The organism is Bacillus sp. ISO11, from assembly GCF_003458115.1.
GTDB lineage: Bacteria > Bacillota > Bacilli > Bacillales > Bacillaceae_G > Bacillus_A > Bacillus_A cereus.
The window spans coordinates 57,672-115,342 of sequence record NZ_QXCO01000002.1 but is presented as its reverse complement, the minus strand read 5'-3'; the positions used below and the strand labels follow the sequence as shown (position 1 = coordinate 115,342).

The window sequence follows — 57,671 nt, the reverse complement described above, 5'->3', positions numbered from 1 at the left end:
TAATATCTCTGCAATTTCTTTTTGCTGCATGTCATGATAATAAGAAAGGATTAGGACCGCTCTTTGCTCTTCTGGAACTTTCAAAATTGCTTCTCTTACTGTGAGCCGATCTTCGTGAGAAAATTCTTTTTCCGGAATCGGCACTAAAAATGGCAAAAGCGTACGCCACTTTTTTCTCCTATTTAATTTATTAATCATAAGACGATAACCAATTTGAAATAAATACGTTTTTATTTTACCTTTTTCAAGTTCATACATATGTTTCTTACGCTCTAGCGTCAAAAACGTATCTTGCACAAGATCGATACTTAATTGTTCATCTCGGTTAAATCGATATAAAAATGTGTATAGCGCTGGTTTGATTAAAACATATAGTCTTTCTCCTGCTTGTTTATCTCCACTTTGATACGCAAGCATGAGCTCCTCCTCAATCCCAATCTGCGCCATGATTTTTGATCTCCTTTATTCCTTTTAACGTTAATGAAATACGGGAAATTAAATATGCAATCGCAATAAAAATCCACAATTGTGATTGATTTGTAAAAAATTGCACATATGGGTTTTGAATCGTAAATCCCATTGTAACTAAAGTATTTAACGCTTGCACACATATGCATGCATACAACGCAAGGCAGATAGAAATAGTGTCAAATACATTCCAGCGAAAATACACTTTTGTTTTTGTAAAATCAATTTTATATCCATTTTTCCGTACTATATGTTTTCTATCAAATGGAATAATGATTGAAAACATAACACCCATTATAAATCCAGCTGTAAGCATTGATACTCTATATCCAATTGGTATCGGTAAGAAAAGACCACAAGAAAATACAACTATAATTCCAATTACAGCAAAAGTAAGAAGTAATTTATTAGACATATAAAAGCCTCCCTCATCTATTCTTTCATAAATGTATACAGACGAGGAAGGCACTTCGTTCAAATATTATTTTAGTTTTTTTATAATCTTTGCAGGATTCCCGCCAACTACTACATTATTAGGCACATCTTTCGTTACGACAGCACCAGATGCGATCACCGCATTGTCTCCAATTGTTACACCTGGATTAATAATTGCTCTTCCGCCAATCCATACGTTATCGCCAATTGTAACTGGTTTTCCGTATTCTGATCCGCTTATGCGCTCTACCGGATCAAGCGGGTGCGTTGCTGTATAAATGTGAACACCTGGAGCTAACATACAGTTCACTCCGATTGTTACTGGACATACATCTAAAATGGTACAGTCAAAGTTCGCGTAAAAATTTTCACCCACATGAATGTTATAGCCGTAATCACATCTGAAAGAAGATTCAAGATGAATGTTATCTCCAGTCGTTCCGAATAGTTCTTTTACGATTTCGCTACGCTCTTTTAATTGTACTTCTGGCGTTTCATTTAATTTTCTCGTTAATATACGAGCTTGCTCCCTCTCTTGAACTAAAACTGGATCAGCTGGTATGTACATTTCACCTAGTATCATCTTTTCTTTTTCTGTTTTCATCATACTATCCCCTTTAACTTATATATATAAGTTCATGATATCATAAAAAAGAAAGGCCTGAACATTTTTCGTTCAGACCTTTCTCTCTTAATCTTCCATCGTTGATAAGTCACCTGTTGGTAAGTTTAACTCCCACGCTTTTAATACGCGGCGCATAATTTTACCACTTCTCGTTTTCGGTAATTTATCTCTAAATTCAATTTGTCGTGGCGCTGCATGAGCTGCTAGGCCTTTCTTTACAAATTGACGAATTTCTTCTTTTAATTCATCAGATGGTTCGTATCCTGCTCGAAGTGCGATAAATGCTTTAATAATTTCGCCGCGCACCGGATCAGGAATACCAATTACACCAGCTTCTGCAACAGCAGCGTGCTCAATTAATTTACTTTCTACTTCAAACGGACCAACGCGCTCACCTGACGTCATAATTACATCGTCAATACGCCCTTGGAACCAGAAGTATCCATCTTCATCCATATAGGCAGAGTCACCTGATACGTACCAATCTCCCGGCATGAAATAAGATTCATATTTTTGCTGGTTATTCCAGATCCCACGCATCATAGATGGCCAACCTTTCGCAATTGCTAAGTTACCCATTGTGTAAGGAGGCACTTCATTTCCTTCATTATCAACAATCGCTGCTTTCACACCTGGAATTGGTTTACCCATTGAGCCTGGACGGATTTCCATACAAGGGTAGTTACAAATAACTTGTCCACCTGTTTCTGTCATCCACCACGTATCATGAATACGAAGTCCAAATGCGTTCATACCCCAGCGAATTACTTCTGGATTTAACGGCTCACCAACGCTTAATACGTGGCGCACTTGTGATAAGTCATATTTTTTAATTGCGTCTTGTCCAGCTCCCATTAACATACGGAATGCTGTTGGTGCGCTGTACCAAACCGTCACACCGTAATCTTGCAGTGCTTCATACCAAGCTTCTGGACTAAAGCGTCCACCTAAAATAACGTTTGACGCTCCAACTAACCACGGTGCGAAAATACCGTAAGCTGTTCCAGTTACCCAGCCCGGGTCAGCAGTACACCAATATACATCGTCTTCTTTTAAATCTAATACCCACTTCGCCGTTTGATAGTGCTGAACCATTGCGTTTTGCGCATGAAGCACACCTTTTGGCTTACCAGTAGAACCAGACGTGTAATGTAGAATCAAGCCGTCTTCACGGCCTAACCATTCAATATGTAATTCTTTTGAAGCTTGTTCAAATAAAGGATTGAACGCTACCGTTTTACCGCCTTCTTCTACATTATCTCTAACAAGGAAAACTGTTTTTAAAGCCGGTAAATCATTTAATGGTACGCGCTCTAACAATTCAGGCGTTGTAATTAACACCTTTGCTTCGCTATCTTCTAAGCGATCGCGAACTGCGCCTTCCATAAATGCTTCAAATAGCGGTCCAACAATTGCTCCTAATTTCACTGCACCTAAAAGTGCGAAATATAACTCTGGAGAACGTGGCATAAAAATAAAAACGCGATCGCCTTTTTCTACATCGCCATAATTCTTAAGGACGTTTCCTGCTTTATTAGAAAAATCCTTCATTTCCTTAAATGTATATTTCTCTTTTCGCGATCCATCTTGATAATAAAGAGCTACTTTATTCTTTCGATCGGATTTCGCATGCTTATCAATTGCCTCATACGCCATATTTACTCGGCCTGTTTCATTCCAAGTAAAGTTTTTATTAACCTCTTCCCAGTTAAAATTCGCGTATGCCTCATCATAATTCGGCAAATTATTTTCTCCTTTAATGACAGGAAGCGTTTCTACTTTCATACTTTACATCCCCCTCCTATGTATTCTATTATCTATTATAATGACATTATTTAAAATTTTCAGTATATTTGTTGATTTTTAGACAAATTTTTAATGACAAATTTCGATTCACATCGCATATATTATAAAGTACGATATTAATAGATTCACAAACCCTCAAGGTGGTGAGCAATACATTGATTCATAAAAAAATATATAATGCTAGAAACTTAAAAACAGCGAAAGGCACTTTAATTATTGAAGGTCCTGTCTCTACACATAACTTAGAAATGTATGAGTTTCATCCAGACTTAATTGCGTTTCGTCCTGCCGAGCAACAATATAAAGCAATTGTCGAAATTTCTAAATTACCAGAAGCTCGTCTCATTATTGCTAGACATGACCAAACAATTGTTGGATATGTTACATACTTGTATCCTGATCCACTTGAACGATGGTCAGAAGGAAAAATGGAAAACTTAATTGAGCTTGGGGCAATTGAAGTAGTCCCAGCCTTCCGCGGGAGTTCTGTCGGAAAGAACTTACTAGAGGTTTCTATGATGGACGATTATATGGAAGATTACATTATATTGACGACTGAATATTATTGGCACTGGGATTTGAAACAAACAGGATTGAATGTGTGGGAATACCGAAAAGTAATGGAGAAGATGATGAATGCTGGCGGGTTACAATGGATGGCTACAGACGATCCTGAAATTTGTTCACATCCTGCCAACTGTTTAATGGTCCGCATCGGTAAACGCGTTGATACGGATTCTATTCAAGCTTTTGATCGTCTACGTTTTCACAATCGTTTTATGTATTAATAAAGGGGGCAACTGGAATGATTGTAGAAGAAATTATGAATCAAAATGTAGTTACATTACATCCAAACGATACAATCGAAACAGCAATCCGAACGATACGCACGAAAGGCATTCGGCACATTCCAATTGTCGATCAAAATAATCACGTCGTAGGCATTATTTCTGATCGGGATGTAAGAGATGCAAGTCCGTCTATTCTAGATGAACAAGTTTCACTCGATATGCTACAGCAACCGCTCGAACTTATTATGAAACATCCTGTTATGACTTGCCATCCTCTCGATTTCGTTGAGGAAATTGCTACTTTATTTTTTGAAAATAAAATTGGCTGTCTTCCTGTTACAAAGGCCGGGAAGTTAGTTGGAATCATTTCTGAATCTACAGTACTGCACACATTAGTAAAATTAACAGGAGCACATCAACCAAGTTCGCAAATTGAAATTCAAGTAAAAAACGAACCTGGTATTCTTGGAAAAGTCGTTGCTATTTTTAGTGATTTACAAATAAATATCGTGAGCGTTCTCGTCTACCCAGCAAAAGACGAGAATGATAAAGTACTCGTTTTCCGCATTCAAACGATGAATCCTCTAAAAGTGATTGATGCACTTGAAGCAGAAGGCTACCGCGTATTATGGCCAAACATCATGGGGATGCAAGCATGAGTAGCGCGTTTATTTATTCGGATGACTTTCGGGGCTATTCATTTAGCCCTGATCATCCTTTTAACCAACTGCGCGTCACACTTACGTATGATTTATTACAAAAGGGCGGTTTCATCTCTCCCTCTCAAATCATCTCACCACGGATGGCTACAGATGAAGAGATTGCCTACATTCATACAGAGGAGTACATAAATGCGGTAAAACGTGCTGGAGAAGGAAAGTTAGAAAAATCAATTGCGATGACATATGGACTCGGAACAGAAGATACACCGATGTTCCCAAATATGCACGAAGCAAGCGCATTGCTCGTTGGTGGTACGTTAACAGCTGTCGATGCTGTTCTTTCCGGAAAAGTAAAACACGCGCTTAACTTAGGAGGCGGCTTACATCATGGCTTCCGTGGTAAAGCATCTGGCTTTTGTATTTATAACGATAGCTCCATAGCAATGAAGTATATTCAGAAGAAATACGGTTTACGCGTCTTATATATTGATACAGATGCTCATCACGGTGATGGCGTACAGTGGTCGTTTTATGATGACCCTAACGTATGCACCATTTCACTGCATGAAACTGGTCGCTATTTATTCCCTGGAACTGGCGCTGTAAACGAACGTGGACAAGGTAATGGTTATAGTTATTCTTTTAACGTTCCACTCGATGCTTTTACAGAAGATGAATCGTTCTTAGAATCATATCGAACTGTTGTAAAAGAAGTTGCAGCGTACTTTAAACCGGATATTATTTTAACGCAAAATGGTGCTGACGCACATTATTATGACCCACTTACACATCTTTGTGCGACAATGAATATTTACCGCGAAATACCGAAGCTCGCTCGTGAAATTGCTAATGAGTATTGCGACGGTCGCTGGATCGCTGTCGGCGGCGGTGGCTATGATCACTGGCGCGTCGTTCCAAGAGCTTGGGCACTCATTTGGCTCGAAATGAACAACATCCAAAACATCTCAGGTTATCTCCCTCCAGAATGGATTGAAGCTTGGAAAGGACAAGCAGAAACAGAACTTCCCCTCACATGGGAAGATCCAGACAACATGTATAAACCTATCCCCCGTAAACCAGAAATTGAAGAAAAAAACGCATTAACTGTAGCGAAATCCCTTGAAATTATTCGGAATAATATGACAAAATCTTTATACTAAACGAAAAGGAGGCTCGTTTTTGAATAGCCTCCTTTTATTTAAAGCTTGCTATTATTGTCGTTTTCTGTCGGTAAGTCGATATATTTTAATAATCGCTGATATATTCCGAGTTACGCCGATATATTTTGATAATCGCTGATATATTCCGAGTTGCGCCGATATATTCTAATAATCGCTGATATATTTTCATTTTATAACAGTCTGGCCCAACTTTTATGAGAAAAGGTCGTGATATTATGTGGACACAACAAATAATCAACACGAAACGCGGTACATTTGAACTCTTTACAAAAGGAAATGGCGAATCGCTTTGTATTACACATCACTATTCACAATTTAATGAAACTGGTGATTACTTTGCGGATGTTTTTACTGCTACGCATCGTGTATTTCTCATTAATTTACGAGATACTGGTCGCTCTGTAACCGCCCAGTCAGAAAACGAATTAAGCATGATTGAAACAATCCACGACTTAGAAGCAATACGAGAAGCATTACAACTTCCAACATGGCATTTCGCCGGTCATTCAACAGGTGGTATGCTTGGACTTTTATATGCGATTACATATCCAAATTCCTTACAATCATTAGTCGTAGCAGGAGCTGCAGCAAGTAACTATACCGAAACACCATTTTGCATTTATCACCCAGCACATCCACAGTTTCATTATATGCAAAAACTCATCGAAAACTTAAAAAGCCCTCACCTTACAAGTAAAGAACGAAAAGAACTATCTACTGAGAGAACAAAATTATCATTGTATAAACCAGAAAACTACAACTCTTATTTTTGTAAACCAATCAATAAAACAATGTCCGTTAGCCGGATGAACGCTTTCGCCAATGAATATCCTTCATTTGATTTAAGAGAGTATTTACCTTTCATCCAAACAAAGACACTTATTATATGCGGAAGATATGATGTGCAGTGTCCAGTTCAATATTCTATCGAGATACATGATGGGATACGTAATTCTATCTTCATTCCATTCGAAAACAGCAACCATTATCCTTTTTTAGAAGAAGCGACCCTGTTTACTTCTACTACTCAAATATTTTATAAATCGTTACGCCAGTACCGTTATTATTAAGGAAAGCTCACAGTCTCTATAAGACTATGAGCTAAATTTTCAGAAGAAATATTTCGTACTATATAAAAATAAAAGATAAAAGGAAAAGAGCACCAAACCTACATCAAACAACACTGACTTTTTATCTCCTTCTTTTAAACCTATCGTAATATTAAAAATGCTTCTAACTATCCAACCTAATACTAAAAATAACCAGCCGAAATGATCATTTGTATAATCTTTATCATAAAACATTTGTATTGCACCAATAATTAATAAAATAATTATAATATTAGTTCCAATCCTTAAGACCTTGTTTGATTTATTATCTTGTAATGTATCTCCCAAAATGTAGCACACCCTCTCATGCTCTACTATGTTTTATCTCTCTTTATATCTTAACACAAATTACCTATTATTTCCTTTTGACAAATAACATAAAAAACCTGCCAATTACTCGGCAGGTATATTACACGTTAAAACGATAACCAGCTCCCCATACCGTTTCAATATATTGCGGGTGAGCAGGATCTCTTTCAATTTTTTCACGTAGCTTTCTAATGTGGACGACAACAGTGGCTAAATCACCAGCGGAATCTAATCCCCAAATGCGTTCAAATAACTGTTCTTTATTTAATACTTGGTTTGGATGTGTAACAAAGAATGTTAATAAATCAAATTCCTTCGTTGTAAACGCAACTTCTTCATTGTTTATAAAAACTTTTCTCGCTCGTTGATCGATAGAAATTCCGTGAATATATAACGTATCACGTTGCTTACTTACATTTCCTAATAATCTTTCATAACGGGCAATATGTGCTTTTACTCTTGCGACTAATTCACTCGGGCTAAACGGTTTCGTTATATAATCATCCGCTCCTAATCCGAGTCCGCGAATTTTATCTATATCTTCTTTTTTTGCTGAAACAAGTAGAATCGGAATATCTTTTACAGCACGTATTTGTTTACAAATTTCGAATCCGTTCATTTTCGGAAGCATAATATCTAAAATAATTAAATCATAGTCTTCTTGCAAGGCTGTTTGTAAACCTATTTCTCCTGAATGCTCTACATCAACTTGGAAATCATTAATTTCTAAATAATCTCGCTGTAATTCTGCAATACTTACTTCATCTTCTATTAATAAAATTCTTTTCAATTTACTCACCACATTCCTCTACTTTTTCCAATGAGAAGAAAATGCTTGTGCCTTTACCAAGCTCGCTTTCCGCCCAAATTTCCCCGCCATGTTCTTCAACAATTTGCTTCGCTATTGCTAAACCAAGTCCACTTCCACCTGTGCTAGAATTCCGCGATTGCTCTGCACGATAAAAACGTTCAAAGATATACGGCAATGTATCAGCTTCTATACCTGATCCGTTGTCCATCACTTTCACAATAACTTTATTATTATCACTCGATACTGTTACAGTAATTTTCTTCTCTTCTTTATCCATGTATTTCACACTATTATGAATTAAATTTGATATCACTCTATTTATTTTTTCACAATCAGCCGTTACATATAGTGTTGATGCATGTAATTGTAAGTTAACTTCTATACCTTCTTTACTTAAATCCATCTGCATCTCTTCTATTAATTCTTGCATAAACGTATTTAATTCAACTGTTTCAAACTGGAATGGAACCCGATTCAAATCGAGCTTCGAAAACAAAAAGAGTTCATCAATGAGTGTGTCCATATGTTTTGCCTTCGTATGGATAGTTGTTAAATACTTATCCATTTTTTCTGGCGTATTTGCTACCCCGTCCTTTATTCCTTCTACATATCCTATAATTGATGTAATCGGTGTTTTTAAGTCATGAGAGATGTTTGAAATAAGCTCTTTTCGATTTTCTTCATACTGTGTTTGCATCTCTATCGATTCTTTTAATCTCTTCCTCATTTCCTCAAACCCTTGATTTAATTGCCCTATTTCGTCGTGTGATGTAATTGGTATTTGAAAATCTAAATTTCCTTCTTTAATTTTCTCCGTTGCGCCTTTCAATACAAAAATTGGTTTTATTACACTTCTTGAAACGAGGTAACTTAATAATCCAATGAGTAAAATGGCTAGTAGTAAAAGCGATACGAATAAGATTGGAAATAATTTTTGTGTAAGATCTACAAATGAACTTTGCTTTTTTAATACAAATATACTTCCCTCTTCTTCCTGAGGAAAATAAAAATCAAACTTTACATATCGATAAAATGTATCGCCTAGTTCCGTTGTACCACGACTATTAATATTTGCTGATTCAAATTTCGGAAGGGCTTCTTTTAAAGATACACTTTCAAATACGTTTGAAGCATATGAAAGTGTTTCTCCTTTTCTTACTACTATTTTCACACCCTCTTTTTCTATTGCTGAGACAAACGACTCATCTAGCAATTGAGATTGATGCTGTTTGGCTGCTGACTTCAACTCAAGATAGGCATTCTCTTCTTCTGGTGTAAGCGGCTTTTGAATGTAAGAACTTTTATAGAAATTTTTCACTGCTTCCAAGTCACCTGTTATCGAAAAAACGATTAAAAATCCCGCGACTAATATAAGCGTAATGGAAACGAGGATAACAGCAATATAAGAAAATAAAAACCTTGTTTTAATAGACATATCTTAAATCCTCACTTTATCAAACCTTATTATTTATAAGCATAAAAATATATGTTCAATTACTCAAGCGATTTTATAGTAATTTTAGCGTCAGTTTATAAAAATTTAATGTTCCTATTTTACAGTTGAAATTAGGAGGTTGAAATTCCATGTTCAAAAAAACATTCAGTATGATATGTTGCGTAATTTTTTTACAAGGATGCTCGCAAGAACAAGAAGTAAAAAAGGAGATGATAAACATGGAGACTGCACTACTAGCAGCCACTGAAAAAAATGAAACGAATACTGTTATATCTTTACTAAAACAAGGCGCAAATATAAATGCGACGGATAGTCAAGGACGCACTCCGCTTATGATTGCTACATACAAAAATGATGTAAAAACCGCAAAGGCACTTATCGAAGCTGGTGCTGACGTAAATATCCAAGATGACATGAAAAATAATCCCTTTCTATATGCCGGTGCGGAAGGTTACTTAGACATTTTAAAATTAACAATTGATGCTGGTGCAGATCCTACGATTACAAATCGTTACGGCGGAACAGCTCTTATCCCAGCCTCAGAACATGGCTATATTGACGTTATAAAAGAACTCCTCACTCGAACAAATATTGATGTAAATCATGTAAATAACCTGGGATGGACAGCTTTAATGGAAGCCATCGTACTAAGTAACGGAAACGAAACACAGCAACAAGTCATTCGCCTTCTTATTGAGCACGGTGCAGATGTAAATATTCCAGACAATGATGGTGTTACTCCGCTAGAGCATGCTCGCGCTCATCACTTTGAGGAGATAGAGAAGATTTTGTTAGAAGGCCGTAAGTAAAAAGCTAATTTTTGCCTTCCTCCCCCACCCTATGCTACATTTAAGCCGTTACATTACTATTAATAGGGGGGAATAAACATGAACAAACCAAAAATTGGGATGATTGGACTTGGAAGTATTGCGCAAAAGGCCTATCTTCCAACACTTACAAAAGAAACTGATTGGAATTTTGTAGGGGCGTTTACACCTAACGCACAGAAAAGAAAACAAGTTTGCCAGCAATACCGAATTCAAGACTTTCATTCTATTGAAATGTTAGCTTCGGAATGCGATGCAATCTTCGTTCATAGTTCAACTGCATCGCATTATGAAATCGTTTCTGAACTTCTAAAAAAAGGGATCGACGTTTATGTTGATAAACCGCTAGCAGCTACAGTGGAACAAGCTGAGCAACTAGTCGAGTTGAGCGAGAAGTATAACCGAAAATTAATGGTCGGATTTAATCGCAGATTCGTTCCTATGTATGTCGCTGCCAAAGAACAGGCTCATGATATTTCATGGATTCGAATTGAAAAGCATCGTACAAATAAAGTCGGGCCATATACGTACGACTTCACTATGTTAGATGATTATTTACACATTGTAGATACCGCTCGCTGGTTAGCTAATGATGACCTTAACGCCGTTCACAATATGATGCAAATCAATGAAAAGAATGAACTTCTTTACGGACATCATACATATACAACTCCAAGTGGACTATTACTTTCTACTGCAATGCATCGCCATGCCGGTACAAATTTAGAACAAATTGAACTTGTAACGCCAGGGAAAATCATTCGCGTAAAAAATATGAATACATTTGAAATTGAACAGGAAAACTCAGTTTCACAAAGTGGTTCCCCATCATGGGATACGACGTTAAAACAACGTGGTTTTGAAGATGCTGTTCATCATTTTATTGAGTGTGTACAAGGCGATACAAAGCCTGTTGTAGACGGATTAGAAGGATTAAAAACGCAGCAAATGCTACAATCTTTACTAGATGATGTAAATAAAAATTAAAACGGATACATTTTTCAGAATTTACTTTCATTCCCATTCCCTCTTTATTTCTCTCGTAAATTTCTATAGAATATGTTGATAGGAATTATAAATTTCATAATGAATCGTGGAAAGGATGGGATTAACACATGTGGAACGAGTTTAAAAAATTCGCTTTCAAAGGGAATGTCGTTGATTTAGCTGTCGGGGTTGTAATCGGTGCTGCATTCGGTAAAATCGTTAGTTCTTTAGTAAAAGATATCATCACACCATTACTTGGTATGGTATTAGGTGGCGTTGACTTTACAGATTTACAATTTGGATATGGTAAATCAGCTGTTATGTATGGTAACTTCATCCAAACAATTTTTGACTTCTTAATTATCGCAGCTTCTATCTTTATGTTTGTTAAAGTTTTCAACAAACTAACATCTAAAAAAGAAGAAGAAAAAGAGGAAGAAATTCCAGAACCAACAAAAGAAGAAGTTCTTCTTGGCGAAATTCGCGACTTACTAAAACAGCAAAACTCTTCTAAAGATAGAGCATAATTGAACGGATAAAAAGGCATGTCCCTCGGGACATGCCTTTTCTATATGCTATAACGTTTCCGAATTCATATGAATAAATAAAATAATACCAGCAACCACAAGTACCATAATGCTACCTGCAAATAGTGTAATACCAATAAACATTAAACTTGTGCTCATATCTACTGATACACTTTCAATAAAAATAGAAATTACATACGTGATAAGGGCAATTCCTGCAAGAATACTTCCTGGAACAAATCGCTTTAAACCATTTTGTTTTAACGTCATATATGCAAAAATAGCAGTCATACAAAGCGTAATTATCCAAAGAACGATCATCTCTTTTCCCCCCTCACAAGCCTTTTCTTTCTATTATACATGACATTGCCCTATAATAGTTAAATTTGCACTTATGTGACATATAACAAGGAATAGCCCCATCTATAGCGAAGGCATTATGAAGAGAATCACAATACACTTTTTGAAGAAAGCATTATTCTTGTTAAAGCAAACAGTTTAGAGGATGCTCACGAACTTGGTAAAAAAATTGCTATGCAATCTGAAGATACGTACGATAATATGTACGATGAGCAAGTAACGTGGACGTTTCGAAAAGTGTTGCATGTGTTTGAATTAGACGATACCCCCTTTGAAACTGGAAAAGAATTGTACGCAAGATTTTTACACGTTAAGAAAAATAAAGCGGTGGATACAGTCGTACAAAAATACTATCCTGAATCCGAATAAAAGCTCACAGCAAATGCTGTGAGCTTTTTTATACTTACTTCGTTGAATCTCTAAATTGGATACGGTGAGGTAAGATAACAGTGTGATCTTCCACTTTTTCTTTGTTCATATACTTTGTTAATAGACGCATTGCTACTGCACCGATATCATACATCGGTTGAACAACTGTTGAAAGCTGCGGACGAACCATTAATGCAAGACGTGTATTATCGAAACCAAGTACTTCTACGTCAGTTGGTACATTTAATCCAGCGTCTTGTGCTGCATGGATTACACCTAGTGCCATTTCATCAGAAGACACGAAGATTGCTGTTGGCTTTTCATCATTGCTCCAAAGCTTTTCGAATGCTTCGATACCTGAGTCATATGTGTAATCTCCATCGATTACAAGATTTTCATCATATGAAATACCAGCTTCTTCTAAAGCTTTTTTATAACCTTGTAACTTCTTCGCACTTCCCGCTTTATCAATGAAAGGACCAGAGACGAAACCGATACGTTTATGTCCTTGCTCGATAAAATGCTTCATTGCATCATAAGCTGCTTGTGTATAATCAATATTTACTGATGGCGTTTCATTTTGCTCATCAAATGACGCTGCTAATACAATTGGTACTGGAGATTTTTTAAATTCTTCAATGTGAATGTCTGTAATATCTTCACCCATGAAAACAATTCCGTCCACTTGTTTTCCAAGCATCGTATTTAATAAATGGAACTCTTTCTCTTTGTTTTGGTCAGAGTTACTTAAAATAATGTTATATTTGTACATTGTTGCGATATCTTCAATTCCACGTGCAAGTTCTGCATAAAACGTATTTGAGATATCAGGAATAATAACACCTACTGTAGTTGTCTTCTTACTTGCTAGTCCACGTGCTACCGCATTTGGGCGGTATCCTAAACGATCAATTGCTTCTAATACTTTCTTTCTTGTTGTAGGCTTTACATTTGGGTTACCGTTCACAACACGAGATACGGTAGCCATTGAAACGTTTGCTTCGCGCGCTACATCATAGATTGTTACGTTCATCTCATCGCACACTCCTTCTATTTTTGTTATCTATTTTTATGTATCGGTTACTTGAATGAAAAAAAGACATCAACTCTATTTGCAGATGCCACCAATCGTCCCGAGTTCTTCCTTTTACTAATGATACGATAAAAACGCAGGCTCATACAATATTTTCCCGCAAAAGTTTCGAAAAAATTCGCTTCTTTTCTCGTATTTTCGTATTTTTTATGAAAAAAGGGCATTTTTTGTAAAAAAATAGATGTTTCCTAAGTAGAAATCTTATTTTAAGCAGTACGATAGTAAATGAAATTTATATCGGCGATTTTTCGAATATATCGACTATAACTCGAAATATATCAGCGATTTTCCAAATATATCGACCGCAACTCTAATTATATCAGCGATTTTTTAAATATATCAACTTACCAACAAAAATCGACAATGACAGTCGCTATACAATAAGAGAAAGCTGTTCCAAAATCCCTTTTTGGAACAGCTCATTAAAAGTTTTTATAATTTACTTCCAAATGATTTTAATTCATTCATAAAATCATTGAACTGCGGTATATTCATTTGCTGCGCCGCATCTGATAAAGCTACAGCTGGATCTGGATGTACTTCAGCCATAATTGCATCTGCACCAATTGCCATCGCTGCTTTTGCAGTTGGTAAGAGAAGGTCACGTCGCCCTGTAGAATGCGTTACATCGACAACGACAGGTAAATGTGTTTCTTTCTTTAAAATCGGCACAGCGGAAATATCAAGCGTATTACGCGTCGCTCTTTCATACGTACGAATACCTCGTTCACATAAAATAATGTTCCCATTTCCCTTTGCCATAATATATTCTGCCGCATTAATGAATTCTTCAATCGTTGCTGATAGACCACGTTTTAATAATACTGGTTTATTTACAGCACCAGCTGCCCTTAGCAAATCAAAGTTTTGCATATTGCGAGCACCAATTTGAATAACATCAACGTAATCTAATGACATCTCAATATCATTCGGATTTAAAATTTCACTAATAACAGCCAAATCATATTCATCTGCTACCTGGCGCAAAATTTGTAATCCCTCTAACCCAAGACCTTGAAAATCATACGGTGAAGTACGTGGTTTGAACGCACCACCACGCATTAATTTCAGACCTTGCTCTTTCATTGCTTCAGCAACTTGACGTACTTGTTCATAACTTTCCACTGCACACGGTCCCATAATAAAATGCTGATTTCCGTCACCAATTTTTTCACCATTAATTTCAACAATCGTATCTTCTGTTTTTTTCTTACGAGAAACAAGTAATGCTTTACGATGATCATCTTCTTGTAATTCTAAACCAGCTTGAAAAATTTGTTTGAAAATATGTTGTAAAGTCGAAGTTTCAAATGGACCATTATTATTCTCTGCAATTAAATCCAGCATATTTCTTTCACGTACAGGATCAAAACGTTTCACACCTTGTACTTCTTTTAAATTACCAACTTCTTGTACGAGACGACCTCTTTCGTTTAGTAACTCTAATATTTGTAAATTAAGTTGATCAATTTCAGAACGTAAACGACCTAATTGTTGTGATGCCATAAGAAAGCCACCTCTTTCAAATTCCTATATGTTACTTTTTTAAGATAACTTATTATAGCTGATACATATACGATTGTCACACGATATACAGCAATGAATTACTATCAAAAAACGTTGTATATTTTCATTTAAAATAAAAAAGACAGTTTACATACTGTCTTTTTTACAAGAAGGAAACAAACGGTTTATCACTGTTTTTCTCTTTTATAATCACAGCCTCGATTTTACTCTCGGACTTGATCTGTAATTGTACTTTCGCATCTTTAGGCAATTTGTCTAACATACCTTGCGCAGCCAATTGGGTAAGAGCCATTAATTCTGTTTTACCGTTATATTTAATAACAATATTCATATTTAATGTATCCATTTGATCTTTCTTATAAGAAACTTTAGCGTTGACTGGAATAAAATCTCCATTAGAAAAACCTTTTATTTCCTTAGCAAAGTTATTTATTTTTGTATTATCTTCTCCATGTGCTTGTGTAAATTCATCAGAAGGATATGAATACGACTTTTCATCAATTGTACTCCAATTTCCAAGGTTCGTATCATTCTTTTGAACAGTAGCACTAGCAATATACGTACCATTTTTTAAAGAACTAGTACTTTCTTGCTTAAAGATAGCAAACGTAATTGGAGATTTGTTATACTTATCATTTTTGTTAATAGCTTCAATAAGTTGTTTAGCAACTTCAGTCCCTTTAGACATAGCCTCTTCATTCGATACACTTGAAGACATAGCTAAGCCAATCATAACACCAGATAAACTTAATTCATTTGAATTCTGTTTTCCGAAATAGTCTTGTTCTATAATATTCGTCAAAACTGGCGCTTCTACTTTCGCAACTAGTTCATCAATTAGTTTCTCTGGAATATACTGGTTTAATTGTAGTACGTGACTCTCTGTATCAAATTGCTGCGTTGCAATATTTATTAAACCATTTTCATACTCTGCTAAATCTAATTTAGAATTTGTTTTTATATTAGCTGTATTAATAACCTTTTGTTCTTTTAAAGGAATAACAGTTCTATAATAATCTTTAGAAACAGCAGTTCTCGGAATCATACTTTTTTCTTTTGTATCTTTTTGTATAACTTCATCCTTCTTACTAATCGTATTACTATTGTTACTACAAGCTCCTAGTAATAAACTTACGACTGCGAAGGATAATGCCATTTTCTTCATTACTTAAAACCTACTTTCAACAATCTAGTTATTTAGTTTGAACTATTAATAGTGTACCACTAAATATATTTCAACAAAAACAAAAAAAAAGAAGCAAGCACCTTTAGCTTGCTTCTTTTTACTTTATATTCTCTTCTAAAGCATCTTTTTTAATATTCCAATGAGATGTATTCCATACTACCATCCCATCTTTTATGTATAGCACTTGCGGTGATTCATGTCTAATACTGTATTGTTCTGCAACACGATTTGACACATCTCTCGCATCTTGTACGTATAAGTAATACGCTGGCACTTCTCTTTCTTCGCTGCAATACGCTTGAAATTCTGTGTATGCACCGTGACTAATCGGGCATGTCGTACTATGTTTAAAAAGAACATACGGCTCGTTCTTTTCTACTAAGACTTCAAGCTCTTCAATTGTTTCAAGTTTTGTCATATTCATCACGATTCACCTCTCATACGAAATCTAGAGCGCTTCTCTTTCTTTTCAGCTTTTTTCTCAATTCTTTCTAATTTACGCTCTTCTTTTTCAACCTTCTTCTCTTGTCTCGACGCACGGTAATGATTGTATACTTCAATCGCCGCACTGCTCCACTGTACAACTTGCGCTACTTTATCAGCGTTATTTTCAATTTCGTCCGTTACAGAGTCCGATACATTACGAAGCTTCGTATTTAAAGATTGGATTGTCGTTCCAATCCCATCTACACCCGCTACCACTTTATTTAATGACTGTGACTTCTGTTGAATATCATCAGCTAACGCATTCGTTTTATGTAATAATTGCTCTGTCTCTACGCTAATTCCTTGCATTTGCTTTTCTAAACCTTCTAACGTACTTGCAACGTTTTCCAACGTCTTCTGAACCGATAACAACGTTCTGCATACATACACTACTAATACTGCAAAAGCAACCGCGATAATAGCCGCACTTACATATAAAAGAACTTGCATTTCATCACTTCCTTTATCTTTTTCATACTTTCCCCTATTATACAATCATTTTCCGTTTCATTCTAATCCCTATCTCATCATTAGAATTTTCATACTTATTCGTTAACTGTAACATAAATCATTCAACAAATTCCACTAAGTAGGTTACAATAGGAGAGGATACATAATTAGTAGGGAGGCTTTACATATGAAAGATCCACGTATTGAAAAGTTAGCATACAATTTAATTAACTACTCTATCCGCTTACAAAAAGGTGAAAAAGTATTAATTGAAAACTTTGGCTTACAAAAAGAACTTGTAACTGCACTTGTAAAAGAAGCATATGCAGCTGGTGGTTTCCCATTCGTCTCTTTAAAAGATCATCAAGTAGATCGCTCTTTATTAATGGGTGCTACTGAAGAACATTTCGAACAAATCGCTGCATATGAAGCAAGCGTAATGAAAGACATGGACGCTTATATCGGCCTTCGCTCTGGCGATAATATTAATGAACAAGCTGACGTTCCAAGTGAGCGTATGAAAGTTCATGGCCAAACAGTTGGTAAAAAAGTTCATAGAGACATTCGCGTTCCAAAAACACGCTGGGTTGTTCTTCGCTACCCAAATGCTTCTATGGCACAGCTTGCTAAAATGAGTACAGAAGCTTTCGAAGACTTCTACTTCGAAGTATGTAACTTAGACTACGGTAAAATGGATAAGGCAATGGATAGCCTTGTTACATTAATGAATAAAACAGATAAAGTTCGTTTAACTGGTCCTGGAACTGACTTAACATTCTCTATTAAAGACATTCCAGCAATTAAATGCTCAGGTCATTTAAACATTCCAGACGGTGAAGTATACTCTGCACCAGTTCGTGATTCTGTTAACGGTACAGTTTCTTACAACACACCATCTCCTTACAACGGTTATACATTTGAAAATGTACAACTTAAGTTTGAGAACGGTCAAATCGTTGAAGCAACTGCAAACGATACAGAGCGCATTAACAAAATCTTCGATACAGACGAAGGCGCACGCTACGTTGGTGAGTTCGCAATTGGCGTAAACCCATACATCTTACATCCAATGGGAGACATCCTATTCGATGAAAAAATCGATGGCAGCTTCCACTTCACTCCTGGACAAGCTTACGACGATGCATGGAACGGCAACAACTCGAACATCCACTGGGATTTAGTATGCATCCAACGCCCTGAATACGGCGGCGGCGAAATTTACTTCGACGACGTACTAATCCGTAAAGACGGACGCTTCGTTGTACCTGAACTAGAAGCTTTAAACCCAGAGAACTTAAAATAATAATAAAAACGCTCGGAATTTTCGCCGAGCGTTTTTATTTCTTCCCTACCATTTCTATTTTCACATGTGGATTTTCTTTCTCTATAAGCCCCAAGAATTCATCCATATTTTGCGGCATCGCAACGATATGTACTTTATATGCATTCGTCGTAATTTCAAGAGACTTTCCGACCTGACGTATAATTCTCACATCTTTTAATACAATATCATCATTTAAAATACCGTACTTTAATACGCCATTTTCTACTTTATGTTTTTTAATAAATACTTCCCAAACGAGTGGTACATTTACAATGAAGCATAAACCCATCCCAATCAACGCTGACATCCAATGCGCTTTATTAGTGAAAAGCATGACAATTGGATATATAAACATAAAAGCTAACGTAAGACAAACGAAAATGACTACTGACTTACTTCTTTGAATTGGAAAGTTCATACCTACACCCCCTAACCCAAATTATACCACTATTTCCATTTTGCTTCATAGAAAAAGGCCATTTCTAAATGACCTTTTACACAATGTACCTATAAAATTTCTTATCTACCTGTAGCACCGGAAAGTTTTTCGGCAACTCGTCTATACTCACACTTTCAAAACCATTCTTTTCATAAAAACGATGTGCCGCTAAAAATTTTACTGTTGTTCCTAAGTAAATATCTTTCAATTTTTTATCCTCAGCCCATGAAATTGCTGTTTGAAGCAACATATGTGACGCGCTCCATTCTTTTCCGCGAAACTCTTTCTTCACGAACATTTTTCTTAGCGCTACTTGAAGATTCTCAATATCTAATAAAGCTACTGTTCCAACTACTTTCCCATCATAAATTGCTACCCAAAAGTTTCCGTGATCCTTTTGATAGAATGTTTCTATTTCAAGTAAATCAGGTTGCTCTTCTTTCGTAATGGGAACATTATATTCTTTTTGCTGAATATGAACGATAAGATCTACTACTTCCTCTTGAAACGTACTTTCATATGGAACAATACGAATCTTCTCGTTCATCGAATCTCTTTCCATTCTGAAGCTAGTAAACTATATACAGCGATATCATGAAAATGATCATATAGCCATTCTTCATCTCGTAAAATACCATCTAACTTAAATCCTAAACGTTCTGGAATTGCGCGGCTCTTCGCATTTCCAACACCGCACCGAATTTCAATTTTATTCAACTTTAAATTTTCAAATGCATAGTGAAGTACAGCCTTTACGCTACGCGTCATAATACCTTTCCCGCCAGCATCTTCTGCAAGATAATACCCAAGACTCGTCGCTTTCTTCCCCCAGCTCACTGGATGAATGCCTACCATCCCAACGAGCTTTCCTTTGTAACGGATACCACTTTCAAAACCGTCTCCCTCTGCAAACTTCTTTAACCACATCGGAAAAATCTCATCATAAGCATCAGCAGATTTCGTCCCATCTACCCAAGGGAGCCATTTTCGTAAATGATTACGGTTTTGATCTATTAATTGATATAGTTCCTCCTTATGATGCTTCTCTAATAACTGTAATTCGATTTCATCGTCTACTCGAAGTGTGAACATGTTTTTTGGTCCCCTTTTTATTTTTCTTATTATTCTAACATTTATAACTAAAGAAATACACGCTAATATATCGACTTATCGACTAACCTCAAGAATCATATATGCCAACATAGCACACAAAAAAGACGCATAGCCAAGCTATGCGTCTTTCCTATTACTTCTCTGCAACTTGAACTTCTTTTACGTAAGCTGCTTCGAATTTTTGGATGTCTCCTGCGCCCATGAAAATTAGAACGCCGTTTTTATGTTTCTTTAATACATCCGTTGTTGTATCTGTAATTAGTTCTGCACCGTCAATACGCTTTTGCAGATCTTCGATTGTTAATTCACCTTTGTTTTCGCGTGCTGATCCGAAAATATCACATAAGTATACTTGATCAGCTTTGCTTAGGCTTTCTGCGAACTCATCTAAGAACTTTTCTGTACGTGAGAATGTGTGTGGCTGGAATACAGCGACAATTTCACGCTCTGGATGTTTTTGACGAGCAGCTTCAATCGTTGCATTAATCTCTGTCGGATGGTGTGCGTAGTCATCGATGATTACTTGCTCTCCCATCGGCTTTTCATTAAAGCGACGTTTTACGCCTTCAAAAGTTGTTAATTGATGTTTTACTGCTTCTACATCAACATTTTCATAATGGCAAAGCGCGATTACTGCTAACGCATTTAATACGCTGTGATTGCCGTATCCTGTAATTTTGAACGTATCATAGTACGTGTTACGAACGAATACATCGAATATCGTGCCATCTGTTCTCTTTTGGATGTTGCGTGCTTGGAAATCATTATCTTCTCCAAATCCATAGAAAATAACAGGTACTTTCGCTTGAATTTTTTGAAGTTCTTCATCATCTCCACATGCAATAATGCCTTTTTTCACTTGCAATGCCATCTCTTGGAATGCACTGAATACATCATTGATGTCTGCAAAATAATCTGGATGATCAAAATCAATATTCGTCATAATTGCATAGTCTGGATTATAAGACAAGAAATGACGACGATACTCACAAGCTTCAAATACAAAATACTTACTATTTTCTACCCCATGCCCTGTTCCATCTCCAATAAGGTAAGATGTTGGGTGTGCACCTTGCATTACATGGGCTAACAAACCTGTTGTTGATGTTTTTCCGTGTGCACCAGTTACAGCAACACTTGTGTATTGGCTCATCAGGTCACCTAAGAAATGATGGTAACGATGGACTGGGATGTTTAATTCTTTTGCTGCTACGATTTCTTCATGCGTATCAGGAAATGCATTTCCTGCAATAATCACTTGTCCTTCTTCTACATTATTCTTATCAAAAGGAAGGATCGAGATACTACGCTTTTCCAACGCTGTTTGTGTAAAGAAACGCTTTTCATAATCAGACCCTTGAACAGTATGCTTCATATCATGAAGAATTTGCGCTAATGAACTCATTCCTGTTCCTTTAATTCCTACAAAATGGTAAACTGTCATCTTAAAGAACCTCCAACATTTCGAACTAATACAACGGCCTATCTATAAGACAGTATATGAATCTTTTCTTATTTTGGTAATCATCATACATTTTTGATGTAGTGAAGTTATTCTTCCCTTCACTTATCAGGATAAACTCGTACGTACTTCTTTATATATCCATAACAAGTCCATTATAGCAAAAAAGAAGCCGCTATACTATGATAACAGAAAAACTGATAGGGTCAATCACCTATCAGTTTTTCTCTCTTTTACATCTCTTCTCTTTTTTCTAATTGAACACGCTCTAAACGTGGGTTTGGACGATATTTACGACCAGCTTTTGCTTCTGGTTTCCCATTTAATTCTACATTATCACCAGTAAAGCCAATATTCATTTTTAATAAGCTACTTCCTACCCCGTATATGTCAACAGGTACGTTTTGAGCTTCAAATTCACGAATACGCTTCTCATCAAATCCACCAGTTACAACGATGTCTACATGCTGGAATCCTTCTTCATCAAGTGCTTTACGAAGTGCGAATACAAGCGATGGGTTTACACCACGTGGATCGAATGTTCCAAGTACTTCTGGGTGGCGAATGAAGTATTGATCAATCATCGTGCGGGACGTATCTACACGTACACCTTTTAATGTTGATCCAAATTCACGCGCTACGCGAAGTGCATCTGTAATGACATCATTGTTGTAATCAATTAATACAACTAATTCATCTTCTGGGAATTTCTTATGATATGCTTTTGCCGCTTCTACAACATCACCATTAAACATTTGAATTAATGCGTGAGGCATCGTCCCCATACCACTTTTGCCCCACCATTCATTCATCGCATGCGTCGCTTGTGCGCTCATACCTCCGATGTATGCTGCATAACCGTCACCAGCTTGTTGTGTATAATGATCGTCACGATCTCCCATGAAAATAACTGGTTTTTCTTTATCTACGCTACGCGCAGCTTGGACAACGTTATATACGTTTGTCGCAACCGATGTACGACGAGCTAAAATCCCATCAATGACACCTTCTAAAAATCCGAAATTTTCATAAGGACCATGAATTGTTAACACTGTTTCAAATGGACTAATTTTATCGCCATCTTTTAAAGAGTTAATCTCAAGTTCCTCAGGATTTTTAGCGAATGTTTGTAGCAACGCAATTACTTCATCCGTTCCGCAAAGAACTGCATTTTCCTTTTGGAAAAATTGCATCGTTACAACACTTTTCGGGCGAAATTCTTCGATGATTTCTCTAGTCTTTAAAAAGTAAACGGCAGAGAACCACCCTTCTCCAACACGTTCGTCAAATTTAAATGTTTTATTTGTTAGTCTATTTATTTCACCTTTTAATTTTAATTCAATTTCTTTCATGTCGCTTTACTCCCTACTTTACTATCCAACATTTTCTCTTAGTATACAGCATAACCGTTTACTATACATTTGTTTCCTGCATAGCAGCGAATTCATCCTCAGAAATAAGGACATCTCTTGGCTTCGTTCCTCTTGCTTCAGAAATAATTCCTTGCGATTGCATCTCTTCAATGAGACGTGCTGCGCGATTATAACCGATGCGGAATTTTCGCTGTACAGAAGATGTGGACGCTCCCCCTTGTTCTACAACAAATTGACATGCTTCGAAGAACAATTCGTCTTCCGACTCAGCTTGTTCTGTTTTCGCTAATAAATCCTCTTGCTTAAATAAGTAATTCGGCTTCATTTGCTTTTTCACATGATCAACTGTCTTTTCAATCTCATCATCTGATACATATACACCTTGTACACGAACAGGCTTAGATGTACCGTTCCCTAAGAATAACATATCACCACGGCCAAGTAATTTCTCCGCGCCACCAATATCGATAATCGTACGCGAATCAACTTGAGATGATACAGTAAACGCAATACGCGTTGGAATGTTTGACTTAATTAAACCTGTAATAACATCTACAGATGGACGCTGCGTCGCTACTAATAAATGAATACCACAAGCACGTGCTTTTTGCGCAATACGACAAATCGCTTCTTCAACATCACCAGGTGCTACCATCATTAAGTCGGCTAACTCGTCAATGACAATAACGATATAAGGTAATGTTTCTCCCGGAATTTCTCGCTCACTTACAATCGTATTATAACGAGTTAAATCACGAGCACCTGCGTGCGCAAACAATTCATAACGACGTTCCATTTCCTCAACTGCCCATTTTAATGCAGCTGTTGCTGCTTTTACATCCGTAATAACAGGTGCTACAAGATGTGGAACAGCATTGTATGGTGCAAGCTCAACCATCTTCGGATCAATTAACATTAACTTCACTTCATGTGGTTTCGCTTTATATAAAATACTCGTTAAAATCGCGTTAATACACACACTTTTACCTGAACCCGTTGCACCCGCAATAAGTCCGTGCGGCATTTTTCGAATATCCGTTACAATTGGATCCCCTGAAATATCAAGTCCAAGCGCAACAGTAAGCGGTGATTCACTCTTTGTGAATACAGGACTTCTTAAAATTTCGCGAAGAAATACTGGCTTACTTTCTTTATTTGGAACTTCAATTCCAATCGCACTCTTCCCTGGAATCGGTGCTTCAATACGAATATCTTTCGCAGCTAAGCTTAACTTAATATCATCACTTAAATTTGTAATTTTATTTACTTTCACACCTGGGTCTGGCTGCACCTCAAAACGAGTTACTGCTGGCCCTTGCGATACATTAATAACATGTGCTCCAACGTGAAAATTATTAAACGTTGTATCTAATAATTCTTTCTGCTCCTCTAACCATTCTGTATTATCTAACGCTGATTGCTGTGGAATCGACAACAGCGCTAATGGCGGAACAGTGTATGTCGGTGGTGTGTGCAATACATTTCGCATATCGTTCTCTCTTTGATTTACAACATATGCTTTCTCTTGTACTTCCGTACTTGAAATTGGCTTTTGTACTTGCTCTACCACTACTTGCTGTATTGGTTGTTCTTCCACTTGTGGCTCTGCTACTACTTGCTGCACTGGGTGCTCTTCCACTTGTGGTTCTGCTACTACTTGCTGCACTGGGCGTTCTTCCACTTGTGGTTCTGCTACCACCTGCTGCATTGGTTGCTCTTCCACTTGTGGTTCTGCTACCTCTTGCTGCACTGGGCGTTCTTCCACTTGTGGCTCTGCTACTACTTGCTGCATTGTTTGCTCTTCCACTTGTGGTTTTGCTACTACTTGCTGCACTGGGTGCTCTTCCACTTGTGGTTTTGCTACTACTTGCTGCACTGGGCGTTCTTCCACTTGTGGTTCTGCTACCTCTTGTTGCACTGGCTTATTCTCTACTCGTACATTAGCAGAAGGCTGCATTGCATTTGCTCTAGCTGCATGTCTTTCCATTAATCGTGTTCTATCTTGTTTCAACATAACAACATTAAATGGTACATGACGCTTTTTCTCACGTTTTGGTTCTTCTTTTTGTACAACTGGTTGCTCTTCTGCAACTGGCACTTCTTCTACAACTCGTTGCTCTTCTACGACCGGTGCTTCTTCTACAACTCGTTGCTCTTCTGCGACTAGTGTTTCCTCGGCAACTGGTTGTTCTTCTACGACTGGCGCTTCTTCTACAACTGATTGCTCTTCTACGACCGGTGCTTCTTCTACAACTCGTTGCTCTTCTGCGACTGGCGCTTCTTCTACAACTGGTTGTTCTTCTGCAATTAAAACATCCGCAAAGCTTTGAACATCTTTCTTCGTTTGTTCATCAGCCTCAGCAACATATATGAATTCACTCTTTTGTTCAATTGCTTCATCTTCTTGCTGAATTTCCTCAAGTGCTACAAATGTCTCTACTACAGGCGCGTTTATTTCTGCAATTACTTCAGCTTCTTCTGACTCTTCTGCTTCCGCAATTACTTCCACTTCTTCTGACTCTTCTACTTCCGCAATTACTTCAGCTTCTTCTGACTCTTCTACTTCCGCAATTACTTCCACTTCTTCTGACTCTTCTGCTTCCGCAATTACTTCTACTTCTTCTGACTCTTCTGTTTCTGTAATTACTTCCACTTCTTCTGACTCTTCTGTTTCTGTAATTACTTCCACTTCTTCTGGCTCTTCTGTTTCCGCAATTACTTCTACTTCTTCTAGCTCTTCTGTTTCTGTAATTACTTCTACTTCTTCTGACTCTTCCGCTTCTGCAATTACTTCCACTTCTTCTGACTCTTCTGCTTCCGCAATTACTTCAGCTTCTTCTAGCTCTTCTGTTTCTGTAATTACTTCTACTTCTTCTGACTCTTCCGCTTCTGCAATTACTTCCACTTCTTCTGACTCTTCTGCTTCCGCAATTACTTCAGCTTCTTCTGACTCTTCTGTTTCTGTAATTACTTCCACTTCTTCAGGTGCCTCTGTTTCCATAACTACTTCTTCAAACTCTTCCGTTTCTGCAATTACTTCTACTTTTGACACTTCTTCTGGTATTTCCACAATGATTGTTTCTTCAAGTTTTTCTTCTGCTTTGACAATCACTGATTCTTCTGGAGCTTGCTTTTCTACTTCAATAGTAAGTTGTTTTATTTCTGTATTACGTTTAATTTCTTCTGATAATATTGTATCCTCGTGCTCTACTTTAGAAGCTACTAATTCTTCTTGTAGATTGTTTTCGTTTAACACCACTACATCTTTTTCTAGCTTAGCACTTTCCATCTGCTCAGCTACTGTTTTATGAAGTAATTCATCCGCTGAAACTTCCTGCGGTGTACTCATTTCTTGAATCACTTCTTTTTCTTCTACTAAAGGCACTTGGCGTTCAATTTCATAACCGTTTTTCTCTAGCCATTGATCAACTACTGACTTTTCTTCCTTTTTATTCTCTTCATATTGTTGCTCCCCTTGCTGGTTAGCAGCTCTATGACTAGAAGAAGTTGGTGCTTGTCCTTCTGAGAAATCAGATAATGTATATCCTTTTTTCTCTAACCATGCATCAACGACTGATTTACCCTCTACAGATATTTCAAGGTCTTCTCTTTCCTTTACTTCCTCCTGCTTTTCTTCCTTTTTCTCTACTGAAGGACGATTATATCCATAAATTGGCGAAATCATTTCTGTTGGACGAAATGGTCTACGGTTACTCTCTTGCGAAGGTACAGATGCCTTTTTAACGACAGACTCCCGCACCGGTTCATATTGCACTTCCGGCTCTTCATATGTAGAAACTACCTTTTCCACATACGGTCGTCTGCTTCTTTCCACCTTTATTCCTCTTTGGGCAGTCGGTTCTTCATATGTTACTCCTTGAACAGGTTGTTCTTCGAAGCGATTTACTTCGCTTTCATCCTCTTCATCGAACCCATTATCCGGTACTAAAGGAAAACGGCATTTACCTGCATTCCTACTTGCCATTTGTGCTTCTCTTGCTTCAGTGTAGTGGTTTACACGAGGAATTTTCGGCTGACTTTCAATTTGCTTTGGTACTTCTTTATTCATCGCTGTTTGTTCTTCCTCTTTGTTAAACAGCTTTTTCATCCAATCTAACATGCTTACCACTCTTTCTACTAAATAGTAACATCCTTTATTGTATCAGCATTCGGCAAAAAGTGCAGGTAAAATTAAGCATGTCATATTTATCCACAATATTCTAATTTACGAGTGTTTCATATAAAAAAACGCAGCCTTTCATATAAGACTGCGCTTAAGCTTTACTCTTCTGATATGCATCTATGCTATCCGTTACACTTTGCAATAAAGAATTTACATATTGCGGGTCAGATAATTTTTTATCTTCTTCATGGTTTGACATAAACCCAAGTTCTAATAACACACCAGGAACCTTTGCCCAATTAAATCCAGAAAGATCATCCCGAAATTTAATTCCATTTACTTTTACTTGCTGGTTCTCCCTCATTTTATTTACAATCATTTGAGAGATTTGAAGACTTTCCGCATAAATCTCTTTCGTATACGGACTTCCTTCTGCCGGCGTCAATACAGCGAATCCACTTTGGTTTGGATTTTCAGAACCATCTGCATGAAGACGTAAAAATAAATTAGCCTTATGATTATTTGCGAATGTCGCCCTTTCTTTATTACTTATATCAACGTCTTGTGATGTTCTCGTCATTAATACTTGTATCCCTTTTGCTTCAAGCTTTTCTTTTAATAAAAAAGCCATTTCTAATACAAGTACAGCCTCTCTCTTTTTCGTCACAACACCTGTTGTACCGTCTGTCACTTTATATTTTTGCGTTGTTGCCCCTGGTCCAATCGGCTCTAAATTTAAATTCGCTTTTTGTTGATGCCCTGGATCAATAACGACGAGAAACTTCTCTTGTTTTTCATTACTCTCTATTTTTTGTTCATTATTTTGCACTGGTTGCTCAGTCGGCTGCACTGGCGTAGTTTCTTCTTTCTTTTCATCAGATGATACTTCCTCTTGCTTATGTTCTACTTGGTCATTCGTTTGAATTGCTTGCGATTCTTCGTTCTTTTCTTGTTCTTGCTTCTTTTCTACCGGTGCGTCTTCTTTGGTATCTTTGTTTTTCTCTTGTATAGAAGATGTAGTTTCTTTTTTCGGCTGCTCTTGTGAACAACCGGCCATATATATTCCAATGAATGCAATCATGCTCATTATTTTTATATACTTCATACTTCTCCCCCATCACTTTGCACCGGATTCAAAGTTTTTCTTATAATTGCCCTATAATCTCATCTATATTTCCAATATAAACTGGCTGCCATTTTTCTGTACCACGTTCTGCAGTATAAAGCGGATAAGCGGCATCATCTATATTTACGAAAACTGGATCGCCCATATCCGTTTCATATCCAATTGTAATCCATTCTTCTTTCCATTTTCCGTGTTCTTCACTTATTAATGAATTTTTATGTTTATCGTATCGGTAACCGATTTGTCCTTTTTCTAATTCACTTTCACTAAACAAATATATTTCATAAGTACCTAGCTCAACATCTTGCTGTTTTGAAGTTTCAATTCGTTTTAGAAGTTCTGCGATTTTTGGTTGCTGTTTCATACGTCTATCTCCTTCTATTTTTCTAAATTTTAACTAGTTTGTTTATAAAATACAATATAGATTTTAAGAAAAAAGGTGACATCCTTATCATATTAACAATTTTTTGAATATATCTATCACTACTCTCAATATATCAACGATTTTTTAAATATATCTATCACTATTCTCAATATATCAACGATTCAACACGAAATTTCGAATTACCAACAATGAATGCAAAAAAAAGAGAAGTTGTCCAAAAGGACAACCTCTCTTTTCTTATATCAATTAAAATTTGAACTCTTGTCCAACTTCAAAGCTATCTTCTAATACAAGAATACCTTTTTCTTGTGGAGCATCTGGAAGCTCTAATTCACGTGCAGAGCAGATCATTCCAGAAGAAGGAACACCGCGAAGCTCAGCTGGCTTGATTAACATACCGCTTGGCATTACAGCGCCGATTTTTGCAACGACAACTTTTTGTCCTGCATCAACGTTTGGTGCACCACATACGATTTGTAATGTTTCTGTACCGATTTCTACTTTACAGATGTTTAACTTATCAGCATTTGGATGTTTTTCTTTTTCAGCTACATAGCCTACAACAAATTTCGGAGAAAGATCTGCTTCTACTGTTTCTTCAAAGCCATTCTTCGCTAAAATTTCGTTGATTTTCTCTACAAGCTCTTTCGTTAATGTAAGGTTGCCTGTTTCTTTTACTTCTAAGTAAGAAGATGCATTAAAGATGTTGAATCCTGCTGTCTCGTTGCTTTCACGATCGTATACGCGTGCAACATCTCCTTTGCGATCAAAAGTACGGTTCTCTAAAGTAATATCTTGTAAGGCAACAATTAAAGTGTCACCAATTCCTTCAAGGTTGTAAAAAACGTTCACTTCGTTCATCCTTTCTCTTTTCCATCTGTCTTCTTCCGATTTTTCGCTAAAATAAAGATTGGTTCAAATTCTCCATCTTCATATACGAATGAAAGTGATGTAATCGGAACATGCCCTTCGGCAAAAAATTTCATTGTCATTTGTGCAATAATATCATAACCGATTTCGTTGACGATATCAGCAATAATTAATACATCTTGGTGAGGAACAGCAACAACCATGTCACCAGAAATCTTTTCACGCATCGATTGTAGTAACGATTCGTTTAAAATACGAGTCGCGTCATACCCATCATTTGTGTTTAAAAAGTAGAATGTATTCCCCGCTACTGTGTCTTGTTTAAATTCATAACCTAATGAGCGGGCGTTGAATAATGCCATTTCACGCACTTGCTGTTCTGTAAGTTCTAATTTTTGTAATAGACGCTCGTCAATTAGTCGATACGTTTTATTCGAATCTAACGCATAGTAAATACGTGTTTCCGCCGTATGATCCGTCATAATAAACGGATTTCCTTCTTCTGCTTGTTTCGGGAAAGAAGTAGAGCGAATAACAGGTAAAATTTTCGCTCCGCTATTTTCTTCTTTATGCATCGCAATTAGCGCTTCTTGTACGTAATAAGCAACTTCTTCAATTGCCTTTTCTTTGTTCACTTCCCATTTTGCCACAACTCCTGGAAGCGATACGTTAATACCTTTTTTGGAGTCTTTTTGTTCAATACGTAAAACTTCTTTCTCACTATCATACTGAAAGTCCCATTCTGGGCGAGATAATTTCTTTATTAACTCATCTTTCATCTTTTTACTTGTCATCTTCATCTCTTTTTCCTCCCTTCCAAAAAAATAACCTCCCCCGCGAAGGTAGAGGTTGTTTTACAATTCAATTGGCAAATTGCCTTATTTTAAACCTTCAATGAACTCTTCGATTTGTTCTTGTGTTTTACGATCTTTGTTTACATAGCGACCAGTTTCTTCACCTTTATTGTACGCTACAAAGCTCGGAATGCCAAATACGTCTAATTTTACGCATAGATCAATAAACTCATCGCGATCTACATAGTAAAATGAGAAATCACTATATTTCTCTTCTACTTCTGGCATAAATGGGTCTACAAAGCGGCAGTCTGGGCACCATTCTGCTGAGAACATAAAGACTACATTCTCTTCATTTTTTAACTGTTGGAATTGCTCCATGCTTTCTAATGACTTCATCTATATTTCCTCCTCTAACGGGTACATTTTTCATGTTATAATCTTTCTTTTATACTACCATACATCGCGCACGGTGCAAGGTTTATGCTTGCTTTTTGTCATACTTATATTGCCCAACTAACAACTTAACAACGTGTACAAATAATTCCGTACGGTCGACATAATCATCTGTAAAAATACCGATCGCACCTTCGTGACTACGAATATCTTTTCGCTGCACAAACTCTTCCATCACTTCGCTTAATTCCTTACCATCTTCAAGAGGTGCTAAAAAATCGTCTGGTAACGTAATACGCGCTCCTCCGGCCACAAATACTTTCCCATCACTTGTTGCTAGCGCGCCCCAGTTACACATAAATAAACCGTGCTCCGTTTTCATTACGCCGCCTTCTAGCCCAATCCCAATTGGAGCTTCTCCGTCCTCTAGCGCTCGCTTCGCTCTATTGATCGCTCCTTGCATCGTCTCTTCATCTGAGAAAGGCTGAGCTGATACTCCTGACGGAACAGAAAGAGATGTAATTTCAGCATCTTTCCAAACCTTCTCCACAGCGCCAACCTTCGTTTTATTCTTCGATCCAACTACTACTTTCATTTCGTTCACCTCTATAAAAATTCATCATTCTATTCTAATATCCGCTTCGGCACAAATTAAGTACCAACCACTACCACACACCATCAGGGAATTCCTTCTCCCCATAAAAGAAGGTCGCTTTCTACAATATTACTGGTCCTAAACACAAAAACAGGCTTCTTCTTTCTTCCTACCCGCGGTCTTAATACATCATTCGAGCACCCATTAGGCACTAACCGCCACCACTCATCGCTGGGTCATCTATTCAACCTAAAAAAAGAAGGGTTTTTCGCCCTTCTTCTCTACGCGTTATTCTTAATTGTCTCTAACGTCGTTTTATCTGTTGTTCTTACAAGCTTCGTAATTAATTCTTTCGCCGCTGCATAATCATCAACATGTAAAATTGAAGCATGTGTATGAACGTAGCGTGCACAAACACCAATTACTGCTGATGGGATACCAGAGTTACTTGTATGTACACGGCCCGCATCTGTACCACCTTGTGAAATAAAGTATTGGTACGGAATGTTGTTTGTTTCTGCTGTATCTAAAATGAATTCGCGTATTCCTCTATGTGTTACCATCGTGCGATCGTAAATACGAAGAAGAGCACCTTTTCCTAATTGACCGAACTGTGTTTTGTCACCAGATGCATCGTTCGCTGGACTTGCATCAAGCGCATAGAAAATGTCTGGTTGAATCATATTTGCAGCTGTTTGCGCTCCGCGGAGGCCTACTTCTTCTTGTACAGTAGCACCAGAATATAATGTATTTGGTAATGTTTCATCTTTTAATTCTTTTAACAATTCGATTGCAAGACCACATCCGTAACGGTTGTCCCAAGCTTTCGCCATAATTTTCTTCTCATTTGCCATCGGTGTGAATGGGCAAATCGGCACGATTTGTTGTCCTGGTTTTACACCAATTTCAATCGCATCTTCATAACTATCTGCACCTATATCAATTAACATATTTTTTATATCCATCGGTTTTGCACGTTGCGCGTCACTTAATAAATGAGGAGGAATAGAACCAACAACCCCAATAACAGGACCATTCTTCGTCATAACTTGTACACGCTGTGCTAATAAAACTTGGCTCCACCAGCCGCCTAACGTTTGAAAACGAAGCATTCCGTTTTTCGTAATTTGCGTAACCATGAAACCTACTTCATCCATATGACCTGCTACAAGAACACGCGGGCCAGTTTCGTCCCCTTTTTTCAGACCAAATACGCTACCTAAACCGTCTTGTACAATTTCATCCGCATATTTGCTTAATTCTTGTTTCATAAAACGGCGTACATCATGTTCAAAACCTGATGCACCTTGTAATTCTGTTAACGTACGAAATAATTGTAATGTCTCTTTATTCACGAAGTCCCCTTCTTTCAAACCTTAGTAGAATACCTCTTTTATTGTAACGAAATTTTCGAAATGTTTCTAGTTTCTTCTTTTTTGGCTGTATTTGCTTTATAATTATTATCGGTACACTATTTTTATTTTATAGAATTGAGGTGAATATATGAGCTGGAAAGGTTTAGTAGCAGGTCTTGGCGTTGGGTTCGCAGCTGGTTATCTCGTTGCAAACAAAGTACAAGAACAATCCCATATTTCTTCAGAAAAAGCATTGAAAATGGTGAAACAAGCATTAAGTCATAAAGGTGAAATTACTGGCTCTTGGGTACATATGGTTCCAGAGACATTTGAAAAATATGATGTCGCATATGAAGTTTATCGCGGCGGTCTTACAACAATGTTAAATGATATACAAGAACGATTTGAATTTTTAGTTGATGCTAAAACAGGTACTGTTTTAGAGGTTATAGCAGCATAAAAAGGAGGGTTCCCATTAGGTGAACCTCTTATTTTTTTGAAATTGCGGGTATTGATTAAAATTATATCAGCGATTTTCCGAATATATCGGCGCAACTCAATTTATATCAGCGATTTCCCAATTATATCGGCGCAACTCAATTTATATCAGCGTTTGTTTAAATATATCGACTTACCGACAAAACCCGACAATAAAAAAGAGGCTGCTCCAATAAATATGATGGAACAACCTCCTATTTTTATGCTTCTATACTCGTTTTCCGTTCTATTTTTTCTACGATATGCCCTTCCTCATTCCACTTCACAGCGCGATAATATGCGTCATGGTAAAACGTAAACCATGCCTCTTTTTCAGCACCATACTTCATCCACTTTTGCTTATTTTCAATCGAGGTCATCGGATAATCGTCGTATGCCATTACCCATAATACATTTTGATGTGCGTGCGTCGGTAATAGGTCTGCTAAATGAAGCATCGTTTCCCCATGGCTTTCTAAAGCAATAACTGCATGTCCATCACTATGACCACCTGTATGCACCATTTTTATTTCATCTGTAATTTCTATTTCTTGCTGGAACGTAACAACTTGATCTACAATCGGCTCCCAATTTTCCTTCCAATATGTATTACGGGATCTAATATTTGGGTTCCTCATTTCATTCCACTCTGTTTCACTTACGTAAACTTTCGCGTTCGGAAACGCTGGTACAAGGTGATCACCTTCCCATTTTGTTAAACCAGATGCATGATCAAAATGAAGGTGCGTCATTAAAACATAGTGAATATCTTCTGGCTTTAATCCTAGTTTTTCTAATGATTCATAAACCGATGATTCTTCTGTTACACCTTGATTCCGCTTCATCTTCTCATTCAATTTACCGTTTCCTATTCCGGAATCAATGAGCATATTTCCGTCTTTCGTTTGCAAAAGTAACGGATCTGTTCGTAAATAAATATGATTTGTATCATTATGTTTATACTTACGTGACCAAAGTACTTTCGGCACAACACCAAACATCGCTCCCCCTTCTAAATGTGTATTCCCGCCTTTTAACCACGTTACTTTTATATCTCCAATTTGTAACTGTTCCATTACACATCCCCCTTTCAATTAATCTTAACATAAAATTCTGATTATTTTAGATGTAAAAAAACCTATGCATTACTGCATAGGCTCTGTACGATATTTTGCTTCAACTCGGTAAATACGATGACCTTTACTAGAGAATTTCTCTTCGTATTCAGTCATGATGTTACCTTCAAAGTCGCTGTTATGAAGATCTAAGCTTAAGTACGTTAGTAACATACCATACTCAGCCATACTCATAAGAGAATATTCAAATAGACCTTGGTTATCTGTTTTGAAATGAATTTCTCCGCCTTCTACTAACACTTCTTCGTAATTACGTAAAAATGTTTTATACGTTAAACGACGCTTCGTATGACGTTTCTTTGGCCATGGATCTGAGAAGTTTAAATAAACGCGATCAATTTCACCTTTCGCAAAGAAAACTGTTAAATCTTCAGCATCTTTATTAATTAACTTTAAGTTTGGTAATTCTTCTTCAATTAATTTATCAAGTGCATCTACAACAACACTTGTGAATTTTTCAATTCCAATATAATTAATATGTGGATTCGCTTTTGCCATATCATACATGAAGCGGCCACGACCTGTACCTACTTCAATATGAATTGGTTGTTCGTTTCCAAATACTTCTTTCCAGCTACCAGCGCGCTCCTCTGGGTTTCCGATTACGATATGTGAATATTCGTTAATTCGATCCATTGCATACGGTTTATGTCTTAAACGCATAGATGTTTCCCTCTCTTTACATAGCTATTTTAAAGGAATAATTCCTTCTTTCTTTTTTAATCAATCTACCAAACAAAAAACCAAGTACGTACGAGCACTCGGTCCGTTTCTTTCAAGTATAAGATGTACCATTTTGATAAAAACTACATACAGCATTAAACATTCCATGACGAAACAGCTTTTTCTCTTACATTCGAAGAGAAAAACAATCGAAAGGATGATCCGTTCATGCCAATTAATCAACAACATCAATTAGAAGTGCTGAAAGATATTTTAGTCAACCACCAAAGTGATTGCTGCGGGACAGTTTCAGAATGCGAGCAATTAGAGCGCCTCATTCAATCGTTACTCGCAAACGATAATATAAGTAGTGACGCTAAAACAATGCTAAACGATGTATATTCTTATAGTCAATCGGGTAAATCTTCCTCTAATTTGGACAACCATATTTCCAATAATCAAGAACAACTTACTCAGTGGATTGCTGGAATGGACAATTTTTCTTAAGTATTATTCTGAAGCAAGTAGTTGCTGTAAATATTGATGCCAATATTCAGCTTCTGCTTGCTGTTTTTTTGTTGTATGCCATTGAATAGACAAAATCGTTTGTGCTATCACATACCATCTCATACGCCTAAGCAGCGATTCATCCATTTCAATATCATAATAACCGAGCCACTCACTCCACTCCTGGCGCGGAATGTACCAATATAATAACATACCGAGGTCTAGAGCTGGGTCAGCAATTACAGCTCCATCCCAATCAATTAAAAACAATTCATCTTCATCCGACAATAGCCAGTTGTTATGGTTTACATCACAATGGCATACAACGAATTCATTGTATTCAATAGCTTTTAATGAATCCATTAAATATTGAAGGCCTTGCTGAATTGTTTCATCATCCCTTATATCTCCTCTTAAAACGAGTTGCAGTTGTTGTAATAACTCTTGTGCGTGAAGCGGCTGCTTCCCAAGTCTTTGAATCATCTGTACAAGCGCTTTAGAGGAGTGTATTTTCTTCAAAAGTTTCGCAACACGTTCTAGTTTCATATCCTCTGGCTCTAGCTTCTGTCCCGGAAGCCATTTTTGAGCAGAAATTACATCACCATTCGTTACCCTTCTTGTCCAAAGTAATTTTGGAACAATTCCTTCTGCTGACAATACCGCTAAAAAGGGCGATGTATTCCGCTTTAAAAATAACTTCTGTTGTCCGTTTTGCGCAATATATGCATCGCCCGTTACTCCACCAGCCGGTACAAGACTCCACTCTTTTCCTAATAATTGTTCCAACCATTCCATATTCATTACCCGTTAACAAATCCTTATCTTTTATAGTTATGAAAAGAAAAACCGCAACATTTCTACACATGTTGTGGATTCATATATTTTACTGTAAATGAAAAGAAAAATTAGCCTAAGCCAAAAATCCTCTATTTTATTTTACAAAACCTGTCATAGAATGACAACTTATCAAAATCGTCACCTTTGTCAATTCTACATTTATTACATTCTCATCGTCAAGTAGCGATTTGTCACATTATCGTCAATATATACGTGCTAATTGGAGCGAGCCTAAGTTCCTTTCCTCTAAATGAAGAAATTGGCTCTATTTTCGCTTCGTTTTCGTTTACTAACACATGCCACGTTGCTTCTTTCGGAAGTTGCACAGTTTTAGCTTCTAAACCGCTATTAAATAAGACGATAATCTCTTTCCACGGCCCAAACGATTCTGCATGCTCTAGGTGATATGCAAGTACTTCTGTAGATGTTTGTAAAAAAGTCATATGTTTTTTTATAAGGTCTGCATTTTGTAATCGGAATGCCCCATGCTCTTTACGAATCGCAATTAAACCTTTTATATAGTTAACGGTTTCTATCTCTTTCTCTTTTTGATCCCAATCTAATTGATTGATCTCATCATTTGCATTATAACTATTTTCATTTCCTTTCTTCGTACGATAAAACTCTTGCCCTGCGTGTAAGAAAGGAATGCCTTGTGAAAGAATAACCATTGCGCTCGCTAATAGGTGACGTTTTTTCAAAATCGTTTCTGATTCTTCATTACTGCGCACTAGTTTATCCCACATCGTCATATTATCATGACATTCTACATAGTTAATGCTTTGCGCCGGCTCTAAAAACAGCCCTGTTTCTTTCATACTTAAAAGACTTCCTGCTGCAATATACTGCAAATGATTACAGTCTACATGCCCACCAAATGCAAAACCACGCTTATTTATATGAAATGTACTCCCTTTTATCCCATCACGAAATTGATCATTAAACTGCGCGATATGTGGCATTTTCTTCGCATTATTTAACGTTGCTTTTTCCTCAAGAGGAAGGGGTGTTTGTAAATCCCATCCTTCTCCTAATAACAAAGCATCTCGTTTTATGTTTCGCACTTCTTTTTCTATCATATTCATTGTATTAACATCTAAAATTCCCATTAAATCGAATCGGAATCCATCGACATTGTATTCAGTAAGCCAATATAAAATAGACTCTACAATGAATTTCCTCATCATTTTCCGTTCAGATGCTATATCATTTCCGACTCCCGTCCCATTAGAAGGCATACCATCTTCACCATGACGAAAATAGTATCCTGGAACAAGCTTTTCAAATGATGATAGCTCTCTTTCATAAACATGATTATAGACAACATCTATAATCACCCTAATACCTTGTTCATGAAATGTTTCAATTAGTTGTTTACACTCAACTATCCTGTTATACGGATCAGAGGGGTTTGTAGCATAAAATCCTGTTGGTGCATTGTAATATAATGGATTATATCCCCAATTATAGGCGGACGAAGGATTCGCCTCATCTACACCACCGAAACAATATAAAGGTAATAGTTCAACATGTGTAACACCTAAATCTTTTATATGAGACAACCCTGTTAACGTCCCATTCCGTCCTGTTGTTCCCTCTTCCATTAGCCCTTTATACGTCCCTTTTTTACTCACTCCACTGTTCGGATGAATAGTAGCATCACGAATATGCAATTCATACAATATGGCATCTGTCATTGCTTGTAATGGTGGTAATTGCTCTCGTTTCGTTACAGTCGTCTTTTCTAAATCGATAACAATGCCATACTTTCCATTTACAGTCACTGACTTTGCGTAAGGATCCACCGCTTCGTTCCATATTAAATTAATACAAACAAGAAATGTATAGCGTGCTCCGTCTAAATCACCTTGTAATGTTTGAATCCAAACTCCGTTTTCTCCCCTGTACATTTCATGATCGGTATATTCTTTATCGCTCTTATAAATTCTTACTTTCGCAAGCCTTGCAGTTGGAGCCCATACTTTAAATGTCGTTTCTTGTTTTTGATACACAGCACCTAAATCTGTACCTTCGTAATAATACTTTTCATCGAAAATTTTTGTTCGAATAACAGCACCTATTTGTAAATCAGTTTCTTCATTCCGTTCATCTCGTACTGTATAATACTTCCCCACATCTAGCGGCTCTTCTATAAAGCACTCATACTTCGTTGCATCTGGAAGCGCAATAGTATGAGCAATCGGTAAATCTTTCACATTACTTCCTTCTTGCAAACGAAATGTCCGACTTGTTCCATACGCATGTGGGAGCAAAATTGTAATTTTATTCATTTCATCTAAATAGGCATCAAATGGACGTTTTACTTTCAACATAAAAAAATCACCATCATTCTCAAAGTTAAAATAAAGTGAAACTTTAATTAGCGAGAAAATTTTTCCATCCTCACTTATTATTAGCCTTCACCAATTAGGCGAGATAAAATGAGCTGCAAATGATAAGGCTTTTCTTATCAACAAGACTCTATACAGTAACTCCATTCTTCTCTATAGTATATTCACCTGCATAAAAAACGTTTTCAACATTCTATTTTTGTAATTTTATTTCAGCAATCGATTTATACTTCGGGGTTTCTTTCACGTGGGATTCGTATAAAGTAATTGTATCTGCTTGAAATGATATTTCAGGCACTTCTTTTATACTTTCTAAACGAAACTTTTCTTCTCCTATCCATTTACGAGCAACGGTAATATGCGGGTGATACGGGCGTATTTCTAGAGAAAATCCATTTTCTTCACAAATGGCATGTACTTGCTTTTGCAACTGAAACAAATCGTGATTCTCACTTACCTTCGCCCAAAAAATACGGGGCTGATCTTCCCTACCAAACGTTGAAAAACCTTGTAACGTGAACGATAGTTCTTTTGTTTCTGCAACTGTTTGTAATCCATTCTTTATTCCCTCTAATTGTTCCTCCGTTGCACTCCCTAAAAATGAAAGGGTAATATGATAGTCTTCTTTATGTACCCATGAACGAAATTGTAATTCCTCTTGCATGTCCTTTTTATAGTTATACAGCATTTCTTTTATATGATTCGGTAACGTAATTGCGACAAAATAATGCAGTTCCATGTACATCTTCTCCTTCTTTCTATTGTTGCTTTTCTTTCTTATCTCATTCAGGTAAAAAGAAGCCGCTCTCCAAAATAGAGAGCGGACATTATTTATATATCCATTACTTCGCTAATTCATGAATTGCTTGCGCGTAAATTGCTGTTGCTTTTAATAAGTCTTCAATTTCGATATACTCATCTTTTTGATGTGCAAGTTCTTCTTTTCCAGGGAATAGCGGCCCAAATGCCACACCAGCTTTTAATGAACGAGCATAAGTACCGCCGCCGATTGCTAATAGTTCTGCTTTTTCACCTGTTTGTTCTTCATACACACGTTGTAACGTACGGATTAATACGTGATCTTTATCGACGTGATGTGGGCGAGAATTAGAATAGTCAGCCACTTCAAAACCATGCGTACCAACATATTCTTTCAACTTCACAATTGTTTCTTCAAAGTTAGTTGTAACTGGGTAACGTACGTTTAGCCCTAAGTTACCACCGTTTTCTTTCGTATAAGAAATGCGACCGACATTCACTGTTAACGGACCGCTAATTTCATCTTTATAAGCAATAGTAGCTTTTTCACCAAAAATATCACCAGTAAATGTTTCTGTTGCAAATGTCGCAAATGCAGTTGCTTTTCCATCAAGTGAAACTGTAGTTAAGAAGTTTGCTAATAATAAACCTGCATTTTCTCCTTTTTCAGGAGTAGATCCGTGCGCTGAAATTCCTTCTATTTGCAACGTCACTGCATTTCCTTCTATAGTCGATTTCCCTATTTTTTTAGCAGTTTGTAAATACTCTTCATATGCTACTGTAAGTGCATTTACATCTTCTCCTGTTATAACCGCTTCTGCAAAATCAGGAACCATATTTAAACGGCGCCCTGAATCAAATGAAACAAGTTCATATGTACCTTTTTTCTCTTCACTACCATTTTGCACAACTTGTATGTCAGAAATTCCTTTTTCTGCATTAATAATTGGAAAGTCTGCATCTGGTGCAAAACCGATTGTTGGCATTTCTTCATTTTTAAAGTAGTGATCTACACATTTCCAATTACTTTCCTCATCTGTTCCTATAATCATACGAACACGTTTGGAAAGAGGTAAGCCTAATTCTTTCACAATTTTCATCGCATAATATGCTGCCATCGTTGGGCCTTTATCGTCAATTGCACCACGTGCAAAAATCTTTCCATCGCGAATATCCGCACTATATGCAGGAGTCGTCCAGCCATCTCCTTCTGGTACAACATCAACGTGACAAAGAATACCTACTAACTCTTCTCCTTGTCCCATTTCAAGATGACCTGCATATCCTTCTAAATTTTTAGAAGCAAAACCTTCAGTTTCTCCTTTATGTAACATGAAAGATAAAGCTTTTTCTACACCTTCACCGAATGGTGCGCCCTCTTTCGCCGATTCTTCTTCCCATACACTTTTAATTTGTAAAAATTGTTGTGTATCACGAATTAAATCATCTTTTCGTTTCGCAACTTCTTCTGTCCAATTAATTGCTGACATCACGCATCCATCCTTCACTATATTGTTTCTTTCATCATAACAAACCGAAATCTCTTATGCCATACACGAAAACTAAATACCGAACAATTGTAATATTTCAGATATTTCTTATTAGTTTTTCTTTTATTTTTTCAAAAAAATTTGCAGGAATTTGGCGTTTTACGTAGAATTTTATGTGTTAGTTGACTGACCATATATACAATGTCAACTACCAATATTTTTCTATATGAATATTTGTTAAATTTCTGTAAAATTTAAGTAGATTAAAGCATGAATTTTATCATGTAGAGTACAATGGTAGTAACGACCTTCTTTCCTGAATGGGGTCAAAAAAACTAGTAGAGGAGTGGTTTTCTCTTGAAACCTACAACTACTCGTATGCTAACACGCATTAAATCAATTTATATGTACATCAATGAAAACGGAACGGTAACGACGAAAGACCTTGTAGATGAGTTCGGGATCACACCGCGAACGATACAACGTGATCTAAATGTGTTGCAGTTTAATGAACTCGTGTATAGCCCTTGCCGCGGTAAGTGGACAACAACAGGAAAGAAAGTGAGAATGACCTCATAACGAAAAATAATTGTATGTAAATAAATACATACCCCTTTCTAATTATTAGAAAGGGGTCTTTTCTGCGCCTATAAAGGTACTACTTGTCAGTATCTACTTGATATGTTTTTAACATTTCTACTTCTTCATCTGTTAGCTCTCGGTATTGTCCAAGTTCTAGTTCTTCATCTAATACTAACGGACCCATCTCTGTTCTCTTTAGGTAGACTACTTTTTTTCCTACCGCTTCAAACATACGCTTTACTTGATGGAATTTCCCTTCCGTAATCACAAGCTCAATTTCAGAAATATCATCGCTTTTCAATATTGTAAGTGCACCTGGCTTTGTTTCATAGCCATCATCTAAAATAACACCTTTAGCAAACTCTTTTACATCCTCTTCTGTTACTACTCCTGCAACGTGTGCATAATATTTTTTCGGCACATGCTTTTTCGGAGATAATAATTGATGTGATAACTTCCCATCATTTGTTATCAATAAGAAACCTTCCGTATCGATATCAAGTCGTCCAACTGGGAACGGATCAAAGATTGCATCTTCTAATTCTAATAAATCTATTACTGTTTCATGATTATCATCTTCCGTCGCTGAAATAACACCTTGTGGTTTATGCATCATTAAGTAAACAAATTCTTTGTATTCCACAACTTCACCGTGAATCATAACTTCTTGCTCTTCTACATTTACATGAACTTTCGCATCTTTTACTGGCGTTCCATCAATTTTCACAACGCCGTCTTTCAATAATTTCTTTACTTCTTTTCTACTTCCATATCCCATATTTGCTAATAATTTATCTAATCTCACGTTTTTCACCTTCTTTATTTATCATAGAAAAGGGGACGTAATTACGCCCCTCTTGATTTCAACTTTATTTTAAATCTACTACCAAGTTTACGTTGAATTTTATCTAATGCTTCTCCGCCAAATACTCTTTCAAGTACTCCTGTGCGAATTGCTAACAATCCGTAAACAAGACCGCCAATACCTGCACAAATTGCAACTGTTATAAGAGCACCAATACGGCCATCAGGCGAAATTATGAAGGATAGAAGCCATTGTGATAGTTTTACAGCAACGACCATTATAAGTGTTAGTACTGCAATTTGGAATGTTCTTTTATATACAACACCGAATGAATAGTGTGCGTATTTTTTAATTTGTTGATTTGTGTACCAAACAGAAGCTAAGAAACCAACTGCTGTTGCTAGAATTGCTCCTACTGTACCGAAATAACGAATAAAGATTACGTTACATACAAATTTCAAAATAACGCCCATTATAAGCGCAATAATCGCATGCTTCTGCTGGTTAATACCTTGCAGGATTGCCGCTGTTACTGTAAATAAAGCGAATAACAACGCAACTGGTGCATACCACATTAATACTTGTCCACCTAGTGGATCTGAATCGTAAAACGCAGTATAAATTGGATATGCCAGTGAAGAAATACCGACAACTGCTGGCAATGTTAAAAACATATTCGCCTGGAATGTTTGTGTAATTTGCAATTTCAAATAGCGGTATTGTTTTTCAGTAAATGATTTTGTAATTGCTGGTACAAGCGTTAAACTAAACGCTGTTGCAAGTGATACAGGAATCATAATTAACTTATGCGTCCACATTGTGAAAATACCGAGAGCTCGCTCTGCGATATCACCTTGACCAATCGCCTGCATAATTGAGTTAAATGTCAATGTATCAATTTGTTGATATAAAGGAATTGTTAACCCAATTACAACGTAAGGAATCGCATATGCAAATAACTCTTTAAACAATTGAACGGTGCTTACTGTTGATTCTGGTACAGTTTGTTCAATTAGATATTGATCCAAATATTTTTTACGTTTTAACCAGTACCAAATTAACACACCGAGTGCTCCAACCGCTGAAACGAACGCAGCAAATGTCGCTACTCCAACTGCTGTTGCAACTGTACCGCCAAGTACTTTAATAACGATAAAACTACCTGCTAATAAAAAGACGATACGAATAATTTGTTCAATAATTTGTGAAACGGTAGTTGGTCCCATAGACTGGTGACCTTGGAAATAACCACGAATTAAACTCGCTGCTGGTACAACAATAAGTGCGAAACTTACAAGACGAATAATCGTCGTAACTTCTCCTACATTATTGTGTATACTTTGTTTACCAAGCATCGCTTCTGCAAACAATGGCGCCGTCATGTACAGTACTAGGAACGAAAGAACTCCTGTTACTATCATCATAACCATTCCCGAGCGGAACATTCTCCGGCTCGTTTTATAATCGCCAAGCGCATTATATTTGGAAACAAATTTTGAAACAGCAAGTGGCACACCTGCCGTTGCGATACTTAAAAAGATCGTATATGGAATGTATCCATATGTATAGAGCGTTCCGCCTTCTGTTCCTACTAATGCATGAAACGGAAAGACGTAAATCATGCCTAAGAACTTTACTAAAAATGTCCCTAGCGTAACAATAAGCGTTCCGCGCAGAAATTTCGAATCGGACATACAAAAATCCTCCTACATCTACATAAAGTGAAACTATAATTAGTTGGAGACTTCTCTCCTACTCCTTATTAGTTGAACCATTCGAGCATTTACAGGCTAACAGACTCCCTATTTACTTCTCCTAAATCTTGAGGTTTTAGTCTTATCGCCTACAAATGGCAGGATAGTGCTGAACTCTAACTTTTGTATTGTACCACAATTCTCTCATTAAGCAGTACTTCACTCTATTTTTCTTTTAAGGGAAAACATGCTATTCTTTTAGGCAGGAAATGTAGAAAATGAGGTCGATATATTATGCATTATGATGTTATTGTCATCGGCGGCGGTCCTTCTGGGCTAATGGCTGCAATTGGTGCTGCAGAAGAAGGCGCAAATGTCTTACTTCTTGATAAAGGAAATAAACTTGGGCGTAAACTTGCAATTTCTGGTGGCGGACGCTGTAACGTAACGAACCGTCTACCACTTGATGAAATTGTTAAACATATACCAGGAAACGGTCGCTTCTTATACAGCGCTTTTTCTATTTTTAATAATGAAGATATTATTACATTCTTCGAAAATCTTGGTGTTAAATTGAAAGAAGAAGACCATGGTCGCATGTTCCCTGTGTCAAACAAAGCACAATCTGTTGTAGACGCACTTTTAACACGATTAAAAGACTTAGGTGTAAAAATTCGTACAAATACGCCTGTTGAAACGATTGAATATGAAAATGGTCAAACGAAAGCAGTTATACTGCAAACAGGTGAAGTGTTAGAAACAAATCACGTCGTTATCGCTGTTGGCGGAAAATCAGTTCCTCAAACTGGATCTACTGGAGACGGATATGCTTGGGCTGAAAAAGCGGGTCATACAATCACAGAATTATTCCCAACAGAAGTACCTATCCTTTCAAACGAGCCGTTTATACGTGACCGCTCATTACAAGGCCTTGCTTTACGTGATATAAACTTAAGTGTATTAAACCCGAAAGGAAAAGCTATCATTTCTCACAAAATGGACATGCTCTTCACTCATTTCGGCCTATCCGGACCCGCTGCTCTTCGCTGTAGTCAATTCGTCGTGAAAGCACTGAAAAAGTTTAAAACGAATACAATACAAATGAGTATTGATGCATTGCCAGAGGAAAATAGTGAGCAACTATTTCAGCGCATGCTGAAACAAATGAAAGAAGATCCGAAAAAAGGAATTAAAAACGTTTTAAAAGGTTATGTTCCTGAACGTTACTTCCTATTCTTATTAGAAAAAAATGAAATTGACGGTAGCGAACAAGCTGGACAAGTTTCTCACGAAAAGATTCGTGCACTTGTGAAAGACTTTAAAGAGTTTACTGTGAATGTAAATGGTACGCAGTCAATTGAAAAAGCATTCGTTACTGGCGGCGGTGTATCCGTGAAAGAAATTAACCCGAAAGAAATGTCTTCTAAATTTACGAACGGCTTATATTTCTGCGGAGAAGTTCTTGATATTCACGGTTATACTGGTGGCTATAATATTACATCAGCCCTTGTTACTGGTAGAATTGCCGGAACGACAGCTGGAGAAAACGCGAAAATGCAGTATTAAAAAAAGAAACAGGGATTCCTGTTTCTTTTTTTATAGGTACATGAAATTATATGAGCAATTCCACAAATATATCAGCGATTCCGCAACTTATATCGGCGATTCCCCAAATTTATCAGCGATTCTGCAACTTATATCGGCGATTTTCCAAATTTATCGACTTACCGACAAGAAGCGACAAATATCTGCTCCATGTAACTTTCCATTGCTTTTTTGTTGCTTTATTTACCTTAGTACCTTTATATTTTATATTGTTGAATATTTAAAAAAGGGTAAGGGGAAAACAAATGAGAAAAAAAGTCATGATGTCTTTAATGTTAATGACGTTTCTTTCTGCGGTAGAAGGAACGATTGTTAGTACAGCAATCCCTCGTATAACGAGTGATTTGTCAGGCGTCGAACTTGTTAGTTGGGTATATGCAATTTATATGCTTGCAACAGCTGTTTCGACTCCAATATACGGAAAGCTCGCTGATTTATTTGGCCGTAAAAAAGTTTTACTGATCGGAGCTACAATCTTTTTAGTCGGTTCTGCACTTTGCGGAGTCGTTACATCGATGGAACAATTAATCTTTTTCCGCGCGCTTCAAGGTATCGGTGCTGGTGCTGTTATGCCAATCACAATGACGATTATTGGAGACTTATATAGCGAAGCGAAAGACCGCGCGAAAGCACAAGGTTGGATGAGTGCCGTTTGGGGTGTATCCGGTGTTATCGGACCGTTAGTAGGTGGATTTTTAGTTGATTCCCTTTCTTGGCGCTATATTTTCTTCCTAAACGTTCCATTCGGAATTATCGCTTGCTTAATGATTGCAATTTACTACAAAGAATCTATTAAACCTGCTAAGCATCATATCGATTATCTTGGTGCAACAGTCTTCTCATTAAGTACAATCGCTCTACTATATGCATTATTAACAGGTAGCAGTAAGCAAAACTGGGGAGACATGACAATTATCGGCCTATTAATCTTTGCCGCTATTTCATTTATTATTTTCTTATTCATCGAGAAAAAATCTCCAGAACCATTAATTCCGCTAGCACTTTTCTCTAACCGTACATTATCTACGATAAATATATTAACTCTTATTGCTGGCGCAATGATTATTAGTATTACAATGTACCTTCCAATTTGGAGCCAAGGTGTATTAGGGAAAAATGCTACAGAAGCTGGACTTATTTTAATGCCAATCCCTGTTATGTGGACATTTGGCGCTATTTTCTCTGGTAACTTAGTAGGCAAATTAAAAACGAAACAAATCATTTTACTTGGAGCTAGCATTTTATCAGTCGCTACGTTCTTATTATTTACACTATCAACAAATTCACCATCGTTCCTTATTTATGTAGCAGTCGGATTATTCGGCTTAGGAATGGGGCTTGTGACACCGATTTACATGGTAACAATTCAAGCAGCCGTACCAGCTCATACACGCGGAACAGCCGTTGGTTTAAACACATTTATTAATACATTCAGTCAAACGTTAGGTGCTGCAATCTTTGGAACAATCTTTAATACGATGATTCATGCACGCGGCATTAAAAACCTTGATCTTGTATCTGGTGGACACGGCGGGACTACAGCAAGTGTAGCCACTGAATCACAATCCGCATTAGCTGCAAGTGTACACGTTATTTATATGAGCACTTTCGTATTAGCAGTATGTACATTAATTATCGGTTGGCTTTTATTAAAGCCAGCTACACAAACAAGTGAGCAACAATAAAAAGGATGACCATTTTGGTCATCCTTTTTTTATTCTTCATTCTCCACAATATGTTTCAGCATGGATAATTTATTATCCCAAAAACGTTCATAATATGAGAGCCACTGTTGTAATTCTTCTAATGGTTCTGGATGCAAACGATATATCTTCTCTCTTCCGCTTTTTCTTCCACTTACTAAATTCGCTTCCGAAAGAATATGAAGGTGCTTTACAACCGCAGTACGACTCATCGGAAAATGATCCGTTATTTTGGAAATCGGTAACTCTTTGTCACTTAATAACCGTATTACTTCTCGGCGGGTTGGATCAGCAATTGCTTGAAATACATCATATTTCGCTGCTGACGAGGACACTTAGCCTTCGACAACCTTTTTCAGTTTTTCATTTACAATTGCTACCCAACCACCGCTCATTCTATCGCGAATAATAGAGCTCTTCGCATTTGCTTTCGGAAGAATTTCATCAGGATGTTTCCAGCCGCCGTGAATTAACGTAAATTCTGTTTTGTTATCTCCTAAGTCTTTCAAATTAAATGAAACAACCCAGCCATCTGTATCCCATGAGAAAGATAAATGGTTTGGCTCATCAATTTCTAACACTTTACATGGTGATGGCCCAAATGGTGATTGCACATGAAATTCATGTCCTACCTCTAATACAAAATCATTTGGCATAAACCATGACGCAATCCCTTCTGCAGTTGATACTACACTCCATACCTTTTGAATAGACGCGTTAAAAACGATTGTTTGTTTAATATCATTTAATGTATTTTGTTGTTCCATTTTCATTCTCCTTTACTCGGCGTTATAACATAACACCTTTTGGTTATACTTCGATAATATAACACCTTTTAGTTTCGTGTCAACGCTAATTCTTTTACTGTTGAGAAATTCTCAACATTTTTTCAACAGGACAAACACCCTCTTAGCATTTCCTCATAATATACTCACAAAGGCAATACAAAATAAAAACTTCTCTCAACATGAAACTCCATCATTTATCTTGAGAGAAGCGCCTTACTTATATCATGCGTACTTCGTCTCTCCTCCTTCCCTCAAGGGACAATACGCGAGATATGACAAATCAGAAGGAATATGCCCACCATTTGAGTAGGTAGTTATTTCTCTTCTCCTCAACATTTCCTCAGGAGCGAAATGACTACCGACTCACTTTTTTCAAACAAAAATAAAAAGGGGATGAAAGCTATGTTCTATTGCATTAACTGCTCTGATATTCATCATGAAAAACATCCGAATGATAAAGTATTCAAAAACGGTTTTTATATTGATCCATTTTTAGGTGATCGTTATCACCTTGGTATGTGTAAAGATGCCCAAAATCATGAAACAGGGGAGCCTCTTTTAACGACAAAGAAATTAGGCACACCCCAATCTATTATGAACGTATTACCGACACATGTTGTCCCAACATAAAACATAAAAAAGAGCTGGGTGAGCCAGCTCTTTTTTATGCTTTATAAACGATCATTGCTGAAAAACAATAAATTTGGTTTTCATCGTCGTTAATGGAAACACCAACTTGATACTTAATATCTACAAAGTTGCTATCATCAATCTTTTTCAAAAACACATTCACAGCGTCTTCTAAGTCTTTTTCGTGACTTTCATCAAAAACTTTCACACGAATCATGTTAACACCATCCTAGATCGCAGCCCTCCGCCGCTTGATTATTGCCACGGTGCGTATCTATGATGCGATAAAACTTTCCATTCTCATATATATATCCGTCTTCTAACACATATTTTTTATCTTCAGTATAGACATAAAACTTACCTATCATAAATTTACTCGTATATAATTCCAAATAATTTGGTCTAAATTTAGCTACAACTTTATTTGTAATATCAATTTTTATTGTGCGCCCCACCTTCTCTCCCTCCTTTGCAAAGAACGGATTTAGGTATATTGTATTAGCGCTTTTACATTTTATGCTTAAAAATAAGTGGATATGCCTTCTTTCTCACCTGTACTATTTTTCTAAAAAAATCACTATAAAGTGAAACTTTAATCAGCGGAGGGGTTTATTCATCCTCCACTGATTATCAGCCCGCCCCCCCACCTAACTTCTTTGCTTTCGCTGAATTTTGAGGTGGGGGTCTTATTGCCCGTTAATGCGGGATAAATAAGTTCAAAAAAAACATAAAAAAAAGCACTTCACCTTATTGACTCTAATATAAATGTTATGTTATTATATAAAATTTGACATTTTTACATGCGTATGCTATCATTAAAAGTGGTTACCACATATGGAGGTGGATGATTTGTTTCAAATTGGTGATAAAATCGTTTATCCAATGCACGGTGCAGGAATTATCGAAGCAATTGAAGAGAAAGAAATATTAGGTACTTCACGTCAATATTGTGTGATACGCATCATTAGTAAAGATATGCAAGTAATGCTTCCGATGGAACAATTAAAAAAATCAGGTATTCGTTATATCGTTGATCGAGGTACGTTAGATGATATACTTCTTGAATTTCAAAACGGGGAGTCAGACCCATCACTCTCATGGAAACAAAGATATACAATGAATATGGAAAAAATGAAAAATGGCAATTTACAAGATAGCGCAGAAGTGGTTCGGGATTTACTTCGCCGTAATAAAGAGAGAACATTAAATGCGAGCGAAAAACAAATGCTAGATAATGCACGAAAAATGATGATCAGCGAAGTCGCGCTCGTACAAAATGTTACTGAACATCAAGCAACAGAATTTCTTCAAGATACAATTAATCATTAATTTTAAAATAGCCGAACGCTATTTTTTTTGTAAAAAAGGACAAAGAGATAAAACTCTTTGTCCTTTTCATATTACCCACGCCCAGCTTGAAACGATGGGTATAAAGTCATTCCACCATCTGCAAATAACGTAATTCCAGTTACGTAACTCGCCTCTGATGAAGCAAGCCAAGTTGCTACTGCTGCGATTTCTTCAGGTTTTCCAATATAGCCCATAGGTATCATACTTTCTACGTCAGCACGTTTTTTAGGATCAGCAAACTTTTCGGCATTAATTGGCGTATTAATTGCACCTGGCCCAATATTATTTACTCGAATACCTTTTGGCGCATATTCTAACGCTAGCGTTTCTGTCATCAGTTTAATGCCACCCTTACTTGCTGCATAGTGCACAAATAGTGGCCACGGAATTTTCTCATGAACACTAGACATATTAATGACAGACCCTTTAATATCATGTTCTACAAAATATTTAATCGCTTCACGACTTCCTAAAAAAGCACCTGTTAAATTTGTATTAATTACCCTATTCCAATCTTCAAGCGGCATTTCATGCGACGGTACCGCGTTTTCTATCCCTGCATTATTAATCATAACGTCAAGCGTACCAAACTCTTTCACAGCAGATTGAATGAGATTCACAACATCTGATTCGACGGTTACATCACCTTTTACAGCAATCGCTTCGCCGCCTACCTTTTTAATTTCTTCTAACACATCATTCGCTTCTGATTCTCGTGAGCGATAATTAATAACCACTTTCGCTTTTTCCTTAGCAAACCTCACTCCCATCGCTCTTCCGAGACCAGTTGCTGATCCTGTAATAACGACAACTTTCCCTGCTAAATCACTATACATTTCCATACCTCCTTTAACTTTTGGCTATACCTAACATAATTCCGGCTGCGATAATAAAAACGATACCGACAACGATACCCGTTAATTGACGTTTCGTTTTCTTTTCACCTAATATAAGGATCCCACCAAGCGTGGAAATAATAATTCCCATTTGCGATAGCGAGAAACTTGTTGCGACTCCAACACGCGGCTGTGAAATGAATAAAAACATATTTCCAGCTGCCCAAATTAATCCTGGAATAATATTGCGAATTGCATATTTATTAAATGGATGATGTTTAAAGGTAAGCAAAATCCCACCTAACACCATACCAACTGCTTGTGGCAACAAAGCCGACCAGCCATCTACGTTAAATAACCTAATTACTACTACGTAAACTAAATAACCGACTGTTGAAATTAATAAAATTACGATACCTCTTTTAAAGTTTGCTGCTTGCTCTGCATTCTTTTCTTCTTCACTTTGAAGCGATGTTAAAATAACACCGATAATAATACAAACGAGCGCTAAAACCCCAAGAACGACCGATATTGTCGTGGACCATTCATGAAATACGATAACGCCAAATAAAGTCGTCGCGACTAATTGAAGTCCTGTTGAAATTGGCATCGTCCTCGAAACACCCATTAAATCAATACTTTTCAATTGATTCGCCTGACCAAGCGCCCAAAATAAACCTGACACAACTCCAACTCCGATAACGGTAGGTGTTAATACTGGCTTCATAAAAATATAAACAACAATTGAAAAAATAAGTGCTCCAAATGTTGTTCCGAGCGTTTGACTATACGGGCCCCCGCCCAGTTTTACGTTAAATAGCACAATACTTCCCCAAAATATAGCTGGTAAAATCGCTAAAAATATATCCATCACTCATTACCTTTCTTTACTAAATGCCATAGATTATCACTCTAAGTCGTTAGAGTGAGCTTTTATTTTTTCTTTTTCCCGTTCACAAACTTTTTCTGCAATAGCGTCAGAAACATTCTTTTCTCGCTCCACTTTCTTTATCTTTACGTGATCTAAATGATCTTCCAAAGTAAGCGTAACTTTATCGTTCGGCGGATTATGCGCTCCTTGAAATGTAAGAAATTGTAGCTTCAATTCGTATCTAGGAACAAATTCATCTTTCTTGCCGAGACGCTTTATATCTATAACTGAAGCACATTCATATTGATCTTCTGTCACTTGTCTAATAACTGAATAGTACCTATTTGATAATGCACTCTCTAAAAGCTGTTCTCTTGATTCTTTCGCGAAAGAATCGCTTGGAGAAGAGAAAAAGGCCACACATAGCATTGTGATAACTACACATATTTTTTTCATAGTTCCCTCCTTGTTCTATAGATTAGTGTTCTCAAAACTGCCATAAAAAAACGACTTTCCCTATGTAGGAAAGTCGTTTTAATAAATCCAATATTAACCACCGCTCACTGGTGGAATTAGTGCAACAACATCACCAGATTGGACCCTGTCATCTTCATTTGCGTATTCTTCATTAATCGCAACCATAATTGGCTCTGAAACTGGTACATTATATTCGTTCGCAACAACATCTTTTAACTGTGCAACCGTAATATTTTCTTTCTCTATTTGTAATTCACTTGTCCCGGCTTCTTCTTGCAAGTGCGCAAATAACAATACTCTAATCATACTTATAGCTCCTTCCCAGGCTCTCCCGCCGGATATGGTGTTTTTTCTAATTGATCACCAATCCATGAGTCACCATCTTCCCAAAACTCCTTTTTCCAAATCGGAACAATTTGTTTTATGCGTTCCATAATATATTCGTTCGCTTCATAAGCCGCTTTACGGTGTGGTGTTGAAACAGCAACAACAACCGCTATATCAGAAATTTGCAACGTACCGATGCGATGTGTAATCGCAACATATGTACCTGGCCATTTCTCTTTCACTTCCAAGCCAATTTTCTCTAGCATCTTTTCTGCCATCGTCTTATAAGCAACATACTCTAAGTATAATGTACGACGCCCTTTCGTAAACTCTCTAACCGTTCCAATAAATGTTGTAACAGCACCGCATTCACGTCGAATTACTTTCTTCGTTACTTCTTCAATTGAGATTTCTGTATCAATTACTTCATAATATGTATTTATCATTTCGCACTCCTAACCGTTTGTAAAAACCAGTCTATGTACAACTCTTCTTCTGTTATATGAAATATTTTATATTCTTCTCGTATATTTGCCGGAACATCATACCACGTAATAACCGCCACTATATTTTCTACTTTATGTAAAAGCTCAATGTCTTCCGCAGAACGAAGTAACACTACTTTCGAGTAATTCTCTTTTTTATAGCCTTCTATTAAAATTGTATCCACTTCAAAAAACTCATATAAGCGAATAATTTCTTGCAAGGACCATTTCTTTCTTAGTGAAGAAAGTGAAAGCAATCCAGCACCTTCTACACTACTTACGACAGCACCAGCTTTGCGGTGTCTTTCGCTATCTTTTTGCGCTACTTCTGGAAAGCCTCCGTGCCCGTGATGTTTAATTGTAGCAACTTTCATTTTTCGTTCAGCTAATGCATGCACCACTTTCTCAACAAGTGTTGTTTTCCCGCTATTTTGATATCCTACTATTTGTAAGATTGAAGGGGCTTTGCCCATGGCCAATCACATCCCTCAGAGTGCTCTAACAATAATACGGATACTTTCATTCCGGTCTCAAATCCTCTCGTTCCTCCAGGTAACACGATAAAAGCATTCGCATCTGCAAGTGAAGATACCGCACTCGATTTATCTAAACCAACTGGCATCGCTTGTAACGCCCCGTCCACAATTGTTACGTTCGCTCTTACGAAACGAGTAAATGGATTTGGCTTTGGAAAATCTTTTTGTAAAATAGCATCCGCTCTATATACGTGAGGTTCCTTCGCATACAAATACGTTTTTATAATTGGATGCACAAATAATTCAAAGCCTACATAACAAGCAGACGGATTTCCTGATAAACCAAAGAGTAACTTTCCATCAACTTCAGCTACTGTCGTTACACTTCCGGGCCTCATGGCTATCTTATTAAAGAGTACATTTGCCTGTAACCTTTCATAAATAGCTGGTAAGTAGTCATAATCTCCTACTGATACACCGCCTGTTGTAATTAAAATGTCGACCTCATCCACCGCTGATTGAACAGCTGTAAAACATGCATCTAACTCATCCGCGAGTTGACCATAATAACGAACTTTCCCGCCAGCTTTCATAATTTGAGCTGCGATCATATACGAGTTACTATTTCTAATTTTCCCCGGTTCTAACGGTTCATGTACTTCTAATAATTCACTTCCTGTCGTTACAATACCGACAACAGGCTGTTTTACAACTTTCACAGTGCTATATCCAAACGTTGCTAATAAGGCGGCAACACCTGGATTAATGGCAACGCCTTTCTGAACGAGAACTTGATTTTGTTTTATATCTTCTCCTTTAAATGACACATTGTCACCGTTATTAAAAGGGCGTTTTAACTTCATATATGTTTTCCCGTTCTTCTCAAACCCTTCTGTCAGCTCTAGCATTACGACTGCATTGCAATCTTGTGGAATAGCTGCTCCTGTCATAATACGAACCACCTGAAAAGATCCTACTTCTTCTGTAAAAACAGAACCTGCCCCGATTTCTCCTATTACTTCAAATTCAACTGGATTCTCTTGAGTTGCTTCTTTCGTATCTTCTGCTCGAATGGCGAAACCATCGTAAGGGGAACGATCAAAATGAGGAACGTCATGATCTGAGACAACATCTTCCCCGAGAATTCTCCCGTAACTTTCCGTAATAGAAATTTCTTCTACTTCACCATGCTTTGCATATTTCATTACCCGTTCTACTGCCTCAGCAACTTGAATTGGAATTCGTTTTTCTACCATCGTTTCTCACCTCATATTTGCAATTTTTTTTATCTCGATTAAACTTTATATATTCAATAGAAATTACTTCAAGGAGGAATTCCATGTCTTCATTTACACACTTTAATGACCAAGGACGCGCGAAGATGGTTGATATAAGTGACAAAAAAGCAACCGTTCGAACAGCAATTGCGTGCTCTAGCATTGTCGTTACGAAAGAAATTTACGATAAAATCTCTCACAATGAAATTGGGAAAGGTGACGTATTAGCAGTTGCGCAAATCGCAGGCATTATGGCTGCGAAACGAACTTCTGATATTATCCCAATGTGCCATCCTTTACTATTAAAAGGTGTTGACGTTTCTTTCGATTGGAAACAATCAGAAGAACAATATCGTTTACTCATTGAAGTAAAAGTTAAAACAGAAGGTAGCACCGGTGTTGAAATGGAAGCTTTAACAGCTGCTTCGGCTACCGCTCTTACTGTGTATGATATGTGTAAAGCTGTCGATAAAGGTATGATTATCGGCGAAACGTACTTACTTGAAAAAACAGGCGGAAAAAGTGGAGATTATACGAGAAATTCATAATCCTTTCTCCGTTGAACCTAAAGGATTCCCTTTAGGTTCAACCTATATATCTTGCATATAAACTTTTCGCTACATTTATATCATTCGTCCCATGAATGAAAGCTCTGCCATCTGTAAATAAAACAAAACGATATTCTTCTACCGGAAACGACAATAAATAAGGTGTCGCCTTTATCTCTACGCTTCTTTGTAAGCGCTTTTTAATTTCTTCCAAATTAAAATTCTTCCGCACACCTGGACGAATTTGCACTGTATTTCGCCCACATAACACTTCTGTTTTCGTTTGTGCTTCAAATGTTAAACTCGGATATGTACGTAACCTTCCGCAAGATAAACAAGTATCTTTTTTCTGCCTATTCACTTTAAATGCCATCTGTTGATTATTCCAAAGATCAAATGATAACATCGTTTCACGAAGCGCTCCGTAGTCTTCTACTAATATTTTCAGCGCTTCCGTAGTTTGATGCGCAACTACTAATTGTACTGCCGGTTGTATAATACCAGCTGTGTCACATGTTGCTCCGCTCGCCGGATGCTCCATTAAACAGCGAAAACACGGTGTTTTCCCTGGTAAAATTGTATACGTTACTCCGTAGCTTCCAACGCACCCACCATATATCCACGGAATATTATACTTTTGTGAAATATCATTAATGAGAAGACGCGTTTCAAAATTATCTGTCGCATCTAATATTAAATCTACATCATTCACTAATTCTTCCATTTCTTGCACCGTTACATCTGTCACAACCGGATTTATTTCCACTTCAGAATTAATCGCTCTTAAATGCTCTGCTGCCGCTACCGCCTTCGGTTTATACTGCTTTGCATCTTCTTCTGTATATAGTTGTTGTCTTTGTAAATTACTCCATTCTACATAATCACGATCAGCAATCGTTACTTTTCCAACACCCGCTCTAACAATCGCTTCTGCATTTGCCGCACCGAGAGCACCAGCACCAATAATAAGCACATGCTTCTCTCTTATTTTTCTCTGTCCTTCTTCTCCAACACCAGAAAATAATATTTGTCTTGAATATCGCTCCTGCATGCGATACCCCCCTTTCTTATCCTCCTATATAAGACATTTCGATTTTTGGACGATTTTTTGCACTTTCTTCTGTTCGTTCATCCGAATACCTATCTTTTCTATTCATCCATACATCTTGTATAACACTTAATAACTCCTCATCCGAAAGATTTCCTCTAAGAAGTTCTCTTACATCCAAACCCTCTGTCGCAAATAAGCACGTATAAAACTTTCCATCTGCCGAAATTCTCGCCCTCGTACAAGAGACACAAAATGACTCAGAAACAGATGTAATAAAACCAACTTCAACATTTGTTCCAACGTACCGATATCGCTTCGCAACTTCACCAAAGTAATGCGCTTCAGCTGGCTCAAGCGGATACACCTTATGAATCATCTCAATCAATTCTCGTTTTGTAACGACTTGATCAAAATTCCACCCATTTGTACTACCAACATCCATAAACTCAATAAACCGAAGCGTGATTCCTTGCTCTTTAAAATACGCAGCCATCGGTAGTACTTGATGATCGTTCATCCCTTTTTTCACAACCATATTTACCTTTACTTCCAAGCCCGCCTCTTTAGCTGCTATAATTCCCTTAATTACCGGTTTCGTATTAATATTTCGACCATTAATATTCTTAAATATGTCATCATCTATCGCATCTAAACTAACATTCACTCTATGTAATCCAGCTTCTTTTAATGCCTTCGCTTGTTTCGTTAAATGAATAGCATTTGTCGTTAACCCTATATCTATTAGCCCATCAATTTTCACAAGACGTGCAATAAGTTTTGTTAAATCTTTACGAAGCAGTGGCTCACCGCCAGTAAGTCTAATTTTCCGTACACCGATGCTAACAAATAATTTTGCCAAACGCTCAATTTCATCAAAAGTTAGTAAAAACTCGTCTTTCAAAAAAGCATATTCTGGCCCAAATATTTCCGCTGGCATACAATATGTACATCTAAAATTGCAACGATCAATGACAGATATACGTAAATCTTGAAGTGGGCGTCCAAAAAAATCTTTAACCATCTCCTGCATCGCCACCCTCCCTTTCTGCCAAATTTCTTTCTTTTCATTCTATTATAATATATTTTCGAACTGCGATGTTTTTGCTCAAGTGAATAAAGTGAAACT

At 37.0% G+C, this 57,671-nt stretch carries 63 protein-coding genes and 1 pseudogene (1 of these 64 only partly in view); 17 read left to right on the top strand and 47 right to left on the bottom strand.

From position 1 onward, the window contains the following. From D1166_RS02515 to acsA, 4 genes are all read right to left on the bottom strand, one after another. Positions 1–447, bottom strand: the 5' portion of a protein-coding gene (locus D1166_RS02515; RefSeq protein ID WP_000057201.1) for an RNA polymerase sigma factor. Its footprint begins 99 nt before the window's first position; only the first 447 of its 546 coding nucleotides appear in the window; it begins with the start codon at positions 445–447; the stop codon falls past the left edge of the window. Beyond that, complete coding sequence (locus D1166_RS02510) at positions 428–883, bottom strand: hypothetical protein (protein WP_097855475.1); 456 nt, start codon at positions 881–883, stop codon at positions 428–430. Before D1166_RS02510 ends, D1166_RS02515 begins: the two co-directional genes overlap by 20 nt. Before the next feature lie 66 nt (positions 884–949). Continuing rightward, positions 950–1,510: a maltose acetyltransferase domain-containing protein gene (locus D1166_RS02505; protein ID WP_002101427.1), complete on the bottom strand. Its 561-nt coding sequence runs from the start codon at positions 1,508–1,510 to the stop codon at positions 950–952. Positions 1,511–1,594: 84 nt separating this feature from the next. Beyond that, positions 1,595–3,313: an acetate--CoA ligase gene (gene acsA / locus D1166_RS02500; protein ID WP_097861923.1), complete on the bottom strand. Its 1,719-nt coding sequence runs from the start codon at positions 3,311–3,313 to the stop codon at positions 1,595–1,597. A gap of 176 nt (positions 3,314–3,489) precedes the next feature. Between acsA and acuA the strand changes: the two genes are divergently transcribed. From acuA to D1166_RS02480, 4 genes are all read left to right on the top strand, one after another. Further along, a complete protein-coding gene (gene acuA, locus D1166_RS02495; RefSeq protein WP_000581388.1) occupies positions 3,490–4,122 on the top strand; it encodes an acetoin utilization protein acetyltransferase AcuA in 633 nt (210 codons plus the stop codon). A 17-nt stretch (positions 4,123–4,139) separates the two neighbouring features. Beyond that, a complete protein-coding gene (locus D1166_RS02490; protein WP_000634583.1) occupies positions 4,140–4,784 on the top strand; it encodes an acetoin utilization AcuB family protein in 645 nt (214 codons plus the stop codon). Further along, positions 4,781–5,947, top strand: a complete 1,167-nt coding sequence (gene acuC, locus D1166_RS02485) for an acetoin utilization protein AcuC (RefSeq protein WP_000092810.1) — start codon at positions 4,781–4,783, stop codon at positions 5,945–5,947. Before D1166_RS02490 ends, acuC begins: the two co-directional genes overlap by 4 nt. Positions 5,948–6,162: 215 nt before the next feature. Then, positions 6,163–7,038: an alpha/beta fold hydrolase gene (locus tag D1166_RS02480; protein ID WP_100240194.1), complete on the top strand. Its 876-nt coding sequence runs from the start codon at positions 6,163–6,165 to the stop codon at positions 7,036–7,038. 39 nt (positions 7,039–7,077) lie between these two features. Here the strand turns inward: D1166_RS02480 and D1166_RS02475 are convergent, their stop codons facing one another. From D1166_RS02475 to D1166_RS02465, 3 genes are all read right to left on the bottom strand, one after another. Then, complete coding sequence (locus D1166_RS02475) at positions 7,078–7,365, bottom strand: hypothetical protein (RefSeq protein ID WP_000502934.1); 288 nt, start codon at positions 7,363–7,365, stop codon at positions 7,078–7,080. Positions 7,366–7,486: 121 nt separating this feature from the next. Beyond that, positions 7,487–8,176, bottom strand: coding sequence for a response regulator transcription factor (locus D1166_RS02470; RefSeq protein WP_001986686.1), 690 nt, complete (start codon positions 8,174–8,176; stop codon positions 7,487–7,489). A gap of 1 nt (position 8,177) precedes the next feature. Then, on the bottom strand, positions 8,178–9,632 hold the full coding sequence (locus tag D1166_RS02465) for a sensor histidine kinase (RefSeq protein WP_000023866.1): 1,455 nt from the start codon (positions 9,630–9,632) through the stop codon (positions 8,178–8,180). A 149-nt stretch (positions 9,633–9,781) separates the two neighbouring features. On the opposite strand from D1166_RS02465, the gene D1166_RS02460 reads away from it, so the two are divergent. The 3 genes from D1166_RS02460 to mscL all read left to right on the top strand — a co-directional run bounded on the left by D1166_RS02460 (position 9,782) and on the right by mscL (position 11,994). Further along, positions 9,782–10,462, top strand: coding sequence for an ankyrin repeat domain-containing protein (locus D1166_RS02460; RefSeq protein ID WP_000474110.1), 681 nt, complete (start codon positions 9,782–9,784; stop codon positions 10,460–10,462). A gap of 78 nt (positions 10,463–10,540) precedes the next feature. Continuing rightward, positions 10,541–11,467 (top strand): Gfo/Idh/MocA family protein, encoded by a 927-nt coding sequence (locus D1166_RS02455; RefSeq protein ID WP_001039709.1) that lies wholly within the window; start codon positions 10,541–10,543, stop codon positions 11,465–11,467. A 128-nt stretch (positions 11,468–11,595) separates the two neighbouring features. Beyond that, positions 11,596–11,994, top strand: coding sequence for a large conductance mechanosensitive channel protein MscL (gene mscL / locus D1166_RS02450; protein WP_016110800.1), 399 nt, complete (start codon positions 11,596–11,598; stop codon positions 11,992–11,994). A gap of 48 nt (positions 11,995–12,042) precedes the next feature. Here the strand turns inward: mscL and D1166_RS02445 are convergent, their stop codons facing one another. Next, a complete protein-coding gene (locus D1166_RS02445) occupies positions 12,043–12,315 on the bottom strand; it encodes a DUF3917 domain-containing protein (RefSeq protein WP_000636590.1) in 273 nt (90 codons plus the stop codon). 114 nt (positions 12,316–12,429) lie between these two features. On the opposite strand from D1166_RS02445, the pseudogene D1166_RS02440 reads away from it, so the two are divergent. After that, positions 12,430–12,723: pseudogene (locus tag D1166_RS02440) on the top strand (DUF4288 domain-containing protein); the annotation flags it as partial. Positions 12,724–12,757: 34 nt separating this feature from the next. Here the strand turns inward: D1166_RS02440 and ccpA are convergent. From ccpA to D1166_RS02415, 5 genes are all read right to left on the bottom strand, one after another. Beyond that, complete coding sequence (gene ccpA, locus D1166_RS02435; RefSeq protein ID WP_001103297.1) at positions 12,758–13,756, bottom strand: catabolite control protein A; 999 nt, start codon at positions 13,754–13,756, stop codon at positions 12,758–12,760. A 492-nt stretch (positions 13,757–14,248) separates the two neighbouring features. Beyond that, a complete protein-coding gene (locus tag D1166_RS02430; RefSeq protein ID WP_000168204.1) occupies positions 14,249–15,322 on the bottom strand; it encodes a bifunctional 3-deoxy-7-phosphoheptulonate synthase/chorismate mutase in 1,074 nt (357 codons plus the stop codon). A gap of 163 nt (positions 15,323–15,485) precedes the next feature. Next, the gene (locus D1166_RS02425) at positions 15,486–16,508 is read right to left on the bottom strand and encodes a CamS family sex pheromone protein (protein WP_000738025.1); all 1,023 of its coding nucleotides are present in this window, start codon (positions 16,506–16,508) and stop codon (positions 15,486–15,488) included. Between the two features lie 118 nt (positions 16,509–16,626). After that, positions 16,627–16,953 carry a bacillithiol system redox-active protein YtxJ gene (gene ytxJ, locus D1166_RS02420; RefSeq protein WP_001057469.1) on the bottom strand — a complete coding sequence of 109 codons (327 nt, stop codon included), beginning with the start codon at positions 16,951–16,953 and terminating at the stop codon, positions 16,627–16,629. Continuing rightward, a complete protein-coding gene (locus D1166_RS02415; RefSeq protein WP_001197720.1) occupies positions 16,953–17,465 on the bottom strand; it encodes a DUF948 domain-containing protein in 513 nt (170 codons plus the stop codon). Before D1166_RS02415 ends, ytxJ begins: the two co-directional genes overlap by 1 nt. A 187-nt stretch (positions 17,466–17,652) precedes the next feature. On the opposite strand from D1166_RS02415, the gene D1166_RS02410 reads away from it, so the two are divergent. Further along, positions 17,653–18,768 (top strand): aminopeptidase, encoded by a 1,116-nt coding sequence (locus tag D1166_RS02410; protein WP_000654731.1) that lies wholly within the window; start codon positions 17,653–17,655, stop codon positions 18,766–18,768. 34 nt (positions 18,769–18,802) lie between these two features. On the opposite strand, the gene D1166_RS02405 is transcribed toward D1166_RS02410, so the two are convergent. From D1166_RS02405 to D1166_RS02345, 13 genes are all read right to left on the bottom strand, one after another. After that, positions 18,803–19,207 (bottom strand): PH domain-containing protein, encoded by a 405-nt coding sequence (locus tag D1166_RS02405; protein WP_001010627.1) that lies wholly within the window; start codon positions 19,205–19,207, stop codon positions 18,803–18,805. 76 nt (positions 19,208–19,283) lie between these two features. Beyond that, complete coding sequence (locus D1166_RS02400; RefSeq protein ID WP_025966469.1) at positions 19,284–19,775, bottom strand: GNAT family N-acetyltransferase; 492 nt, start codon at positions 19,773–19,775, stop codon at positions 19,284–19,286. After that, positions 19,772–20,320, bottom strand: a complete 549-nt coding sequence (locus tag D1166_RS02395) for a GNAT family N-acetyltransferase (protein WP_000494653.1) — start codon at positions 20,318–20,320, stop codon at positions 19,772–19,774. Before D1166_RS02395 ends, D1166_RS02400 begins: the two co-directional genes overlap by 4 nt. A gap of 154 nt (positions 20,321–20,474) precedes the next feature. Beyond that, positions 20,475–21,785: a UDP-N-acetylmuramate--L-alanine ligase gene (gene murC, locus D1166_RS02390; RefSeq protein ID WP_000219468.1), complete on the bottom strand. Its 1,311-nt coding sequence runs from the start codon at positions 21,783–21,785 to the stop codon at positions 20,475–20,477. A gap of 251 nt (positions 21,786–22,036) precedes the next feature. Continuing rightward, complete coding sequence (locus D1166_RS02385; RefSeq protein WP_000658370.1) at positions 22,037–23,155, bottom strand: nicotinate phosphoribosyltransferase; 1,119 nt, start codon at positions 23,153–23,155, stop codon at positions 22,037–22,039. Positions 23,156–23,216: 61 nt separating this feature from the next. Continuing rightward, positions 23,217–27,296, bottom strand: coding sequence for a DNA translocase FtsK (locus D1166_RS02380; protein WP_118043240.1), 4,080 nt, complete (start codon positions 27,294–27,296; stop codon positions 23,217–23,219). Between the two features lie 154 nt (positions 27,297–27,450). Then, positions 27,451–28,404, bottom strand: a complete 954-nt coding sequence (locus D1166_RS02375) for an N-acetylmuramoyl-L-alanine amidase (protein WP_000874039.1) — start codon at positions 28,402–28,404, stop codon at positions 27,451–27,453. Positions 28,405–28,444: 40 nt separating this feature from the next. After that, a complete protein-coding gene (locus D1166_RS02370; RefSeq protein WP_000813342.1) occupies positions 28,445–28,789 on the bottom strand; it encodes a hypothetical protein in 345 nt (114 codons plus the stop codon). A gap of 267 nt (positions 28,790–29,056) precedes the next feature. Further along, entirely contained in the window at positions 29,057–29,671 is a 615-nt protein-coding gene (gene ytpR / locus D1166_RS02365) for a YtpR family tRNA-binding protein (RefSeq protein WP_001006761.1), read from the bottom strand. After that, positions 29,668–30,480 (bottom strand): DUF1444 domain-containing protein, encoded by an 813-nt coding sequence (locus D1166_RS02360; protein ID WP_000784588.1) that lies wholly within the window; start codon positions 30,478–30,480, stop codon positions 29,668–29,670. The genes ytpR and D1166_RS02360 overlap by 4 nt, the downstream gene beginning before the upstream one ends. Positions 30,481–30,558: 78 nt before the next feature. Continuing rightward, positions 30,559–30,873: a thioredoxin family protein gene (locus tag D1166_RS02355; RefSeq protein ID WP_000838193.1), complete on the bottom strand. Its 315-nt coding sequence runs from the start codon at positions 30,871–30,873 to the stop codon at positions 30,559–30,561. A gap of 82 nt (positions 30,874–30,955) precedes the next feature. Beyond that, positions 30,956–31,465, bottom strand: a complete 510-nt coding sequence (locus D1166_RS02350; protein WP_000869937.1) for a DUF84 family protein — start codon at positions 31,463–31,465, stop codon at positions 30,956–30,958. A gap of 281 nt (positions 31,466–31,746) precedes the next feature. Then, on the bottom strand, positions 31,747–32,820 hold the full coding sequence (locus tag D1166_RS02345; RefSeq protein ID WP_001031514.1) for a M42 family metallopeptidase: 1,074 nt from the start codon (positions 32,818–32,820) through the stop codon (positions 31,747–31,749). 148 nt (positions 32,821–32,968) lie between these two features. Between D1166_RS02345 and D1166_RS02340 the strand changes: the two genes are divergently transcribed. Beyond that, on the top strand, positions 32,969–33,280 hold the full coding sequence (locus tag D1166_RS02340; RefSeq protein WP_000118543.1) for a PepSY domain-containing protein: 312 nt from the start codon (positions 32,969–32,971) through the stop codon (positions 33,278–33,280). A 238-nt stretch (positions 33,281–33,518) separates the two neighbouring features. Here D1166_RS02340 and D1166_RS02335 read toward each other — a convergent pair whose 3' ends face one another. Together D1166_RS02335 and trmB are read right to left on the bottom strand one after the other, a co-directional pair. Next, positions 33,519–34,373, bottom strand: coding sequence for a YtnP family quorum-quenching lactonase (locus tag D1166_RS02335; RefSeq protein ID WP_097861988.1), 855 nt, complete (start codon positions 34,371–34,373; stop codon positions 33,519–33,521). Positions 34,374–34,442: 69 nt separating this feature from the next. After that, on the bottom strand, positions 34,443–35,096 hold the full coding sequence (trmB, locus tag D1166_RS02330) for a tRNA (guanosine(46)-N7)-methyltransferase TrmB (protein ID WP_001239385.1): 654 nt from the start codon (positions 35,094–35,096) through the stop codon (positions 34,443–34,445). Between the two features lie 228 nt (positions 35,097–35,324). Between trmB and D1166_RS02325 the strand changes: the two genes are divergently transcribed. After that, complete coding sequence (locus D1166_RS02325; protein ID WP_001122235.1) at positions 35,325–35,603, top strand: YtzH-like family protein; 279 nt, start codon at positions 35,325–35,327, stop codon at positions 35,601–35,603. A 3-nt stretch (positions 35,604–35,606) separates the two neighbouring features. On the opposite strand, the gene D1166_RS02320 is transcribed toward D1166_RS02325, so the two are convergent. The 4 genes from D1166_RS02320 to pepV form a co-directional block, all read right to left on the bottom strand. Then, positions 35,607–36,404 (bottom strand): phosphotransferase family protein, encoded by a 798-nt coding sequence (locus D1166_RS02320; protein ID WP_001986674.1) that lies wholly within the window; start codon positions 36,402–36,404, stop codon positions 35,607–35,609. Between the two features lie 227 nt (positions 36,405–36,631). Continuing rightward, complete coding sequence (pulA, locus tag D1166_RS02315) at positions 36,632–38,773, bottom strand: type I pullulanase (protein ID WP_097842335.1); 2,142 nt, start codon at positions 38,771–38,773, stop codon at positions 36,632–36,634. 211 nt (positions 38,774–38,984) lie between these two features. Further along, positions 38,985–39,530 carry an RNA 2',3'-cyclic phosphodiesterase gene (gene thpR / locus D1166_RS02310; protein ID WP_000418996.1) on the bottom strand — a complete coding sequence of 182 codons (546 nt, stop codon included), beginning with the start codon at positions 39,528–39,530 and terminating at the stop codon, positions 38,985–38,987. Positions 39,531–39,633: 103 nt separating this feature from the next. After that, positions 39,634–41,040, bottom strand: coding sequence for a dipeptidase PepV (gene pepV, locus D1166_RS02305; RefSeq protein WP_001274251.1), 1,407 nt, complete (start codon positions 41,038–41,040; stop codon positions 39,634–39,636). A 357-nt stretch (positions 41,041–41,397) separates the two neighbouring features. Between pepV and D1166_RS02300 the strand changes: the two genes are divergently transcribed. After that, positions 41,398–41,619 (top strand): DeoR family transcriptional regulator, encoded by a 222-nt coding sequence (locus D1166_RS02300; RefSeq protein ID WP_000805512.1) that lies wholly within the window; start codon positions 41,398–41,400, stop codon positions 41,617–41,619. Positions 41,620–41,698: 79 nt separating this feature from the next. On the opposite strand, the gene D1166_RS02295 is transcribed toward D1166_RS02300, so the two are convergent. Together D1166_RS02295 and D1166_RS02290 are read right to left on the bottom strand one after the other, a co-directional pair. After that, positions 41,699–42,427, bottom strand: coding sequence for a pseudouridine synthase (locus D1166_RS02295; RefSeq protein ID WP_001234946.1), 729 nt, complete (start codon positions 42,425–42,427; stop codon positions 41,699–41,701). Positions 42,428–42,468: 41 nt separating this feature from the next. Continuing rightward, on the bottom strand, positions 42,469–44,121 hold the full coding sequence (locus tag D1166_RS02290) for a putative polysaccharide biosynthesis protein (RefSeq protein ID WP_097861987.1): 1,653 nt from the start codon (positions 44,119–44,121) through the stop codon (positions 42,469–42,471). 294 nt (positions 44,122–44,415) lie between these two features. Here D1166_RS02290 and D1166_RS02285 point away from each other — a divergent pair, with 294 nt between their 5' ends. Together D1166_RS02285 and D1166_RS02280 are read left to right on the top strand one after the other, a co-directional pair. Then, positions 44,416–45,687: a BaiN/RdsA family NAD(P)/FAD-dependent oxidoreductase gene (locus D1166_RS02285; protein ID WP_000558859.1), complete on the top strand. Its 1,272-nt coding sequence runs from the start codon at positions 44,416–44,418 to the stop codon at positions 45,685–45,687. A 284-nt stretch (positions 45,688–45,971) separates the two neighbouring features. Next, positions 45,972–47,411, top strand: coding sequence for an MDR family MFS transporter (locus D1166_RS02280; protein WP_001228022.1), 1,440 nt, complete (start codon positions 45,972–45,974; stop codon positions 47,409–47,411). Positions 47,412–47,440: 29 nt separating this feature from the next. Here D1166_RS02280 and D1166_RS02275 read toward each other — a convergent pair whose 3' ends face one another. Continuing rightward, positions 47,441–47,764 carry an ArsR/SmtB family transcription factor gene (locus D1166_RS02275; RefSeq protein ID WP_000098837.1) on the bottom strand — a complete coding sequence of 108 codons (324 nt, stop codon included), beginning with the start codon at positions 47,762–47,764 and terminating at the stop codon, positions 47,441–47,443. Next, a complete protein-coding gene (locus tag D1166_RS02270; RefSeq protein ID WP_000437769.1) occupies positions 47,765–48,196 on the bottom strand; it encodes an SRPBCC family protein in 432 nt (143 codons plus the stop codon). 423 nt (positions 48,197–48,619) lie between these two features. Here D1166_RS02270 and D1166_RS02265 point away from each other — a divergent pair, with 423 nt between their 5' ends. Then, positions 48,620–48,847 carry a DUF3973 domain-containing protein gene (locus D1166_RS02265; RefSeq protein WP_000498988.1) on the top strand — a complete coding sequence of 76 codons (228 nt, stop codon included), beginning with the start codon at positions 48,620–48,622 and terminating at the stop codon, positions 48,845–48,847. A 34-nt stretch (positions 48,848–48,881) separates the two neighbouring features. Here the strand turns inward: D1166_RS02265 and D1166_RS02260 are convergent, their stop codons facing one another. Together D1166_RS02260 and D1166_RS02255 are read right to left on the bottom strand one after the other, a co-directional pair. Then, a complete protein-coding gene (locus D1166_RS02260) occupies positions 48,882–49,064 on the bottom strand; it encodes a sporulation protein Cse60 (protein WP_000621751.1) in 183 nt (60 codons plus the stop codon). A 1-nt stretch (position 49,065) separates the two neighbouring features. Continuing rightward, the gene (locus tag D1166_RS02255; RefSeq protein ID WP_000533804.1) at positions 49,066–49,302 is read right to left on the bottom strand and encodes a DUF2553 family protein; all 237 of its coding nucleotides are present in this window, start codon (positions 49,300–49,302) and stop codon (positions 49,066–49,068) included. Between the two features lie 379 nt (positions 49,303–49,681). Here D1166_RS02255 and D1166_RS02250 point away from each other — a divergent pair, with 379 nt between their 5' ends. Beyond that, positions 49,682–50,176: a CarD family transcriptional regulator gene (locus tag D1166_RS02250; protein WP_000451446.1), complete on the top strand. Its 495-nt coding sequence runs from the start codon at positions 49,682–49,684 to the stop codon at positions 50,174–50,176. A 71-nt stretch (positions 50,177–50,247) separates the two neighbouring features. On the opposite strand, the gene D1166_RS02245 is transcribed toward D1166_RS02250, so the two are convergent. The 7 genes from D1166_RS02245 to moeA form a co-directional block, all read right to left on the bottom strand. Further along, positions 50,248–51,033 (bottom strand): glucose 1-dehydrogenase, encoded by a 786-nt coding sequence (locus D1166_RS02245; protein WP_000286673.1) that lies wholly within the window; start codon positions 51,031–51,033, stop codon positions 50,248–50,250. A 13-nt stretch (positions 51,034–51,046) separates the two neighbouring features. Beyond that, on the bottom strand, positions 51,047–51,904 hold the full coding sequence (gene glcU, locus D1166_RS02240; protein WP_000350867.1) for a glucose uptake protein GlcU: 858 nt from the start codon (positions 51,902–51,904) through the stop codon (positions 51,047–51,049). 36 nt (positions 51,905–51,940) lie between these two features. Then, a complete protein-coding gene (locus D1166_RS02235; protein WP_000717677.1) occupies positions 51,941–52,360 on the bottom strand; it encodes a DUF3888 domain-containing protein in 420 nt (139 codons plus the stop codon). 93 nt (positions 52,361–52,453) lie between these two features. Beyond that, positions 52,454–52,687 carry a molybdopterin converting factor subunit 1 gene (gene moaD / locus D1166_RS02230; RefSeq protein ID WP_000621778.1) on the bottom strand — a complete coding sequence of 78 codons (234 nt, stop codon included), beginning with the start codon at positions 52,685–52,687 and terminating at the stop codon, positions 52,454–52,456. A 2-nt stretch (positions 52,688–52,689) separates the two neighbouring features. Next, positions 52,690–53,154, bottom strand: coding sequence for a molybdopterin synthase catalytic subunit MoaE (gene moaE / locus D1166_RS02225; protein ID WP_000611226.1), 465 nt, complete (start codon positions 53,152–53,154; stop codon positions 52,690–52,692). Continuing rightward, positions 53,151–53,666, bottom strand: a complete 516-nt coding sequence (gene mobB, locus D1166_RS02220) for a molybdopterin-guanine dinucleotide biosynthesis protein B (protein ID WP_097797505.1) — start codon at positions 53,664–53,666, stop codon at positions 53,151–53,153. Before mobB ends, moaE begins: the two co-directional genes overlap by 4 nt. After that, positions 53,636–54,925: a molybdopterin molybdotransferase MoeA gene (gene moeA, locus D1166_RS02215; RefSeq protein ID WP_000229698.1), complete on the bottom strand. Its 1,290-nt coding sequence runs from the start codon at positions 54,923–54,925 to the stop codon at positions 53,636–53,638. The genes mobB and moeA overlap by 31 nt, the downstream gene beginning before the upstream one ends. A gap of 83 nt (positions 54,926–55,008) precedes the next feature. On the opposite strand from moeA, the gene moaC reads away from it, so the two are divergent. Continuing rightward, the gene (moaC, locus tag D1166_RS02210; protein WP_000094146.1) at positions 55,009–55,494 is read left to right on the top strand and encodes a cyclic pyranopterin monophosphate synthase MoaC; all 486 of its coding nucleotides are present in this window, start codon (positions 55,009–55,011) and stop codon (positions 55,492–55,494) included. A 37-nt stretch (positions 55,495–55,531) separates the two neighbouring features. Here moaC and D1166_RS02205 read toward each other — a convergent pair whose 3' ends face one another. Beyond that, entirely contained in the window at positions 55,532–56,545 is a 1,014-nt protein-coding gene (locus tag D1166_RS02205) for a molybdopterin-synthase adenylyltransferase MoeB (protein ID WP_001158103.1), read from the bottom strand. 16 nt (positions 56,546–56,561) lie between these two features. Then, positions 56,562–57,575, bottom strand: a complete 1,014-nt coding sequence (gene moaA / locus D1166_RS02200; RefSeq protein ID WP_001157117.1) for a GTP 3',8-cyclase MoaA — start codon at positions 57,573–57,575, stop codon at positions 56,562–56,564. Between the last annotated feature and the right edge of the window lie 96 nt (positions 57,576–57,671).

What these genes read in the sequence shown, in the direction of transcription:
- D1166_RS02510 (WP_097855475.1), bottom strand. Translation starts at nt 883, where the DNA reads ATGTCTAATAAATTACTTCTTACTTTTGCTGTAATTGGAATTATAGTT.
- D1166_RS02505 (WP_002101427.1), bottom strand. Translation starts at nt 1,510, where the DNA reads ATGATGAAAACAGAAAAAGAAAAGATGATACTAGGTGAAATGTACATA.
- acsA (WP_097861923.1), bottom strand. Translation starts at nt 3,313, where the DNA reads ATGAAAGTAGAAACGCTTCCTGTCATTAAAGGAGAAAATAATTTGCCG.
- D1166_RS02490 (WP_000634583.1), top strand. Translation starts at nt 4,140, where the DNA reads ATGATTGTAGAAGAAATTATGAATCAAAATGTAGTTACATTACATCCA.
- acuC (WP_000092810.1), top strand. Translation starts at nt 4,781, where the DNA reads ATGAGTAGCGCGTTTATTTATTCGGATGACTTTCGGGGCTATTCATTT.
- D1166_RS02480 (WP_100240194.1), top strand. Translation starts at nt 6,163, where the DNA reads ATGAGAAAAGGTCGTGATATTATGTGGACACAACAAATAATCAACACG.
- D1166_RS02465 (WP_000023866.1), bottom strand. Translation starts at nt 9,632, where the DNA reads ATGTCTATTAAAACAAGGTTTTTATTTTCTTATATTGCTGTTATCCTC.
- D1166_RS02460 (WP_000474110.1), top strand. Translation starts at nt 9,782, where the DNA reads ATGTTCAAAAAAACATTCAGTATGATATGTTGCGTAATTTTTTTACAA.
- D1166_RS02455 (WP_001039709.1), top strand. Translation starts at nt 10,541, where the DNA reads ATGAACAAACCAAAAATTGGGATGATTGGACTTGGAAGTATTGCGCAA.
- mscL (WP_016110800.1), top strand. Translation starts at nt 11,596, where the DNA reads ATGTGGAACGAGTTTAAAAAATTCGCTTTCAAAGGGAATGTCGTTGAT.
- D1166_RS02445 (WP_000636590.1), bottom strand. Translation starts at nt 12,315, where the DNA reads ATGATCGTTCTTTGGATAATTACGCTTTGTATGACTGCTATTTTTGCA.
- ccpA (WP_001103297.1), bottom strand. Translation starts at nt 13,756, where the DNA reads ATGAACGTAACAATCTATGATGTAGCGCGCGAAGCAAACGTTTCAATG.
- D1166_RS02430 (WP_000168204.1), bottom strand. Translation starts at nt 15,322, where the DNA reads ATGGCATCACAACAATTAGGTCGTTTACGTTCTGAAATTGATCAACTT.
- D1166_RS02425 (WP_000738025.1), bottom strand. Translation starts at nt 16,508, where the DNA reads ATGAAGAAAATGGCATTATCCTTCGCAGTCGTAAGTTTATTACTAGGA.
- ytxJ (WP_001057469.1), bottom strand. Translation starts at nt 16,953, where the DNA reads ATGAATATGACAAAACTTGAAACAATTGAAGAGCTTGAAGTCTTAGTA.
- D1166_RS02415 (WP_001197720.1), bottom strand. Translation starts at nt 17,465, where the DNA reads ATGCAAGTTCTTTTATATGTAAGTGCGGCTATTATCGCGGTTGCTTTT.
- D1166_RS02410 (WP_000654731.1), top strand. Translation starts at nt 17,653, where the DNA reads ATGAAAGATCCACGTATTGAAAAGTTAGCATACAATTTAATTAACTAC.
- D1166_RS02405 (WP_001010627.1), bottom strand. Translation starts at nt 19,207, where the DNA reads ATGAACTTTCCAATTCAAAGAAGTAAGTCAGTAGTCATTTTCGTTTGT.
- D1166_RS02400 (WP_025966469.1), bottom strand. Translation starts at nt 19,775, where the DNA reads ATGAACGAGAAGATTCGTATTGTTCCATATGAAAGTACGTTTCAAGAG.
- D1166_RS02395 (WP_000494653.1), bottom strand. Translation starts at nt 20,320, where the DNA reads ATGTTCACACTTCGAGTAGACGATGAAATCGAATTACAGTTATTAGAG.
- murC (WP_000219468.1), bottom strand. Translation starts at nt 21,785, where the DNA reads ATGACAGTTTACCATTTTGTAGGAATTAAAGGAACAGGAATGAGTTCA.
- D1166_RS02385 (WP_000658370.1), bottom strand. Translation starts at nt 23,155, where the DNA reads ATGAAAGAAATTGAATTAAAATTAAAAGGTGAAATAAATAGACTAACA.
- D1166_RS02380 (WP_118043240.1), bottom strand. Translation starts at nt 27,296, where the DNA reads ATGTTAGATTGGATGAAAAAGCTGTTTAACAAAGAGGAAGAACAAACA.
- D1166_RS02375 (WP_000874039.1), bottom strand. Translation starts at nt 28,404, where the DNA reads ATGAAGTATATAAAAATAATGAGCATGATTGCATTCATTGGAATATAT.
- D1166_RS02370 (WP_000813342.1), bottom strand. Translation starts at nt 28,789, where the DNA reads ATGAAACAGCAACCAAAAATCGCAGAACTTCTAAAACGAATTGAAACT.
- ytpR (WP_001006761.1), bottom strand. Translation starts at nt 29,671, where the DNA reads ATGAACGAAGTGAACGTTTTTTACAACCTTGAAGGAATTGGTGACACT.
- D1166_RS02360 (WP_000784588.1), bottom strand. Translation starts at nt 30,480, where the DNA reads ATGAAGATGACAAGTAAAAAGATGAAAGATGAGTTAATAAAGAAATTA.
- D1166_RS02355 (WP_000838193.1), bottom strand. Translation starts at nt 30,873, where the DNA reads ATGAAGTCATTAGAAAGCATGGAGCAATTCCAACAGTTAAAAAATGAA.
- D1166_RS02350 (WP_000869937.1), bottom strand. Translation starts at nt 31,465, where the DNA reads ATGAAAGTAGTAGTTGGATCGAAGAATAAAACGAAGGTTGGCGCTGTG.
- D1166_RS02340 (WP_000118543.1), top strand. Translation starts at nt 32,969, where the DNA reads ATGAGCTGGAAAGGTTTAGTAGCAGGTCTTGGCGTTGGGTTCGCAGCT.
- D1166_RS02335 (WP_097861988.1), bottom strand. Translation starts at nt 34,373, where the DNA reads ATGGAACAGTTACAAATTGGAGATATAAAAGTAACGTGGTTAAAAGGC.
- trmB (WP_001239385.1), bottom strand. Translation starts at nt 35,096, where the DNA reads ATGCGTTTAAGACATAAACCGTATGCAATGGATCGAATTAACGAATAT.
- D1166_RS02325 (WP_001122235.1), top strand. Translation starts at nt 35,325, where the DNA reads ATGCCAATTAATCAACAACATCAATTAGAAGTGCTGAAAGATATTTTA.
- D1166_RS02320 (WP_001986674.1), bottom strand. Translation starts at nt 36,404, where the DNA reads ATGAATATGGAATGGTTGGAACAATTATTAGGAAAAGAGTGGAGTCTT.
- pulA (WP_097842335.1), bottom strand. Translation starts at nt 38,773, where the DNA reads ATGTTGAAAGTAAAACGTCCATTTGATGCCTATTTAGATGAAATGAAT.
- thpR (WP_000418996.1), bottom strand. Translation starts at nt 39,530, where the DNA reads ATGGAACTGCATTATTTTGTCGCAATTACGTTACCGAATCATATAAAA.
- pepV (WP_001274251.1), bottom strand. Translation starts at nt 41,040, where the DNA reads ATGTCAGCAATTAATTGGACAGAAGAAGTTGCGAAACGAAAAGATGAT.
- D1166_RS02290 (WP_097861987.1), bottom strand. Translation starts at nt 44,121, where the DNA reads ATGTCCGATTCGAAATTTCTGCGCGGAACGCTTATTGTTACGCTAGGG.
- D1166_RS02285 (WP_000558859.1), top strand. Translation starts at nt 44,416, where the DNA reads ATGCATTATGATGTTATTGTCATCGGCGGCGGTCCTTCTGGGCTAATG.
- D1166_RS02280 (WP_001228022.1), top strand. Translation starts at nt 45,972, where the DNA reads ATGAGAAAAAAAGTCATGATGTCTTTAATGTTAATGACGTTTCTTTCT.
- D1166_RS02270 (WP_000437769.1), bottom strand. Translation starts at nt 48,196, where the DNA reads ATGGAACAACAAAATACATTAAATGATATTAAACAAACAATCGTTTTT.
- D1166_RS02265 (WP_000498988.1), top strand. Translation starts at nt 48,620, where the DNA reads ATGTTCTATTGCATTAACTGCTCTGATATTCATCATGAAAAACATCCG.
- D1166_RS02260 (WP_000621751.1), bottom strand. Translation starts at nt 49,064, where the DNA reads ATGATTCGTGTGAAAGTTTTTGATGAAAGTCACGAAAAAGACTTAGAA.
- D1166_RS02250 (WP_000451446.1), top strand. Translation starts at nt 49,682, where the DNA reads ATGGAGGTGGATGATTTGTTTCAAATTGGTGATAAAATCGTTTATCCA.
- D1166_RS02245 (WP_000286673.1), bottom strand. Translation starts at nt 51,033, where the DNA reads ATGTATAGTGATTTAGCAGGGAAAGTTGTCGTTATTACAGGATCAGCA.
- glcU (WP_000350867.1), bottom strand. Translation starts at nt 51,904, where the DNA reads ATGGATATATTTTTAGCGATTTTACCAGCTATATTTTGGGGAAGTATT.
- D1166_RS02235 (WP_000717677.1), bottom strand. Translation starts at nt 52,360, where the DNA reads ATGAAAAAAATATGTGTAGTTATCACAATGCTATGTGTGGCCTTTTTC.
- moaD (WP_000621778.1), bottom strand. Translation starts at nt 52,687, where the DNA reads ATGATTAGAGTATTGTTATTTGCGCACTTGCAAGAAGAAGCCGGGACA.
- moaE (WP_000611226.1), bottom strand. Translation starts at nt 53,154, where the DNA reads ATGATAAATACATATTATGAAGTAATTGATACAGAAATCTCAATTGAA.
- mobB (WP_097797505.1), bottom strand. Translation starts at nt 53,666, where the DNA reads ATGGGCAAAGCCCCTTCAATCTTACAAATAGTAGGATATCAAAATAGC.
- moeA (WP_000229698.1), bottom strand. Translation starts at nt 54,925, where the DNA reads ATGGTAGAAAAACGAATTCCAATTCAAGTTGCTGAGGCAGTAGAACGG.
- moaC (WP_000094146.1), top strand. Translation starts at nt 55,009, where the DNA reads ATGTCTTCATTTACACACTTTAATGACCAAGGACGCGCGAAGATGGTT.
- D1166_RS02205 (WP_001158103.1), bottom strand. Translation starts at nt 56,545, where the DNA reads ATGCAGGAGCGATATTCAAGACAAATATTATTTTCTGGTGTTGGAGAA.
- moaA (WP_001157117.1), bottom strand. Translation starts at nt 57,575, where the DNA reads ATGCAGGAGATGGTTAAAGATTTTTTTGGACGCCCACTTCAAGATTTA.